This is a genomic window from Streptomyces sp. NBC_01283 (assembly GCF_041435335.1).
In the GTDB taxonomy this organism is placed as follows: domain Bacteria; phylum Actinomycetota; class Actinomycetes; order Streptomycetales; family Streptomycetaceae; genus Streptomyces.
In genome coordinates this window covers 4191644-4242500 of the sequence record NZ_CP108430.1, presented here as the reverse complement: position 1 = coordinate 4242500, position 50857 = coordinate 4191644, and the positions used below count along the sequence as shown (strand labels likewise).

Here is a 50857-nt window from a genome sequence, read left to right as displayed (position 1 = left end):
TGGTAGTAGGTGAGTGATGGGGTGACGCAGGAAGGTAGTCCAGCCCGGGCGGTGGTAGTCCCGGGGTAAGGGTGTAGGGCGTGTGATAGGTAAATCCGTCACGCATTAAGCCTGAGACCTGATGCCGAGCCGATTGTGGTGAAGTGGATGATCCTATGCTGTCGAGAAAAGCCTCTAGCGAGTTTCATGGCGGCCCGTACCCTAAACCGACTCAGGTGGTCAGGTAGAGAATACCGAGGCGTTCGGGTGAACTATGGTTAAGGAACTCGGCAAAATGCCCCCGTAACTTCGGGAGAAGGGGGGCCATCACCGGTGATCGGATTTACTCCGTGAGCTGGGGGTGGCCGCAGAGACCAGCGAGAAGCGACTGTTTACTAAAAACACAGGTCCGTGCGAAGCCGTAAGGCGATGTATACGGACTGACGCCTGCCCGGTGCTGGAACGTTAAGGGGACCGGTTAGTGCACTTTCGGGTGTGCGAAGCTGAGAACTTAAGCGCCAGTAAACGGCGGTGGTAACTATAACCATCCTAAGGTAGCGAAATTCCTTGTCGGGTAAGTTCCGACCTGCACGAATGGCGTAACGACTTCTCGACTGTCTCAACCATAGGCCCGGTGAAATTGCACTACGAGTAAAGATGCTCGTTTCGCGCAGCAGGACGGAAAGACCCCGGGACCTTTACTACAGTTTGATATTGGTGTTCGGTTCGGCTTGTGTAGGATAGGTGGGAGACTTTGAAGCGGGCACGCCAGTGTTCGTGGAGTCAACGTTGAAATACCACTCTGGTCGTGCTGGATGTCTAACCTGGGTCCGTGATCCGGATCAGGGACAGTGTCTGATGGGTAGTTTAACTGGGGCGGTTGCCTCCCAAAGAGTAACGGAGGCGCCCAAAGGTTCCCTCAGCCTGGTTGGTAATCAGGTGTTGAGTGTAAGTGCACAAGGGAGCTTGACTGTGAGACCGACGGGTCGAGCAGGGACGAAAGTCGGGACTAGTGATCCGGCGGTGGCTTGTGGAAGCGCCGTCGCTCAACGGATAAAAGGTACCCCGGGGATAACAGGCTGATCTTCCCCAAGAGTCCATATCGACGGGATGGTTTGGCACCTCGATGTCGGCTCGTCGCATCCTGGGGCTGGAGTCGGTCCCAAGGGTTGGGCTGTTCGCCCATTAAAGCGGTACGCGAGCTGGGTTTAGAACGTCGTGAGACAGTTCGGTCCCTATCCGCTGTGCGCGTAGGAATATTGAGAAGGGCTGTCCCTAGTACGAGAGGACCGGGACGGACGAACCTCTGGTGTGCCAGTTGTCCTGCCAAGGGCATGGCTGGTTGGCTACGTTCGGAAAGGATAACCGCTGAAAGCATCTAAGCGGGAAGCCTGCTTCGAGATGAGTATTCCCACCCCCTTTGAGGGGTTAAGGCTCCCAGTAGACGACTGGGTTGATAGGCCAGATCTGGAAGCCCGGTAACGGGTGGAGGTGACTGGTACTAATAGGCCGAGGGCTTGTCCTCAGTTGCTCGCGTCCACTGTGTTGGTTCTGAAACCACGAACAACCCCGTATGTCGGGCCACGACTACGGTGCGGTTGACAGTTTCATAGTGTTTCGGTGGTCATAGCGTGAGGGAAACGCCCGGTTACATTCCGAACCCGGAAGCTAAGCCTCACAGCGCCGATGGTACTGCAGGGGGGACCCTGTGGGAGAGTAGGACGCCGCCGAACTATTATTAAGGGGAAACCCCCGCACCCTCTGGGTGCGGGGGTTTTCTGCTTTCCAGGCCCTTCGACGCCGTCGAGGGGCCTTTTCTGCGTTTAGGGTCGAGTTATGCGATACGACCTGGTCATCTTCGACAATGACGGCGTTCTCGTCGATAGCGAGCCGCTCTCCAACACCATCCTCGCTGCCTATCTGACCGAGCTCGGCCACCCCACCACGTATGAGGACTCGCTGCGTGACTACATGGGGGCCGCCGTCCATCGCGTACACGACCTTGTTCTTGAGCGCAGTGGGCAGCGGTTGCCCGAAGATTTTGACGCGGCCTTCCACGCACGTGTCTTCGCGGCCTTCGAGCGGGAGCTGGAGCCCGTGGCAGGGGCCGTCGACGTACTGGAGAAGCTGGTGGCCGGCGGAGTGCCGTACTGCCTTGCCTCGTCCGGGAGTCACGAGCGGATCCGGGTCGGACATCGGCGGACCGGCCTCGACCGGTGGTTCGATGACGAACGGATCTTCAGCTCCGAGGACGTGGGGCGGGGCAAGCCGGCGCCGGATCTCTTCCTGTACGCCGCCGAGCGCATGGGTGTGGCGCCGGAGAAGTGTGTGGTGGTCGAGGACAGTCCGCTGGGCGTGAAGGCAGCTGTGGCCGCGGGAATGGACGTGTACGGGTTCACCGCCATGACGCCGGCCGAGCGGCTTTCAGGGGCCACCGAACTCTTTGGGGACATGAGGGAGTTGGCTGACCTGCTCGTATGACGCGGGCCCGGGGAGCGGCCTGACATTTGTCACTGCCAGGTCCGGACGAACGTTTCTGCCGGGCGACGGGTGGTTGCGGCGAAGCTGAGTGCATCGAAGACGAACGGCACGCACTCAGTGACAGTGACGACGGAGGACCGAACGCCATGAGCCAGATCACCGCCCCGGCCACGCACACAGGAGCCCTCGCCGCGGAAGTCGCCCCCGCGGGAGCCTCCGTACGACAGTCCCGGTGGGAGTCCCTGAAGCCGCTCGTCCTGGACGCGGTGGTGCCCACAGCCTCGTACTACCTGCTCAGCAAGGGCTTTGGGATGGGCACGCTGGCGGCGCTCGCCTGGAGCAGTGTGGTGCCCGCCGGGCGGACGCTGTGGAGCGTGGCCAAGGAGCGGAAGGTCAATGGCCTCGCGGCGCTCATCCTGACCGCCAACGTCGTCGGGCTGCTGCTCAGCCTGCTGGCCGGTGACCCGCGACTGATGCTCGCCAAGGACAGCGGGATCACCGCGACGATCGGGATCGCCGTGCTGGTGTCCGTGGCCGCCGGGCGGCCGTTGATGACCGCGGGGCTCAAGCCCTGGGTGACGAAGGGGAATCCGGTGCGGACCGCCGTGTGGGAGCGGCTGATCGCCGAGCGGGGGCAGTTCGCGCGGATGGAGCGCACGTTCTCGGTGATGTGGGGTGTGGCGCTGTTCGGTGAGGCCGTGGTGCGGGTCGTGGGGGCGTACTCGCTGCCGATCGACACCATGGTGTGGCTCGGCGGCGTGATCGCCGGCGTGACCATCACGGCGACGGTCATGGCCAGTGGCCGCCGGGTCGTCGGTCCGATGGAGGCGAAGGTGAGCGAAGAGATCGCCAAGCTCGGACGGTGAGCCCGGGGTGAGCCCGGGGTGAGCCCGAGGTGAGCTCGGAAGGTCTGCCTCCGGGGAGGAGATGCGCCTTGCCTGGTGGGAGGCGGTGGGAATTGGGTGGGTGATCTATCTACCCACCGGTAGTCAGGGGTCCTACGCTCAGCAGCCATGACAGATGAGCTGCGGCGCGGCAGGGCCTCTTTGGCGTTCAGCTTCCTGGTGCAGGGCGTCACCTTCGCGTTGCTGGTGACACGGATCCCCGCCCTTCAGGATCAGTACGGGATATCCGACGGCCTGCTGCCGGTGTTTCTGGCCGCTGTGCCGATCCTCGCGGGGGTCGGCAGTGTGGGCACGGAATGGCTGGTCAAGAGGGTGCCGCCTAGCCGTGTGCTGCGGTGGGTGCAGCCCGTGGTGTTGTTGGCGCTGCTCGGGGCCGGCGCGGGTGAGGCCCTGTGGCAAGTGGCGGTGGCGCTGGGGGCGTTCGGGCTCTCGGTGGGTGCGCTCGACGCGTCCATGAACATGCTCGGGGTGAGTCTGCAGCGGGCGTACGGGCGCAGCATCATGCTGGGGTTTCACGCGGCGTACAGCCTGGGCGGGATCGCGGGGGCGTCGCTCGCCTGGGCGGGGGCGCACTGGGATCTGTCGCTCTTCGTCTCGTATCTGCCGGTGGTCGTGGTGCTGGTGCCCGCGGCGTTCGTGGGGAGCCGCTGGTACGTCGATGCCGGTGGCGGGTCCGGCGCTGATGCGGGTGCTACGGGTGATGCCGGTGAGGGGAAGGGCGGGCCCGTCGTCTTCAAGCTGCTCCTTCCGCTCTGCATGGTGATGACCTTCGCGTACATCGGGGATTCGACCGTCTCCAACTGGAGCGCGAAGTATCTGCAGGACGTGCTGGGGAGCTCGGAGGAGGTCTCGACCGTCCCCTACAACGTCTACATGGTCATGACCCTGCTGGGGCGGGGGCTCGGGGATCTGGGCGTACGGCGGTTCGGGGCTGTGGCGGTGGTGCGGGTCGGGTCGGTGGTGGCGGCGCTCGGGTTCGCGATCGTGGCGGTGGCGCCCGGGGCGTGGACCGGGATCCTGGGCTTCACGGTGCTCGGGCTCGGGTTGTGCGTGATCGTTCCGCAGACCTTCGCCGCGGCGGGGCGGCTCTTCCCGGGGGCTTCGGACGCCGCTGTCGCGCGGCTCAACGTCTTCAACTACGTGGGGTTCCTCATCGGTTCACCGCTGGTGGGGGCGCTCGGGGACGCCTGGAACTACCGCGGGGCGATGCTCGTTCCCATGGTGTTGGTGCTCGTGACCTTGTTGTACGCCCGGTCTTTCGCCCCCGGAGCGGACCGATACGGTGACGGGCATGAGCGGCCACGCACAGCTGATGTGGGACGAGGAAGTAACGGGCTATGACTTCGGTCCTGAGCACCCCATGGACCCGGTCCGGCTCGCGCTGACCAGAAGCCTGGTCGGTGCCTTCGGGCTCGACCGTGAGCTGGAAGTGGTGGCGGCCAAGCGTGCCGGTGACTCGACGTTGCGGCTCGTGCATCGCGAGGACTATGTGGAGGCGGTCAAGGCCGCGTCCGCCGATCCGGCGTCGGCGGACGGCAGCTATGGCCTCGGGACCGCGGACGATCCCGCCTTCGCGGGGATGCACGAGGTGTCGGCGCTGATCGCCGGGCAGTCGGTGGGTGCGGCCGAGGCGGTGTGGCGCGGGGAAGCGCTGCACGCGGTGAACTTCGCGGGCGGGCTGCATCATGCGATGCCGGGATCCGCTTCGGGGTTCTGCATCTACAACGACGCCTCGCTGGCCATCGCGCGGTTGCTCGAGCTGGGCGCCGAGCGGGTCGCGTACGTGGATGTGGATGTGCACCACGGGGACGGGGTGCAGGCGTCCTTCTGGGACGATCCGCGGGTTCTGACGATCTCGATGCACGAGCATCCGCGGACGCTGTTTCCGCAGACCGGGTGGCCCGAGGAGACGGGGGCGGCCGGGGACGCCGAGGGGTCCGCCGTGAATGTGGCGTTGCCGGCCGGGACCGGGGACGCGGGGTGGCTGCGGGCTTTCCACGCCGTGGTGCCGGAGCTGTTGGCGGAGTTCCGGCCGCAGGTGCTGGTGACCCAGCATGGTGCCGACACGCATTTCGAGGATCCGCTGGCTCATCTGGCGGTGTCGCTCGATGCGCAGCGGGCCGTGCAGGTGGCCTGCCATGAGCTGGCGCATTCGTACGCCGACGGCCGGTGGGTCGCTCTGGGTGGGGGTGGTTACGCCGTGGTGGATGTGGTGCCCCGGTCCTGGACCCATCTGACCGCCATCGCCGCGGGGCGGGAGGTGCTGCCCTCGGCGGAGATTCCTGAGGCCTGGCGGCAGGAAGTGTATGCGCGGACCCGGCAGTTGGCTCCCGCGCGGATGAGTGATGGGCGGTGGCCCGTCTCCTGGGCGGAGTGGTCCGAGGGGTACGACCCGGCGGACCGGCTCGACCAGGCGGTGCTCGCTGCTCGCCGTGCGGCGTATCCGCTGCGGGGGTTGCTGCCGTAGAGGGTGGCAGGGAGCTGCAAGGGGAGTAGGGCGGGCGGCGGCCTTCAACGCCGGACGGGCGCGCAGGGATTGTGCCCGCGTTAGCCCAACTGTGGGGGGTTTCCGGGGTTTTGGGGGTGGGCGTCCGGGCGATGCGTCAGCATCGTGCCGTGTTGAGCACCGGAGCGTTGCGTGCGCATCTGTTGGCTGCCCGGCTGGCCGGGCCCGTTGCCACCACGCGGGAAGCGAGCCTGCGGAGCTACCGGCTCTTCGCGGCCCGGGACCCGCGGATACTGCTCGGTCTTGATCCCGAGTGGAGTTGGGGGCCCGGTGACCTGCTGGGGCTGATGGCCGACAAGTGCGGGGTGTCCGCCGATCCGCGGCACACTTCGGGGGTCGACGTCATCGACCCGGAGCGGACGCTGGCCGCGCTCGACGCCTTCGCCGAAAGGCTCGCGGACGCGGCGCGAAGGCGGCTTCCCGTGCTCTTCGGGACGGGGCATCCGCACCGGCTCCTCGGTTTCTACGCCGCCCTGGCGGACGCTTTGTCGGCGGCCGGGTGCACCGTCCTCACCCCCGCGCAGGGCAACAGTGTCGACATAACGACCCGGTTCGGCCTACGCACGTACAACCTTGACTACGTACAAGGAGTCGCGCTGGTGCGGGAACCCGGCGCGCGTCCCACCGGGAGTGAGACCGGCGCACACTCCCACTCCCCGCTCCCGGTTCGAGCTGCTCTCGCGGCCGCAGCGGAGGCTGAGGGACCGCTTCCCGAGCTCGTCGTCGGGGACCACGGATGGGTCTGCGGGGCAGGTCAGCTGGGGTTCGAGGCGATCGGTCTGGCGGATACGGATGATCCCGCGCTGTTCGTCGGAGAGGCCGAGGGGCAGGTGTCCGTCGTCGTTCCGCTTGATGACGCTGTGCGGTCTGATTACTACCGACCGCTTACTCGCTATGTACTCAATCGAGCGTGTCTGTCACAGTAGGCGGCCGATCGCTACTCCTCTTCCCCACTCGCATCATCCGCCCCTAGTCTGGGGAGTGAGCGCGCAGAGACGAAGAGTCACCGGAAGGGGAAGCCGGTGCCCGTCATGTGCGGAAGGTTCAGGTGGGGTGTCATGGCTGCAGACCAGAGGCCGCTGAACGAGGTTCAGTTCTTGACCGTGGCGGAAGTCGCCTCGGTAATGCGAGTGTCCAAGATGACCGTGTACCGCTTGGTGCACAGCGGTCATCTGCCCGCCATCCGGGTCGGAAGGTCCTTCCGGGTTCCGGAGCAGGCGGTTCACGAGTACCTCCGCGAGTCCTATGTAGGAGTCGAGGCGGGCTGACCGGAGCCGGTCGATCCCCCTCGATTACGTCCCTCACCCGGGGGCGGGTAGGCTAGGGCCGACGTAGGTCGTGTGGGCCCAGTCAGCTGCCCCGCACCGAGTGATGAGAAGTGAGCGAGGGTAGTCGTGGGCTCTGTTATCAAGAAGCGGCGTAAGCGGATGGCCAAGAAGAAGCACCGCAAGCTGCTGAAGCGCACCCGCGTTCAGCGTCGCAACAAGAAGTAGGCGACAGCTGCACAGCGCGTATCGAAGCCCTCCCGTCATCCGACGGGAGGGCTTCGGCGTTTTCGGGGTACCCGCAGGCCCTGGGGTACTCGTTTTTCGAGGAGGTACTCTCCGAGGCGTCTTCCGGCCGGTTTTCGGGCCGTGACGGACCGCCCGGGGGCTTGTTTCGAACGTACGCCCTGGGCAGGATGTGCGTCCCGATCCGGCGTACGTCCTGGTCTGGGCGTACAGCCTGGTCTGTGTGCATGTATGTGGCTGTCGTCACTTCCTGCATCGGGCGGTCATCACAGCGCAACATCGACCCGCTAGCGTGTGCCAGGAGACTAATGACGGGGCGCGGCAGGACTTCAAGGGCTGGGGAAGGCAGGCGCTGATCTTGGGCAAGGTCGTGCTCGTGACCGGGGTGGCCCGACAACTGGGCGGGCGGTTCGTCCGGCGTGTCCTGCGGGATCCCGACGTCGACCGGGTGGTCGCCGTGGACGCGGTCCCTCCCGAGCACCATCTGGGCGGCGCCGACTTCGTCCAGGCCGACATCCGGCAGCCCGCGATCGCCAAGGTGCTCGCCGAGTTCTCCGTCGACACGGTCGTGCACCTGGACGTCACGGGCACCGCGCTGGCGGGCGGCAACCGCGGCTCGCTCAAGGAAACCAACGTCATCGGCACCATGCAGCTGCTCGGCGCCTGCCAGAAGTCGCCGACGGTCAAGCGGCTCGTGGTGAAGTCGAGCACCAACGTGTACGGCTCCGCGCCGCGCGACCCCGCGGTCTTCACCGAGACGACGCCGCCGAAGTCGCTGCCGAGCGGTGGCTTCGCCAAGGACACCGTCGAGGTCGAGGGATACGTGCGCGGATTCGCGCGCCGCCGCCCGGACGTGGCGGTCTGCGTGCTGCGCTTCGCGAACATCCTGGGCCCCGCCGCGGACTCCCCGCTCGCCGAGTACTTCTCGCTGCCGGTCCTGCCGACCGTCTTCGGCTACGACCCGCGGCTGCAGTTCGTGCACGAGGACGACGCGATCGAGGTCCTGCGCCTCGGGGCACACGAGCCGGAGCGCGGGACGCTCAACAGCGGCACGTTCAACATCGCCGGTGACGGCCTGCTGCTGCTCTCGCAGTGCGCGCGGCGCCTGGGGCGTCCGACGCTGCCGGTGTTCATGCCCGCGGTCACCTGGGTCGGCCAGGCGCTGCGCACCCTGGGCATGACGGACTTCTCGCCGGAGCAGATCAGGCTGCTCACCCACGGCCGGGTCGTCGCCACCCGGCAGATGCGCGAGACACTGGGCTTCAGCCCCAAGTACACGACCGCGGAGACCTTCGCGGACTTCGTACGCAGCCGGGGTCCGGGACTCATGCCGCCGCAGGCCGTCGCGGGGGCAATCGACCGGATCGCCACGCTGCCCTTCGCGGGCAGCCAGAGCGTCAACTGAGGAGAGCGTCAACGATGGCGGACGCCAAGGTCATTCCGTTCGACGACGACCGGTCGCGCGCGGGTGCGCAGCGCCCGCCGCGGCGAAGGAGCGCGGTCCGGCGCAAGAACGATCCGGCAGCCGTGCGTGAGGTCACGGCCATGCCGGGCCAGCAGGACGGAGGGCCGCAGGTGGAGCGGGCCGAGCCGGAGCCCTCGCCCCAGGGGGCTTCCGGGACGGAAGCGGGGCCCGGGGCCCGTCCGGAGCCGCGGGGCGGTGGCGGTGGCCTGGAGCGCCGTGTCGCGGGTGGTCTCGCGTTTCTGCGGCGGCGGCTCACGGGTGACTACGAGGTCGACGACTTCGGGTACGACGAGGAGCTCACCGATCAGGTCCTGATGTCCCTGGTGCGGCCGCTGTACGAGAAGTACTTCCGCGTCGAGGTGAAGGGCATCGAGAACATCCCGTCGGAGGGCGGGGCGCTGATCGTCTCCAACCACTCGGGAACGCTGCCGCTGGACGGCCTGATGATGCAGGTCGCCGTGCACGACAACCATCCCGAGGGGCGGCATCTGCGGCTGCTCGCGGCGGATCTCGTCTTCATGCTGCCGGTGGTCAACGAGCTGGCGCGCAAGGCGGGGCACACGCTGGCGTGCGCCGAGGACGCCGAGCGTCTCCTTGAGCGGGGCGAGCTGGTCGGGGTGATGCCGGAGGGGTTCAAGGGCATCGGGAAGCCGTTCAGCGACCGCTACAAGCTGCAGCGGTTCGGACGGGGCGGCTTCGTCTCCACCGCGCTGCGTGCGGGCACGCCGATCGTTCCCTGCTCGATCGTGGGGGCGGAGGAGATCTACCCGATGATCGGCAACGCGAAGACGCTGGCGAGAGTGCTCGGCTTCCCGTACTTCCCGATCACGCCTACGTTCCCCTGGCTCGGGCCGCTGGGGGCGTTGCCGTTGCCGACGAAGTGGACTATCCAGTTCGGGGAGCCGATCCCGACGGACGGGTATCCGCCGGAGGCGGCCGAGGACCCGATGCTGATGTTCAACCTGACCGATCAGGTCAGGGAGCAGATCCAGCACACGCTCTACAAGCTGCTGGTGCAGCGGCGGTCGGTCTTCTTCTGAGGGTTTCCACAGCATGAGGGAGGGGCCGGATCCAGTGGATCCGGCCCCTCCCTCATGCTGTCCGGGAAATGCCCCGGAGGACTGCGTACGACTAGTTCGCGTCCTCTTCGTTGATGCCCAGGCCCGGCAGCAGGCCGGGCAGGATCGGCGGCACCGTGACGTCCGGCTTGGCCGACGGGGATGCCTTGTCGGGTTTGCCGTCCGAGGGGGTGGGGGTCGTGTCGGACTTCGGCGGGTCCAGGAGGCCGCCCGTGTTGCCGCCGAGCAGGCCGTCGCTGTCGCTGCCGCCGTCCGGCGTGGACGGGTGGGGCTTGCTGTCCTTGCTCGCGCCGTCCCGGGGGGACGTCGTGGGCGAGGAGGGGCTGTCCGGGGTGGTGGAGCCCGCGGAACCCTGGCTCGGCTTGCCGGGGGAGTCGCTCTTGTCCGGGGTGCGCGGGAGGAGGGAGCGGAGGGGGTCCACTTCCTGGTCCATCGCGTCGAACACCGAGCTCACCTGATCGCCCACGTCACCGAGCTGGACGGGCAGCCTGCTCTGCAGGTCGCTCCAGCTCCTGCGGTGCGACTCCGCGAAGGCGGACAGGGTCTGGATGTGACCCAGCGAGCCGTCCCTCTCGTACGCCTGGTGCAGCAGGCGGTGGCCTTCCGTGGCGTCGTGCCGCATGCCCGAGAGGGCCCGCCTGACCTCGCCGAGGGATTCGTGGTCGAGACTGCCGGTGCGGCCACGCTCCATCAGCCGGCGGGCTTCGTTCAGGCGCGTCGACGCGTGGTCGAGATAGACCTCGCCCTTGTCGCTGTCGCCGTCGGCCATGCCGAGCTTGAGGTCTTCCATGCCACGCTTCAAGCCGTACAGCGAATCGCCCGGCAGCGCGTCCGAGCTGGCCGCGGCAACCCCGCTGAACGCGCCGGCGGCCACGCCGACGGTGAGTCCGCCCGCTGCGATGCCTTGCGACAGCCGGGAGCGCGGCTTCAGTTTGCGCAGTCCCGTGGCCCGGTGGGCGCCCTTGCGGGACCGCTGTTCGGGCACCGATGTGCCGATGGTCCCACCGCCCGCGGCCGTGCCCTCAAGGAGCATGGCCTCCATGGCAGCTACGAGCTGGGCCCGCTGGACCACTTTGACCTCGGGATCCATCTCCGGCTTCGGCAGTTCGCCGAGGCCGGCCGCCAGAGCCAACATCCTGTCCGGTGGCGTCTGTTCGGACGGCACGGAATCGGGTGTGACGGAACCTTCGGACTGCTCGGCCGCCGGGGCCTGGTCGGATTGCTCCTCCAGGTCCTGGGCGAAGGCGTTCGCCCGCCGGTGTGCCGATACGTTCGCGATCACTGGCGGCACCTCCTCTCGTCATGACGGTCGACTCCCCAGGGGGTCCTGAGGGTTGCCCGACCTGAGCACTTCCACTCGATCGAGTGAGCGGAGGTAGTCAGGGGGCGACCACAGGGAGCCTGCATCCCGCACAACGAGCGTCGCGGCACTTGGGTTACGGACGGAGGATGATCGGACCGCCCAAATTCCGTGACGGCCATCTGGCCGCCACGGAGGGTGAGTTGAACGCTCCGCACGGCTACAGAGGGCGATCGACGGCGTGCGGCGCTAGCGCACGTCGTCGGGGAGGAGCCGGGCCAGCGTGCGGACGGCGCGGTACTGGAGGGTCTTGATCGCGCCCTCGTTCTTGCCCATCACCCGAGCGGTCTCGGCGACCGAGAGGCCCTGCAGGAAGCGCAGGGTCACGCACTCCTGCTGCTGGGGGTTGAGGCGGCGCACGGCGTCGAGCAGTGCGGCGTTGGAGAGGGACTCCAGGACGGAGTCCTCGGGGCTGCGCTCGACCTCATTGGCGTCGAGCATTTCGCCTGTGGTCACTTCGAGGCGGAAACGGCTCGACTTGAAGTGGTCGGCGACCAGGTTGCGAGCGATGGTGACGAGCCAGGCGCCGAAATCGCGCCCCTGCCAGGTGAACGTGCTGATGCGGCGCAGGGCGCGCAGAAAGGTCTCGCTGGTCAGGTCCTCGGCGGTCGCCTTGCCGCCGACGCGGTAGTAGATGTAGCGGTAGACCGTGTCGCTGTACTGGTCGTAGAGACGGCCGAAGGCGTCGGACTCGCCCGCTTGGGCGCGTTCGACGAGGTCCATCATGCGGGCGCTGTCGCTGTCCGCGGCGGGACGGCGTGGGGTGGGGGTTGAGGTGGCGGCAGAGGCGGAACGAGCCCGTCTGCTGACCGCCGCGCCGCTGTCCGCCAGGGCATAGACGGGCCCGGCGGGTGTGGGGACGGCAAATGCGGGGACGGCGGGGCCGGCGTACGCGGTGGGGACGAAGCCGCGCAAGCGGTCGGCGACCGTTGCGCGCAGCGTAGCCAGGCCCGAGGCGTCAACCCCGACGTGTGGGTACACGGGACTCCCAGAGGCAGAGCTTCCATCACGTGCAGTGCGGAACCGTTCACCCGTCGTAGCGACGTGTGGGGTCCGTAATGCGTCTGAGGAGAATAACGCTTCGTACAGGCGGCACTACACCCAGTTGCTCAAATCACCGATTACGTCGCTTCTGTAGCCGGTCGATGCCCGTTCAAGTAGCGGACAGTGATCGGTTGTTGATCGAAATGGTTCACATTCCGGCTATGCGCGAGGCGTGTTGTGGTCGGGTGCTACCAACGTGACTGGCGGGAGCCCGGGCGGGGTATGACCGAGAGAATGTTCAGTGGCGGCGGCGGTGCAGGGCGATGGCCGCGGCCGTGCCACCTGCGAGGGCGCCGACTCCCGCGGCGGCGGGGATGCCCACCTTGGCGGCCTTGCGGCCGGTGCGGTAGTCCCGCAGGCGCCAGTCCCGCTCGCGCGCGTGCTTGCGCAGTTTGGCGTCGGGATTGATCGCGTACGGATGCCCGACCAGCGACAGCATCGGGATGTCGTTGTGCGAATCGCTGTACGCCGCGCAGCGGGCCAGGTCCAGGCCCTCGGCCGACGCGAGCGCGCGCACCGCCTCGGCCTTCGCCGGGCCGTGCAGGGGCTCGCCGACGAGCTTTCCCGTATAGACGCCGTCCACGGACTCGGCGACCGTGCCGAGCGCGCCGGTCAGGCCCAGGCGGCGGGCGATGATCGTCGCCGTCTCCACCGGGGCGGCCGTGACCAGCCAGACCTTCTGGCCCGCGTCCAGGTGGGCCTGGGCCAGGGCGCGCGTGCCGGGCCAGATGCGCTCGGCCATGTACTCGTCGTAGATCTCCTCGCCGATGGACATCAGCTCGGCGACCCGGTGGCCCTTGACGATGGACAGGGCGCTGTCGCGGGCGTCCTGCATGTGCTCGGGGTCCTCGACGCCCGCGAGCCTGAACCACGCCTGCTGCCAGGCGAATCGGGCCAGCTCCTGGCGCTCGAAGAACTTCCGCTTGTAGAGGCCGCGGCCGAAGTGGAAGATCGCGGCGCCCTGCATCACGGTGTTGTCGAGGTCGAAGAAGGCGGCGGCCTTGTCGTCGCCGAAGACCGGGAACTCGGGCTCCTCCGGTTCCTCGGGGGCGGACGCCGCCGCGAGGTCGTCGAGGGCCTCCAGCTCCTGGGAGGTTTTGCGCGCTGCCTCAGCCGAGGCCTCGCCTGCCAACACGCTCCGCGCGGTGGCGGAGCGCCTACGGGGGGTGAGCCATCCGAGAGCGGCCATGTCGTGAGCATAGCTAGTTCGTTCGGTCGTTCCGGAGTCGGCAGGATTCGACGCTGTGAACTCTGCGCGACCGCACCGTTAAAGAGGGGGCCCGTACGGCGCGTCGGCGGGGCGAGAATGGTGTCATGAGCCCGATTTTTCGCCGTACGGAGAAGAAGAAGCCCCAGGACCGGACGGTCACCCTGATCGGAAAGTCCGGCTGCCATCTGTGCGATGAAGCACAGCTGGTGGTCGAGAAGGTCTGCGGCGAGCTGGGAGTCGTATGGGAGAAGAAGGACATCACTCAGGACGCAGAGCTCAACAGGGCCTACTGGGAACAGATCCCGGTGGTGCTCGTGGACGGTGAACAGCACACCTTCTGGCGGGTGAACGAAGATCGGCTCCGCCGCGAGCTCGCCCCGTAGACCGAACGGTTACTGACCGGGCAGTCCAAACGGCCCGAAAGGTCCCTTAGGATCGTGTGCGGTTTGGTCTCGGGGGCGATGATCGTGAGGAGAGTGTGCGGTTTTGCCCCCATCAAATGAGCAACGCCGCCGCCTGTGCGCTGGTTCCAGAAACGCGCGCCGGGGGCGCGTGACCCCGGTCACGTTGGCCGGGCAAATCGGACACCATCTTTGTGCACGCGTTCACAAAGACATAGCCTGCATTCGACGGGGCGGTCTGGGGACGTGTGACCGCCTGCAGCCCCGCTCTACCCGCAGGAGCACCGTGGCAACTGGCCGAACTCACCGACCGGCGACCCGCAGCCGAGGGATTCCCGAGGCCACCGTCGCCAGGCTTCCGCTGTACCTCCGAGCCCTCACCGCACTGTCGGAGCGCTCGGTGCCCACGGTCTCCTCCGAGGAGCTCGCGGCCGCCGCGGGGGTCAACTCCGCGAAGCTGCGCAAGGACTTCTCCTACCTCGGCTCCTACGGGACGCGTGGTGTCGGCTACGACGTCGAGTACCTCGTCTACCAGATCTCCCGCGAGCTCGGCCTGACGCAGGACTGGCCCGTCGTGATCGTCGGCATCGGTAACCTCGGCGCGGCCCTCGCCAATTACGGCGGGTTCGCCTCGCGCGGCTTCCGTGTCGCCGCCCTGATCGACGCCGACCCGGCGATGGCGGGCACGCCCGTCGCGGGCATGCCGGTGCAGCACACGGACGACCTCGAGAAGATCATCAGTGACAACGGCGTCTCCATCGGCGTCATCTCGACCCCGGCGGGCGCCGCCCAGCAGGTCTGCGAGCGGCTCGTCGCCGCCGGTGTGACCTCGATCCTGAACTTCGCGCCCACCGTTCTCTCCGTGCCCGAGGGCGTCGACGTACGCAAGGTGGACCTCTCCATCGAGCTGCAGATCCTCGCCTTCCACGAGCAGCGCAAGGCCGGCGAGGAAGCGGCGGCCGACGGTGCCGTGGCGCCCGCCGCCGCCAAGCAGCAGCGCAAAGGACCCGACGGGGACGTCCCCGCCGTGATGCCGGCATGAGTCTCCTCGTCGTGGGGCTGAGTCATCGCAGCGCTCCGGTGAGCGTGCTCGAACGGGCCGCCCTGGCCGCCGACGCCCAGGCCAAGCTCCTGCAGGACGTCCTGGCCGCCGAGCCCGCCGCCGAAGCGGCCGTGCTCGCCACCTGCAACCGCATCGAGCTGTACGCCGACGTGGACAAGTTCCACGCGGGCGTCGCCGAGCTGTCGACCCTGCTTGCGCAGCACAGCGGCGTGGGCCTGGAAGAGCTCACTCCTTATCTCTACGTCCACTACGAGGACCGAGCCGTCCACCACCTGTTCTCGGTGGCCTGCGGCCTGGACTCGATGGTCGTCGGCGAGGGGCAGATCCTCGGCCAGATCAAGGACGCCCTCGCGCGCTCCCAGGAGCTGCACACCGCCGGGCGCCTCCTCAACGACCTGTTCCAGCAGGCACTGCGGGTCGGCAAGCGCGCGCACTCGGAGACCGGCATCGACCGGGCCGGGCAGTCGCTCGTGACCTTCGGCCTCGAACAGCTCGCCGGGCGCGAGCCGGTCGAGACCTGGGCCAAGGGCAAGCGCGCCCTGGTCATCGGCGCGGGCTCCATGTCCTCGCTCGCCGCGGCGACGCTCGCACGCGCCGGGGTCCACGAGGTCGTCGTCGCCAACCGCACCCTGGACCGGGCGCACCGCCTGGCCGAGATCCTGGCCGAGGGCGGCACGGGCACCGTCGCCCGCGCCGTGCCGATGGACCAGGTGGCGGCCGAACTGACACGTGCAGATGTCGCCGTCTCCTGCACCGGCGCGACCGGCCTCGTCCTGACGGCCGACGCCGTCGCGGCGGGCGTGGCCGACCGCACGGGCGCCCCCGTCACCGTGGGCGCGCCGCGCGTGCCCGCCGCGGGCACCTCGGCGGCTCCGGCCACCGCGCACGACACCGGCTCCGACGCCGACGAGGCCTGCCCGCTCGGGCTCTCCGGCGACGGGACCGTGGGCCGCGGGGTCGGGTTCTCCGTCATGGGCGAGGACGCCGTCGCCGGGATGGACGCCGCGACGCTGGAGCAGCACGCCGCCTGGGTGGACAACGCGCCCGCCGTGCGCCGTGACGACCCGCAGAGCGAGGCCGACACCATCGCCGCGCTCGCCGCGGCCGTGGCCGCCGGTGGGCGCGTGCCCGAGAACCGCCGCCGCCCCTCGCTCGTCGAGACGGGCAACGTCCTGCTCGCCCTGCTCGACCTGGCCATGCCCCGCGACATCGACGGCGCCGTGCACCGCATCGACGGCGTGCGCCTCGTCGACATCGAGTCGCTCGCCGAGGCCTCCGCGGACGCTCCGATGGCCGACGACGTGGAGCGGGTCCGCGCGATCGTCTCCGACGAGGTCGCCGCCTTCGGTGCCGCACAGCGGGCCGCGCACATCACGCCGACCGTGGTCGCCCTGCGCACCATGGCCGCCGACGTCGTCGCGAACGAGATCGCGCGGCTCGACGGACGGCTCCCCGGACTTCCGGAGAAGGAGCGCGCGGAGATCACCCAGACCGTCCGCCGCGTCGTCGACAAGCTGCTCCACGCACCCACCGTGCGGGTCAAGCAGCTGGCGAGCGAGCCAGGCGGCGCCGGGTACGCGGACGCGCTGCGCACCCTCTTCGACCTCGACCCGCAGACGGTCGCCGCCGTCAGCAGGGCCGACAAGATCAATGAATCCACCGATCAAAACGCATCACAAACAGATCCGAATCGAGGCCGGGCATGACCGAGAGGGCACTCAGGCTCGGGACACGGCGCAGCAAGCTGGCCATGGCCCAGTCCGGGCAAGTGGCCGACACAGTGAGCACGTTGACCGGCCGCCCCGTAGAGCTCGTGGAGATCACGACGTACGGCGATACGTCCCGTGAGCAGCTCGCGCAGATCGGCGGCACCGGCGTCTTCGTGACCGCCCTGCGCGACGCGCTGCTCGGCGGCGAGGTCGACTTCGCCGTCCACTCGCTGAAGGACCTGCCGACCGCGCAGCCCGACGACCTGGCCCTGGCCGCGGTCCCGCTGCGCGAGGACCCCCGCGACGTACTCATCGCGCGCGACGGGATGACCTTCCCGGAGCTGCCGAGCGGCGCGCGGATCGGCACGGGCTCGCCCCGCCGCATGGCGCAGCTCAACGCCTACGCCCGCAACCACGGACTCGCCATAGAGACCGTGCCGATCCGCGGGAACATCGACACGCGCATCGGGTTCGTGCACAAGGGCGAGCTCGATGCCGTCGTACTCGCCGCCGCCGGGCTCCACCGCGTCGGCAGGATCGACGAGGTGACCGACTTCCTGTCGGTCGACACAGTTCTGCCCGCCCCCGGCCAGGGGGCACTGGCGATCGAATGTGCCGCGTCCAACGCGTCACTGACCGCCGCGCTCGCCGAGCTCGACGACCCGTACACCAGGGCCGCCGTGACCGCCGAGCGATCCCTGCTCGCCGCCCTGGAGGCCGGCTGCAGCGCACCTGTGGGTGCGTTGGCCGACCTGCTGGCCGACGGGCAGATTGTCAAGGAAATGCGCCTGCGCGGCGTCGTCGGGGCAACCGACGGCTCGACGCTGGTGCAGCTGTCCACCACCGGTCCCGTGCCCGAGACGCATGACCAAGCCTTGGCGCTCGGCCGTGAACTCGCTGCCGAGATGCTTGCCAAGGGCGCGGCCGGTCTGATGGGGGAGCGAGCACTTTGAGCCCCACCTCGAACCTTCCCGGCCTTCCCGCACACGGGCACGTCACCTTCCTGGGTGCCGGACCCGGAGATCCGGGACTACTTACGCTGCGCGCCGTGGAGGCGCTGGCCCGAGCGGACGTACTGATCGCCGAGCCGGATGTGCTCGACGTCGTGCGCGCGCATGCCAGGGGAGGTGTGGACACACCTCAGCCAGGGGCAGTTGACGACGCGTCAGCGATCGCGGAAGCGTCGTCATTGCGAGCCGCCACCAATCTTGTCATGGAGGCGGCACGGGGCGGCAAGCGGGTCGTACGTGCCGTCAGCGGCGACGTCGGCCTCGACACGTACGCGGCCGAGGAGATGCTCGCCTGCGCCGCCGAGGGCATCTCCTTCGAAGTCGTGCCCGGCATCGCGGCGGCGGTCGGTGTACCCGCCTACGCGGGTGTTCCGCTGCGCGACGCCCAGGGCACCGACGTGCGTTTCGTCGACGCGCGCACCGCGTCCGACCGCTGCTGGAGCGAGGTGGGGGCATCCGACGGGACCGTGGTCGTGTCGACCTCCCTGGACTCCGTGGCCGCGGCCGCCGGTGAACTGGTGTCGTCCGGACGCAAGCCGGACACCCCGATGACGGTGACGATCGCCGGTACGACGACGCGTCAGCGCACCTGGCAGGCCACCCTCGGCACCATCGCGCAGGTCCTCAAGCAGGCGAAGGTGCTGCCCTCGCCCGACGGAGGCCGGCCCGTCATAGCCGTGGTCGGTGAGCGGTCCGCCGCCGCCCAGCGCGACCAGCTCTCCTGGTTCGAGTCGAAGCCGCTCTTCGGGTGGCGGGTGCTCGTTCCGCGGACGAAGGAGCAGGCGGCCTCGCTCTCCGACCAGCTGAGCTCCTACGGCGCGGTGCCGCACGAGGTGCCGACCATCGCCGTCGAGCCGCCCCGCACGCCCCAGCAGATGGAGCGCGCGGTCAAGGGACTCGTCACCGGTCGCTACGAGTGGATCGCCTTCACCAGCGTCAACGCCGTCAAGGCGGTGCGCGAGAAGTTCGAGGAGTACGGGCTCGACGCGCGTGCCTTCGCCGGGATCAAGGTCGCGGCCGTGGGCGAGCAGACCGCTGCCGCGCTCGTCGCCTTCGGCGTGAAGCCCGACCTGGTGCCGAGCGGTGAGCAGTCGGCCGCCGGTCTCCTGGAGGACTGGCCGCCGTACGACCCGGTCTTCGACCCGATCGACCGCGTCTTCCTGCCGCGCGCCGACATCGCCACGGAGACGCTGGTCGCCGGGCTCATCGATCTCGGGTGGGAGGTCGACGACGTGACCGCCTACCGGACGGTGCGCGCGTCGCCGCCCCCGGCGGACACGCGTGAGGCGATCAAGGGCGGCGGCTTCGACGCCGTGCTCTTCACCTCCTCGTCGACCGTGCGGAACCTCGTCGGCATCGCCGGCAAGCCGCACAACGTGACCGTCATCGCGTGCATCGGCCCCGCCACCGCCAAGACCGCGGAGGAGCACGGGCTCCGGGTGGACGTGATGGCTCCGGAGCCTTCGGTGCACAAGCTGGCCGAGGCCCTGGCGGAGTTCGGCACGAGACGCCGGACGGCTGCGCTCGACGCGGGGGATCCTGTCACCCGGCCGAGTGAGCGTCGCCCCGGGTCCCGCCGGAGGCGTACGGCACCGTAGCCTTCGGCAGGGCGGGCCCGATACGGCGTACCGTTCATCACCGGCTTCGCCGAGTTCGTCCTCAAACGCCGGACGGGCTAGTAACTTCCCCGGCCCCGGCTGAGATCCTCAGCCGGGGCCGGAGTCTTTTCGTGAGGTGAGAGAGACAGTGACCAAGTACGGATCCTTCCCCGGGGCCCGGCCCCGTCGGCTGCGGACCACTCCCGCCATGCGGCGCATGGTCGCCCAGACGCGGCTGCACCCGGCCGACCTGATCCTCCCCGCGTTCGTGCGCGAGGACATCAGCGCCCCCGTGGAGATCGGCGCCATGCCCGGTGTCGTCCAGCACACCCGCGACAGCCTGAAGAAGGCCGCCGTCGAGGCGATGGAGGCCGGGGTCTCCGGGATCATGCTCTTCGGGGTTCCGGAGGAGTCGAAGAAGGACGCCGCCGGGACCGTCGGCACCGACCCGGACGGGATCCTGCAGGTCGCGCTGCGCGACGTGCGCGCCGAGGTGGGCGACGACCTCATCGTCATGTCCGACCTGTGCCTCGACGAGTTCACCGACCACGGGCACTGCGGTGTCCTCGACTCCGAGGGGCGCGTCGACAACGACGCCACCCTGGAGCGGTACGCCGAGATGGCGCAGGTCCAGGCCGACGCGGGTGCCCACGTGGTGGGCCCCAGCGGCATGATGGACGGTCAGATCGGTGTCATCCGGGACGCGTTGGACCAGGTGGGACACGAGGACGTCTCCATCCTCGCCTACACCGTCAAGTACTCCTCCGCCTTCTTCGGCCCCTTCCGCGAGGCCGTCGGCTCGTCCCTGAAGGGCGACCGCAAGACCTACCAGCAGGACCCGGCCAACAGCCGTGAGTCCCTGCGCGAGCTGGCGCTCGACCTCGAAGAGGGTGCCGACATGGTGATGGTGAAGCCCGCCGGTCCCTATCTCGACATCCTGGCGAAGGTCGCCGACTCCGTGGACGTGCCGGTCGCCGCGTACCAGATCTCCGGGGAGTACTCGATGATCGAGGCCGCCGCCGAGCGCGGCTGGATCGACCGGGACCAGGCGATCATGGAGTCGCTGACCGGCATCAAGCGTGCGGGCGCGAACATGATCCTCACGTACTGGGCGACCGAGGTGGCGCGGAAGCTCTGAGGCCCGCGCGGACCGACCGCTTGACCTCAAGTTTGGTTGAGGTCGCAGGGTGGTGTGCATCGACGTCCGGCGGAGGCTGCCGGCGTCCGACGTTCTGAGGAGGACGTATGCGCGCCGTTGTGCTGCACGAGTTCGGGCCCGCCGAGAACCTGACGTACGAGACCTGGCCCGACCCCGTCGCGGGGCCGGGCCAGGTGCGGATCGCCGTACGGGCGGCCGGGGTGCACCACGTCGAGACCGTCATGCGCAGCGGCGCCGCGAGTGACATGGCGCCGCCGCTGCCCGAGCTGCCCGCCGTCTTCGGGGGTGAAGTCGCCGGAGTCGTCGACGCGTTGGGGCCCGGCGTGGATCCCGCGTGGCTGGGGCGGTCCGTCGTGACCCCGCGCAGCGAGCCCGGCGGGTACGCCGAGCTCGCGGTGGCCGACCTCGCGCAGCTGCACGAGGTGCCGGACGGGCTCGGGTACGAGGCCGCCGTGACCATGGTGATGACCGGGGCGACGGCCATGGGGCTGCTGGACGTCGCGCGACTCACCCCGGACGACGTGGTGTTGGTGACGTCCGCCGCCGGGGGCGTCGGGCGGCTCGTGGTGCAGTACGCCGGTGCCGTCGGGGCGGTGGTGATCGGCGCCGCCGGCGGGCCCGAGAAGGTCGAGGCCGTCTGGGGGCTGGGTGCCGATCTCGCCGTCGACTACAACGAGCCCGGCTGGGCGGACGTCGTGCGGGAACGGCTCGACGGGCGCCGGGTGAGCGTCGTGCTCGACGGGGTGGGCGGCGAGAAGTCCGCCGCCGCGTTCGGGCTGCTCGGCGACGGCGGGCGCCACGTGGTCATCGGCTGGTCCTCGCAGGAAGGGTTCGAGCCGGACGCGGAGGCCGTGGCGGAGCGGCGGATCTCCGTCACCAACGCACTGGTGCAGCTGATCGAGCACCCCGAGAACGGCCCCGACCAGCAACGACGGGCTCTGGAGGCCGCCGCCAAGGGGGAGTTGGTCCCCGCGGTGCAGACATTTCCGCTGGCGGACGCGGCGCTGGCCCACGCGGACATGGAGCGGCGCAGGACCACGGGGAAGGTCGTTCTGGTGCCCTAGCCCTGTTTGCTGGCGACGCCCTGATCCTGCTTGAGCAGGGTGGCCAGGCGGGAGAGGCCGTCCGCCGCGTGGCCCTCGGCGATCGCGCGGTCCAGGAGACCCTGGAGCGGCCTGAAGAGCTCGTCGCTGACCCCCGCCTGGGCGTACGCCGTAAGGAAGTTGGGGAGCGCGGCCTGGTTGATCCCCAGGGACGAGACGTCCGTGAGGTGCTGCCCGGAGTCCAGCGCATCGGCCATGCCCGGCACCAGGCCGTCCGTCATGGCGTTGACCCACTCCCTGAGCAGCGGCGCGAACGCGCGGGCCGGTACGCCCGCGCTGCCGATCAGCGCGTACGCCTGGACCACGCCCATCACCATGCCGTACATCCCGGTGAGCAGGGACAGGTCGTACAGCGCGGCGTCGCCGGGATCCCCGCCGACCCACTTGGTGGCGGCGAGCGCTTCCAGCGTGGGGCGGTGCGTGGCGTACGCGGCTTCGTCCGTGCCGCTGTAGAGGATGTACGCGCCGGGCGTCCCGATCATCTGGGGGACGGCCATGATGCCGCCGTCGATGTACGCGATGCCGTGCGCCGCCGCCCAGTCCGCCAACTCCCGCGCCTGGGCGGGCGTTCCGTTGGTGAGGTTCACGAGCGTGCGGCTCTTGAGACGGGCCGCCTCGGGTTCCAGGAGGCCGCGGACGTCGTCGTTGGTCGTGAGGCAGACGATGACGAGGGGCGCGGCCCGGACGGCGTCCTCCGCCGTGGCGGCCGGGGTCGCGCCCTGCGCCACGAGGGGGCCCGTCTTGGCGGCGGTGCGGTTCCACACGGTGGTGGGGTGGCCCGCCTTGAGGAGCGCCGAGGCGAGCGCGGAGCCCATGAGGCCGAGGCCGAGGAGGGCTACGGGGGAATGGGCGGGCAGTGCGTTCTGGGGGTCCTGTGGGCTCTGGGAGTTCTGTGCGGGCATGGCTGTGGAGCTCCGATCGGAGGCGTGGGGTGGGAACGCCTTCGATCCTTGCCGGGTGCGGGGAGGCGGACAAGTACCGACTTTTTTGTGCGTACTTACCGGGAGGTTGGTGAGGGGCGCCGTGGACGCGCGGGTCCCGGCGTCCCAGGGCGGTGTTCCAGGGGGGTGCTGGTCCCGCAGGTCACGGGGGCGGAACCGTTCCGGCGTTCCAGATCGGCCGGGGTTCCTTGTGCGGGCCGGAACGGGGCTGTTTGGCTCCTGGCCATGAAGTTCACGCGCACCACGACACGCTCGGTCCGCACCGGGGTCTCCCTTGTCGCCGTGCTCACGCTCGCCGCGTGCAACAGCGACGACGGCATGGGCGTGAGGGACGCTTCGGCTTCGGCTCCGGTGGACACCGGCGGCAAGGCGGCCAAGTGCCGCTCCGGCGCGCTGGAGATCATGGCGTCGGACACCACCGTCGGCGGCGACCCCGACGGCATGGTCACGGTGCGCCTGACGAACGGCGGCGGCCGGGACTGCGCTATCTCCGGGTACGCGGACGTCGGCCTGCGGACCGGCGAAGGGTGGCTCTCCGCGAAGCGGAGCGGTAGGAGGGGTGACAGCGGTGCGTGGACGAGCGCGGACGTCCTCAGGGACGGGGAGTCGGCCGAGTTCGGCATCACGTACCCGCTCGACGAACCGGGCGGCTCCGGTGTCCGCGTCACGGGGCTTCTGGTGACCGTGCCGGACGAGACGAGGGCGGTCACCCTCGACTGGCCCGGTGCGGCCACTCTCCCCGCCACGGAGGGGCCCGGAACCCAGGTCAGGGTCCACCCGATCGAGAAGGTCGCCTGACCCGGCGACCTCCCCCCAAGCCGCCCCCGGCCTCGTCCCACCCCCGTACGAGGCCGGGGGCTTCGTCGTTCCGCCCCTCAGCGAACGGAGCCGGTCAGCGCGGCATCACCACTGCAGCGCGTCGGACGCCGACGTCTGCCAGTACGTGACGTACGCCGAGTTGTCCACGTACACGCCGTCCTGCGGAAGCGTCGCCGCCGCCGAGCCGCCCACGCTGCCGTTCATCGCGCGGTTGGCGAAGTGGACGCCCAGCTTGTGGGCCTGGTAGCCCTCCGAACCGTCGGGCGATGACGTGCCGATGGCCGCGTACGCCGTCTGGCCCGGCTCGAGCGTGACGACCGCCTGGGGCGTGCTCTCGTCCAGCCACGGGGTGGCCGCCTGCCCGTCGTCGAAGCGGAGGAACGGGGCGCCGTACGCGTAACAGGTCTTCGTTCCGGTGTTCTTGGCCTTCAGGAGCAGGTGGTTGAGGGGGCGGTCGACCTCCTCCACGGTGACCTTGGTGACGGCCGCGGTGCAGGTGACCGGCGCCGCCTTGGCGGCGGGGGTCGCGGCCGACGCGGCGCTGCCGAGCGCGGTGAGCGAGAGCGCGGCGGTGAGGGCGGCGGCAGCGGCGGTGGCCTTGGTGGTGAGTCGCATGGCTGATCTCTTTCGGTGTGATGCGGGAGACGCGAGCCGCGCCGGGGGACTCCCCGATGCGGCGTGCTTGTATGGCCACAGCTTGTGCGGGGTTCTGTCCCAGCGGCCACTGTGGGACGGCAGTTGGGGATGCCGGGACATCAGGGCGGCAGTGAACTGCGACGACCCCGTTCCATGGAACGGCCGGATGGAATGGGAGAGAGCGTGGGGGCGGGCGATCTCGCGGACTTGCTGCGAGAGCTGAAGGAGAGGTCGGGGCTCAGTTACGGGGCGCTGGCCAAGCGGTTGCATGTGTCGACGTCGACGCTGCACCGCTATGTGAACGGGTCGGCCGTACCGACGGAGTTCGCTCCGCTGGAGCGGCTCGCCCGTGCGTGCGGGGCCTCGCGGGAGCAGATGGTCGAGGTCCACCGGCGGTGGATTCTGGCCGACGCGTCGAGAGGCGACCGCAAGGAGGGGGAGCCGTCCGCTCGCGGAGCGGCCCCTGATCCGGTGAGGGCCCCGGCGGCGGGTGCCTCGGCTTCGGGCGGTTCGACTTCGACTTCGACTTCGACTTCGACGGACTCGGACTCGGACTCGGGCTCGGACTCCGCGGCTTCGGCACCCGACGAGGCGCCCGACATCGTTATCGGCCCGGCCCGCGCCGCGGTGGGCAAGCGCGGGGGCAAGCGCGGGGGCAGGCGTCCGACCAGGGCGCGTGTGCTCGTCGCCGCCGGTGCCGTGCTCGCGCTCGGGGCCACCGCCGTCGCCGTACAGGCAGCGTCCGGTGACGGAGACCGTGACCGCGACGGCGACCGCGCGGCCGTCAACTCCCCGAGTCCGTACGGCGGTGAGCGCGAGCGGAGCCCGGACGGCGCCGGGTCCGCGTCGCCCTCCGCGAAGGAGTCCGGGAAGGGCAAGCAGGGCGAAGAAGGGACGGGCTCCGACAAGTCGGAGGACGACGGCAAGGGCGTCGGGGGCGGGACCGGAGGCCCCGCAGCCGGGGACGGCGGCAAGGGCGGGACCGTCACCGGCAAGGGCGCCCCGGTGACCGTATCCGTCCAGCCCCAGTACTGGGCCGAACCGTGCGGGCACCCCTACCTCGTCAACAAGGCTCCCGGCACCCTCTCACCGCCTCCGAACGAGCAGGACGCCGCCAGCTGGGTGTCCGCGAACGGCGCGGTCTCCGCCCGGGACCAGACCGTGAAGCTGACGGTGCAGGGCAGGGGCAAGGAAACCGTCGTCCTGGAGTCCCTGAACGTCCGCGTCGTCGGAACCAGCGCACCGCTCACGTGGACCAACTACAAGATGGGTTACCTCGGTGTCGGCTGCGGAGGCAACATCCCCCAGCGCTCGTTCGCCGTCAACCTGGACGCGGCGGTGCCCCGCCCGACCCCGCTGGAAGGGGACAGCGGCTTCCCGTACAAGGTGAATTCGAGTGACCCGGAGGCGTTCTTCATCGACGCCACCGCCAACACGCGCTACGTGCGCTGGTACTTGGAGCTCGACTGGTCGAGCGGAACCCGGCGCGGCACGGTGCGCATCGACGACACGGGCAAGCCGTTCGCCACGAGCGGCGACAAGGGCCGTCCCGTCTACGGGTTCTCGCTCAACAGCAAGAAGTGGACGAAGACGAACCGCGACAACGACGACGTGCCGGACCCGCCGGCGTAGCGGCGGGGGTGCGTCCGTATCCCGGAACAGTGCATGTAAGTGGCATGCAGGTCCTTACGCTGCCGGAAAGCAAAGGAGCCGCAGATGACCGTCACCGACGCCCCCGCCCCCGTCCCCACCGGCCAGTCCCAAGCCTCGGCCCCCGTCCCCGCGTTCGCGGCCCGCGCCGCCGCCGTCGGGGGCTCGCCCGTACGGGACATCCTCGCGGTCACCGCCCGCCCCGAGGTCATCAACTTCGCGGGCGGGCTCCCCGCGCCCGAGCTGTTCGACGCGGCGGGGGTCGCCGCCGCGTTCCAGGCGGTCCTGACGGGGACGCCCGGGACGGCACTGCAGTACTCCACCACGGAGGGCGAGCCCGCTCTCCGTGCCGCGATCGCCGGCCGGACGGCGGCGCGCGGTCTGCCCACCGACGCGGACGGCATCATCGTCACCACCGGCTCGCAGCAGGCGCTCTCGCTGCTCGCGACGGCACTCGTCGAGCCCGGCGACACCGTCCTCGTCGAAAGCCCCTGCTATCTGGCGGCACTTCAGGCGTTCTCCTTCGCCGGGGCGCACGTCGTCGCCGTACCGGGTGACGACGAGGGCCTCGATCCGGCCGCGCTCGACGGACTCGTCGCCGCGCACCGGCCGAAGCTCCTCTACACCGTCCCCACCTTCCAGAACCCGACGGGCCGCACGCTGCCCGCCGGGCGGCGCGCGGAGATAGCCGCCGTGGCCGCCCGGCGCGGGCTGTGGATCGTCGAGGACGACCCGTACGGGGAGCTGCGGTTCGAGGGCGAGCGGGTGCCGTGGATCGCGACGTACCCCGGGGCCGAGGACCGCACGGTGCTGCTCGGCAGCTTCTCCAAGGTCATGGCGCCCGGCCTGCGCCTCGGCTGGATGCGAGGACCCGCGACGCTGCTGCGGGCCTGCGCCATCGCCAAGCAGGCCGCGGATCTGCACACACCGACCGTCAACCAGCTCGCCGCGGCGCGGTACTTGGCGGACAACGACCTCGACGCGCACGTGGCCCGGGTCGCGGGCGCGTACGCACAACGGCGCGACGCGATGCTCGCGGGGCTCGGCGCGTCGCTGCCCGAGGGGTCGAGCTGGATCCGGCCCGCGGGCGGCATGTTCATCTGGGCGAAGCTGCCCGAGGGGTACGACACCACCGCGTTGCTGCCGGAGGTCGTCAAGCACGATGTGGCGTACGTTCCCGGGGCGCCGTTCTACGCGGGGGAGCCGGATGTCGCCACCCTGCGGATGTGCTTCGTGACGCAGACGCCCGGGGAGATCGCGGAGGGGCTCGGGAGGCTGGGGGAGGCGCTTCGGGGGTAGCCGCGGGCCGCCCCCGGCAGGGCTGGGGCCCCGCACCCTTACGGGCTGCGGGGCCTCACCCCGTACGACGACGGGTACGGACGGTCAGAGGCGCTCGGGCGTCCGGATGCCCAGCAGGGCCAGGCCCTGGTGGAGCGTGCGAGCCGTCAGGTCGCACAGGAACAGGCGGTTCTCCGCGACTTCGAGGGCCGGTGCGGGCTTGATGACCGGGCACTCGGTGTAGAAGGTCGTGAAGAGCGACGCCAGGCGGTAGATGTACGCGGCCAGCTTGTGCGGCTCGTACTCCGTCGCCGCCTCGGCCACGACCTCGCCGAACTGGTCGAGGTGCAGGCCGAGCGCCCGCTCCGCCGGGGCGAGTTCGAGCTCCGGGTGCGCCACGGCCGTGCGCTCGCCCGCGTCGCGCAGGATCGACCGGATGCGGGCGTACGCGTACTGGCTGTAGACGCTCGTGTCGCCGTTCAGCGAGACCATCTGGTCCAGGTCGAACTTGTAGTCGCGGGCGGCGGACGTCGACAGGTCGGCGTACTTCACGGCGCCGATGCCGATCTGCGCGCCGTTCTCGACGATCTCCGCCTCGCTCAGGCCGATCTTCGCGTTGTTCTTCTCGCGCACCACGGAGGTGGCCCGGTCGACTGCCTCGTCGAGGAGGTCGATCAGCCGGACCGTCTCGCCCTCACGGGTCTTGAACGGCTTGCCGTCCTTGCCGAGGACCGTGCCGAAGCCGAGCTGGTGGGCCTTGACCTCGTCGGTCAGCCAGCCCGCCCGGCGGGCCGTCTCGAAGACCATCTTGAAGTGCAGCGACTGCCGGACGTCCACCACGTACAGCAGGGTGGTCGCCTTGAGGTCGCCGACGCGGTTGCGGATCGCGGAGAGGTCGGTGGCCGCGTACCCGTAACCGCCGTTCGACTTCTTGACGATCAGCGGGGTCGGGTTGCCGTCCGGGCCCTTGACGTCGTCGAAGAAGACACAGAGCGCGCCCTCGGAGCGGACCGCGACGCCGGTCTCCTCCAGGATGCGGCAGGTCTCTTCGAGCATGTCGTTGTAGCCGGACTCACCGACGATGTCGGGGTCGGCGATCTGCATGTCCAGCTTGTCGAAGACCGAGTAGAAGTAGATCTTCGACTCGTCGACGAACCGCTGCCACAGCGCGAGCGTCTCGGGCTCGCCCGCCTGGAGGGCGACGACCCGGTCCCGGGCGCGGGTCTTGAACTCCTCGTCGGAGTCGAAGAGCACGCGGGACGCCTTGTAGATCTTGTTGAGGGAGGACATCGCCGCCTCCCCGTCCACGCTCGCGGCGTCGCCGTGGTCCAGCTCCGACGGGTGCTCCAGGAGGTACTGGATGAGCATGCCGAACTGGGTGCCCCAGTCGCCGATGTGGTGGCGCCGGATGACGCTCTCGCCGGTGAACTCGAGGATCTCGACCATGGCCGCGCCGATGACCGCCGACCGGAGGTGGCCGACGTGCATCTCCTTGGCCACGTTCGGCTGGGCGTAGTCGATGACGGTCGTCCCGGCGTTCTCCTTGTACGGGACGCCGAGCCGGGCGTCCGCCGCGCGGGCCGCCAGGGTCTCGACGATCGCCCGGTCCGTGACCGTGATGTTCAGGAAACCGGGTCCGGAGACCTCGATGTCCTTGATCAGGTCGGGCGCGGTGATCCCCGAGACGACCTGTGTGGCCAGCTCCCGCGGGTTGCCCTTGAGCTTCTTGGCGAGCGCCAGGATCCCGTTGGCCTGGTAGTCGGCCCGGTCGCTTCGTCGCAGCAGCGGGTCGGCGGAGCCGGCCTCCGGCAGGGCAGCCGAGAGGGCGTCCGCGAGGCGCTGGTGGACGGAGGCGGTGAGGGACGTGACCGAGGCCATGAATGGGTGCCGTTCTGCTCGGGTGCCTGGTTGCTGGGGGTCGAGAAATTCGAGTATCCCACGGGGTGAAAAGCGGTTTTCGCGGTTACGGGTCGACCTGGGAGAATGACTCCGTCAAGCGGTACTCACGTAGAAGAAGAGTGGAAGAAGAGAGGCGTGCCGATCGTGGCTCAGAGCACCGATACCACCGACTGGGTCTCCCGCTACGCGGACGAGGTCATCGCCGAGTCGGAGCGTCGTGCCCCGGGCAAACCGGTCGTCGTCGCCTCCGGGCTCTCGCCCTCGGGGCCGATCCACCTGGGCAACCTCCGCGAGGTCATGACCCCGCACCTGGTCGCCGACGAGATCCGGCGGCGCGGGCACGAGGTCCGCCACCTCATCTCCTGGGACGACTACGACCGGTACCGCAAGGTCCCGGCCGGTGTCCCCGGCATCGACGAGTCCTGGGCCCAGCACATCGGCAAGCCCCTCACCTCCGTGCCCGCCCCGGCAGGTTCGGCGTACGCGAACTGGGCCGAGCACTTCAAGGCGGCCATGACCGAGGCGCTCGACGAGCTGGGTGTCGAGTACGACGGGATCAGCCAGACCGAGCAGTACACCTCGGGCGTCTACCGCGAGCAGGTCCTGCACGCGATGAAGCACCGCGGTGACATCGACGCGATCCTCGACCAGTACCGGACCAAGAAGGCGCCCGGCAAGAAGCAGTCGCAGAAGCCGGTCGACGAGGCCGAGCTGGAGGCCGCCGAGGGGTCCGGCGCCGCGAGCGAGGACGACGGCAGCGGCGGCGGGAGCGGGTACTTCCCGTACAAGCCGTACTGCGGCGCGTGCGAGAAGGACCTGACGACGGTCACGTCGTACGACGACGAGAGCACCGAGCTTTCGTACGTGTGCGCGGAATGTGGGCACAGCGAGACGGTCCTGCTCAGCGAGTTCAACCGCGGCAAGCTGGTCTGGAAGGTCGACTGGCCCATGCGCTGGGCGTACGAGGGCGTCATCTTCGAGCCGAGCGGCGTGGACCACTCGTCTCCCGGGTCGTCGTTCGTCGTCGGCGGGCAGATCGTGCGCGAGATCTTCGACGGCGTGCAGCCGATCGGGCCGATGTACGCGTTCGTGGGCATCTCCGGGATGGCGAAGATGTCGTCCTCGAAGGGCGGTGTGCCGACTCCGGCCGACGCGCTGAAGATCATGGAGGCGCCGCTGCTTCGGTGGCTCTATGCCCGTCGCAGGCCGAACCAGTCCTTCAAGATCGCCTTCGACCAGGAGATCCAGCGTCTTTACGACGAGTGGGACAAGCTCGACGCGAAGGTCGCCGACGGGTCCGTGCTGCCCGCCGACGCCGCCGCGCACTCGCGTGCGGTGCGTACGGCCGCGGGTCCGCTGCCCGCGACCCCGCGTCCCCTTCCGTACCGGACGCTCGCGTCCGTCGCGGACGTCACGGCGGGCGCCGAGGACCAGACCCTGCGCATTCTGCGGGACCTGGACCCGTCGGACCCGATCTCGTCCCTGGACGAGGCCCGGCCGCGGCTGGACCGTGCCGAGAACTGGATCACCACCCAGGTTCCGGCCGACGCGCGCACGATCGTGCGTTCGGAGCCGGACGCCGAGCTCCTCTCGTCGCTGGACGACGAGGGCCGCGAGTCGCTGCGGCTGCTCCTTGAGGGCCTCGACTCGCACTGGTCCCTCGACGGGCTCACGCACCTGGTGTACGGCGTGCCGAAGGTGCAGGCAGGGTTCTCCGCGGACGCCACGGCGAAGGAACTCCCGCCGGAGATCAAGGTCGCGCAGCGGTCCTTCTTCGCCCTCCTGTACCGGCTCCTCGTGACCCGGGAGACGGGGCCGCGCCTGCCCACGCTGTTGCTCGCCGTGGGCGCGGAGCGGGTCCGCAAGCTACTGGGCGCGTAGCGCTCGCGCTTGGCGTTACGTGTAAGGGGCGCCGCCCAGCTCCATGGGCGCCGCCCCTTTCGCGTGCCGCGGACTGGACTGCCGCTTCGCGGCAGAGTTCTCCCGCCCACCCGATTGCCCCGGGGTGCCGGGTGGGCGGGTGGGAGACATCCGCCGCGAAGCGGCGGGTCTGTGTGGTGGTGGGGGGGAGCGTGGAGGCGCCCAGCGCATAGCGGGCGCCGGCGGATGGGCGGTGCCGGAATCGCTGCCCGGCCGATGGGCGTCCGCAACGTGGTGGGGGAGGGGAAGCTTCAGTCGCCTGCATCGTTTGGATTACTCCGGGATCCGTCCCGGGCAGGACGAACGGCGCTCAGGGGCGAGTGATCCTGGACGTATGAAGGAAATCATCTCCATCGTCGGATGGGTCGTCGGGATTCAGGGAGCCCTCGGCGCGGCCGGGCGCATCTTCGGGGGCGAGTCGTGGGGCCTCCTCCACAAGTGGTGGGACATCCCCACCCCCGGCTACCTCGCCCTGTTCGTCGTGGGCACCGCCCTCGCCGTCTGGGGCGAGAGCAGCAAGAAGCGCGCCCGCAGCAGCGGTTGAGCCACCGGGCCCCGAGCGCCGCTACGCGCTGTACTCGGAGTCCAGCTCCTCCTGGTAGCGCCCCCGGAAGTCACGCAGGTACGGGCGCAGCGTGCTCTCCGCGGGAGGGCCGCCCGCCTGGCCGGTGACGCCGTACAGGTCCATCAAGTAGAGGCCGAACTGCCGGGCGTTGGGGTAGTCGCCCAGCTCGCTCACGTACTTCCGGAACGCCACGAAGTACGCCTCCTCGCGGGACACGTCGTCCGGCAGCCCGGGGATGTCATCCGGAACCGGCAGCTCCTCCGCCGCCTCTTCCACCTGCTGGGACGCCTGCTCGGCCATCTGCTGGGCCATCTCGGCCTCCTCGCGCGGACCCGGGATCAGATGCTGGCCGCTGAGGGGCCGGGTGCGGCCGGGCGCGCCCGAGGGGACCTGGAACGCGGGGTCGACCTCCGCCTGACCTGCACGGTCCTGCTCGTCGAAGTACGCCTGTTGCTGCTCCAGATACTCCTGCTGCTCGATGTAGGCCTGCTGCTCGGCGTACGCCTGCTGGTCCGCGTACCACTGGTCGTGCGGCTCCTCAGGAACGTACGAAGGCTGCTGAGCCGCGAACCACGGGCTCACATGCGCACCCTCGGCCTCCTGCGCGGGCTGCTGCCGGCCCTGGCCCTGATCCTGCGGCTGCGCGTGCTGCACCTGCGGCTCGGCCTCCAGCTGCGGCGCGGGCGGCGCCACCAGCTCCGGATGCTGCGACTGCTGCGCATCCCCGGCCACCGGCACCGCCGCCTGCACAGGCACCGGCGCCGGCGGAAGCAGCGCCGGCTCGATGCCCGCGGCCGCGAGCCCCGCGGGAGCGGTCTCCGCGAGCGGTACGCCGAAGCGGGCAAGGCGCAGCGGCATCAGGGATTCCACCGGGGCCTTGCGGCGCCAGTTGCGGCCGAAGCGGGCCTGGAGGCGGGCCTGGTAGATCAGGCGGTCCTGTTCCAGCTGGATGACCTGCTCGTAGGAGCGGATCTCCCACAGCTTCATCCGGCGCCACAGCTTGAACGTCGGCACGGGCGAGAGGAGCCAGCGCGTGAGGCGTACGCCCTCCATGTGCTTGTCGGCCGTGATGTCCGCGATCCGGCCCACCGCGTGCCGCGCCGCCTCGACGGCGACCACGAACAGGACCGGGATGACGGCGTGCATGCCCACGCCCAGCGGGTCGGGCCAGGCCGCCGCGCCGTTGAAGGCGATCGTCGCCGCCGTCAGGAGCCAGGCCGTCTGGCGCAGCAGCGGGAAGGGGATGCGGATCCAGGTCAGGAGCAGGTCCAGCGCCAGCAGGACGCAGATGCCCGCGTCGATGCCGATCGGGAAGACCGCCGAGAAGCTGCCGAAGCCCTTCTTCTCGGCCAGCTCGCGTACGGCCGCGTACGACCCCGCGAAACCGATGCCGGCGATGACGACCGCACCGGCGACGACCACGCCGATGAGTATTCGGTGCGTGCGTGTCAGCTGCATCGCGGCCACCCGCGAACCCCTCCCTGTTCGGTTTGTTGCGAGCGACAGCCTGGCACACGCATGCGGAAGCCGGTGTGCCGGTACGGCAGGAGCCCGGCCCACCAGGGGCCGGGCTCTACAACTGCCTTGACTGCGCCGCGAGTTGCGCGCTTGACGCGCGCCGCGCTTTACGCGCCCGGCGTCAGCTCTTGGTCTTGGAGCTGGACTTGGAGCTCTGCTTGGAGCTGGGCTTGGAGGCCTTCGAGCCGTCCTTCGAGTCGTCCTTGGGAGCGGAGGACTCCTTCGACTTCGAGCCGTCGTCCGTGCCGCCCGCGCCACCCGCCTTGTTCGCGGAGACGACCGCCTCGGAGGCCTCCTTCGCGGCCTTCTCGGCGGCCTTGGACAGGTCCTTCGAGCTCGGCGCCTTGTCGCCCGCGAGGCCGGCGCCGTTGTAGTCGATCGTGACGACGGCGTTCTCCACGCGCGTCACGACCGTCTGCTGCTTGAAGTTTTCCTTGTCCTTCTTCAGGTCGTAGTGGACGACCGTCGTCTGGTCGCCCATCCCCGGGACCGGCTCCGTCTTGACGCTCTTCGCGCCCTCCGTCGCCTGCGCGTCCGCGACCTGCTTGGCGAAGTTGTTCTGCGCGCGCTTGGCGCCGCTGCCGAGCGAGGCGTCCGAGTCGAAGCGCATCAGCGAGACACGGAGCCAGCGGAACTGCGAGCCGTCGACGCCGTTGTTGTCGAGGCTGTCCCAGGAGCAGGTGCCACGCGCCGACGTGTCGTCGGACGTGCCCGCCTTGCCCGACTTGTCCTTGGCCTTCGGCACGAGGTCCTCAAGCGTCTTCTTCGACAGGACCTCGCAGGGCTCGGGCAGCTTGCTGAACGCCGCCTTCTCCACACTCGCGGCCTTGTCCTTGCCCGGGGCCGAGGCGGAGGCCTTCGAGCCCGAGTCCTTCTTGGCCCCGTCCGAGCCCGAGTCCGAGTCGGAGGAGCAGCCGGAGGCAACGAGGATCACCGGTACGGCGGCTGCGCAGGTGAGTATGCGGGTGAGTCGCTGTGCTGGTCGGTGCATGGTTCCTTCACTCAAGTCACTCAAGACGGCTGTCGTCGGTTCGATGGGCCACGGTACGCCGTGCCCGACGCGGACGACTCCGCTTCCGGACAGCCGGTGCCCCGTCCGAACCTCCGCTATTCGCTGAACCCGTCGGCCAGCTTTCCGGCCAGTTCCTGCGCCTTGTCCTGCATTTCCTTGCTGTCCGGGATCTCCGTACGACGTCCCGGCTGCTCGTCGTACTCGACGGTCACGATGACGTTCGACGTGCGGAACACCACAGTCACCGTGCGGTGCCGGGTCGCGGACCCGGAGGTCGTGAGCCCGTCGTCGAGGAAGGCCTCGTCGCCCAGGTCGTCGAGGATGCGGGGCTCCAGGCCGGGCGCCGTGACGGCATTTTCCGGAGAGCCGCTTGAGCCGGAGGCACTGGAGTCGCTGGAGGCACTCCCGCCCGCGTCGCCCTTGTCCTTGTCCTTGTCCTTGTCCTTTCCGTCACCCTTCCCCGTCTCGGCGCCGTCGGACGGCTCGGGAGCCGAACCCTCCGCGCCGCCCTCGTCCGCGTCACCGGCGGACGGGGTGCCGGAGGGCGCGGCCAGATCCGCCTTCTGCGCCTTCGACGAGTAGACCTCCGTCGCACGGGTGTCATCGCTCACGGAGTTGTCGTACGAGACGACGCGCTCGAAGTCGACGAGCAGATGGTGGGTGGCGTCCGAGGACTCCACCTTCCAGCGGCAGCCCACACGCCGGTCGGTGTCGTACGTGACGGTCGGCGCGCCCTCGTACGCCCTCTCCTGCTGCTCCTCGCCCGGGATCTCCTCGATGCCGGGCAGCATCGAGTCGAGCGTGCCGCGGTCGACCTGGCCGCAGGGCTCGGGGAGGGTGCGGTACTTGCCGGGCTCGGCGGCCGCGGTCGTCCCGCTGGTGTCGCCGGGCTTCGAGTCGTCCGGCTCACCGCCGAGCGCACCGCCGCCCGTGCATCCGGCGAGCAGCGCCGCGATGAGAGCCGCGACGCCTGGTACGTACGCCTTCCGCTGCACCGATGGGCTCCTTCTCGCCGGGGATATTGGGTTGCCGCTGGTGGGCGACCGGTGGACACAATGTGTATCGCACGCGATGCCGTGGATGCCGGTCCGCGATCCCTTTCGTTGACCTTGGCGCCGGTATTTGCGCTTCAAGACTTTCAGCAGTGTTGTTCAACTACGGGGGAATGAGGACGTTATGTCGTACGTGGAGGTTCCGGGGGCAAAAGTACCGATCCGGATGTGGACGGACCCGGCCTCGGTCGAGGATGTCGCACTCCAGCAGCTCCAGAACGTGGCGACCCTGCCGTGGATCAAGGGCCTGGCCGTCATGCCGGACGTCCACTACGGCAAGGGCGCGACGGTCGGTTCGGTGATCGCCATGCAGGGTGCGGTGTGCCCCGCGGCGGTGGGTGTCGACATCGGCTGCGGAATGTCGGCGGTCAAGACCTCCCTGACGGCGAACGACCTGCCGGGTGACCTGTCCCGCCTGCGCTCGAAGATCGAGCAGGCGATTCCGGTGGGCCGGGGGATGCATGACGATGCCGTGGATCCGGGGCGGCTCCATGGGTTCGGCACGTCCGCCTGGGACGACTTCTGGTCACGCTTCGACGGGATCGCCGATGCGGTCAAATTTCGTCAGGATCGGGCGACGAAGCAGATGGGAACGCTCGGATCCGGAAACCATTTCATCGAGTTCTGCCTCGATGAGTCGGGTGCGGTCTGGTTGATGCTGCACTCGGGCTCCCGGAACATCGGCAAGGAACTGGCCGACCACCACATAGGGGTCGCCCAGAAGCTGCCTCACAACCAGGGAATCATCGACCGCGACCTGGCGGTGTTCATCGCGGACACCCCGCAGATGGCGGCGTACCGGAACGATCTTTTCTGGGCGCAGGAGTACGCGAAGTACAACCGCTCGATCATGATGGGGCTCTTCCAGGACGTGGTCCGCAAGGAGTTCAAGAAGGCCAAGGTGACCTTCGAGCCGGTGATCTCCTGCCACCACAACTACGTCAGCGAAGAGCGGTACGACGGGATGGACCTGCTGGTCACGCGGAAGGGTGCGATCCGCGCCGGCAGCGGCGACTTCGGGATCATCCCCGGCTCGATGGGCACCGGTTCGTACATCGTGAAGGGCCTCGGAAACGCGGCGTCCTTCAACTCGGCCTCGCACGGTGCGGGTCGGCGGATGAGCCGGAACGCGGCGAAGAAGCGCTTTTCGACGAAGGACCTGGAGGAGCAGACGCGGGGCGTCGAGTGCCGAAAGGACTCGGGCGTCGTGGACGAGATCCCGGGCGCGTACAAGCCGATCGAGCAGGTCATGGACCAGCAGAGCGACCTGGTTCAGGTCGTGGCCAAGCTCAAGCAGGTCATCTGCGTGAAGGGCTGAAGCCGCGCAGAAGGCGGGGGCAGGGCCATGAGCGGCCCTGCCCCCGCCTTCTGCGTCCGCGTCACAGTTCCCGGTGGACCTTGGTGTTCGAGGCCTGGGCGCGGGGGCGGACCACCAGGAGGTCGATGTTGACGTGGGGCGGGCGGGTGACCGCCCAGGTGATCGTGTCCGCCACGTCGTCCGCCGAGAGGGGCTCGGCCACGCCCTCGTAGACCTTCGCGGCCTTCTCCGTGTCGCCGCCGAAGCGGGTCGTCGCGAACTCCTCCGTCTTGACCATGCCGGGGGCGACCTCGATGACGCGGACCGGGGTGCCGACGATCTCCAGGCGGAGGGTCTCGGCGAGGACGTGCTCGGCGTGCTTGGCGGCCACATAGCCACCACCGCCCTCGTACGTGCCGTGCCCGGCGGTCGAGGAGAGGACGACCACCGTGCCGTCGGCGCTCGCGGTGAGCGCGGGGAGCAGGGCCTGGGTGACGTTCAGGGTGCCGATGACGTTCGTCTCGTACATCTGGCGCCAGTCGGCGGGGTCGCCGGTGGCGATGGTGTCGGCGCCGAGCGCGCCGCCCGCGTTGTTGACCAGGACCGCGACCTTGCGGAAGGCGGTGGCGAACTCGTCCACGGCCGTGCGGTCGGTGATGTCCAGCGCGTACGCCATCGCGTCGTGCCCGGCGGCCGTGATCTCGGCCGCCAGGGCCTCGATGCGGTCCTTGCGGCGGGCGGTGAGGACGACGCGGTAGCCGGCGGCGGCGAGTCCGCGCGCGGTGGCGGCGCCGATGCCGCTGCTCGCGCCGGTGACGATCGCGATGCGGGTGGCGGCGGGCGCGGCGTTCGCGGCGGTCATGGCTGCTCCTTGGGCGTACGTGTGTTCCTGCCTGTCGTCCCGCCAGGATAGGTCGGCTGCCGGATGCCGAGGGGCGCAGGCCGAGGGCCGGAGGCCGACCGGCTAGCGGCCCCGTGGCGCGTACATGATCACGGCCATCCCCGCCAGGCAGATCAGCGCTCCGGTCACGTCCCAGCGGTCGGGCCGGTAGCCGTCGGCGACCATGCCCCAGGCGATGGATCCCGCGACGAAGACGCCGCCGTACGCGGCGAGGATGCGGCCGAATTCGGCGTCGGGCTGGAGCGTGGCGACGAAGCCGTAGACGCCGAGTGCGATGACGCCCGCGCCGATCCACGCCCACCCTTTGTGCTCGCGCACTCCTTGCCAGACCAGCCAGGCGCCGCCGATCTCGAAGAGCGCGGCGAGGACGAAGAGGGCGGCGGAACGGGCGATGAGCATGGGGGGAATCGTGGCATGGGTGCCGAATCCGGCGGGCCTTCGGAAGTCTGCGTCGTACGCTTTCTGTCTGACGCAGATACCTGGAGGAGGGTGGTCCGCCGTGGCCAGCGAGAAGAACGGTGCCGGGGCGCGGCGCGATGCCCTGCTGGACGAGCTGTCCGTCGAGTCGCGGCGCTACATGGCGTCGTATGCCCTCTTCAATCAGGCCGTCGCCGACCACCTGAACCTGCACCCCACCGACCTGCAGTGCGTGAACCTGCTCGGCCTGGAGGAGAAGCCGGTCACCACGGGCCGCATCGCCGAGCTGACCGGCCTCACGACCGGCTCGGCGACGCGGCTCGTGGACCGGCTGGAGAAGGCGGGCTACGTCGTACGGGAGCGGGATGCCGCCGACCGGCGGCGGGTGCTCGTGTCGACGGTGCCGGAGAAGGTGGCGGAGTTCGGGCGGATGTGGGACAAGCTCGGGGGCGGCTGGTTCGCGCTCTTCGAGCGGTACGACGACACCGAACTGGCCCTGCTCATCACGCACATGCGCCGCACCGTGGAGTTCAGTGCGGCGCAGGTGGCGCGGTTGCGTGGCGGGGAGCTGGACGGATAGCGGGCTGAGGGGGCCGGGCGGGGCTCAGTGGTGCTGCTCCGCCTGTGCCTTGCGCGGCAGGAGTCGTACGAGGCCGCAGCAGAGCAGCGTGACGCCCGCGACGACGGTGAGGGTGACGGTCATGGCGTGGGCCGGGCCACCGTCGGCGGTCTTGAAGAAGACGGTGACGACGGTGGCCGCGCCGATCGCGTTGGCCAGCTGCTGCACCGCGCTGAGCGAGCCGCTCGCGCTGCCCGCCTCGTCGGGGGCGATGTCGCCGATGGTGATGTCGTAGACGGTGCCGAAGCAGGTGCCCATGCCCAGGCCGATGATGAGCATGGGCGGCAGCAGGGCCCAGCCGGCGGGGTGGGTCGGGGAGTTCGCGACCAGTGCCAGCAGGTATCCGGTGCCGGTCAGCATGATCAGCAGGCCGATGAGGACGAGCTTGCGGCCGAGTTTTCCGATGAGGCCGTGGCAGGCGATGGACGCGATGACGATGCCCGCGGAGAGCGGGACGAGGCCGAGCGCGGTGTCGGAGGGTGAGCGGCCGAGCCCTTCCTGCAGGTAGAGCGAGATGACGTAGAGCAGCCCGGACACGGCGGCGGAGAAGGCGACGCAGAGGACGAGCCCCGAGGTGAAGCCGCGGTTGCGCAGCAGCGAGGGCTGGATCAGCGGGTTCGGTGCGGTGCGCTGGCGGCGGCAGAAGAGCGCGAAGAAGGCGAGGCCCGCGGCGATCAGCAGGAGGGGCGCGGGGGTCCAGCCGTTCGTGGAGCCCTCGATCAGGCCGGAGAGCAGCCCGAGCATGGTGGCGCCGAGGAGGGCGGAGCCTGCGCCGTCGATCGAGGTGGCGCGGTCACCGGGGTCCTTGGGGAGCAGGCGGAGGGCGGCGATGAGGGCCGCGCCGCCCAGCACGAGGTTGATCAGGAACATGGGCCGCCAGCCGAGGCCGGCGAGGTCGGCGTCGATGAGGAACCCGGCGAGGATGGGGCCGCCGACGGCGGAGAGACCCATGGCGGGGGCGAAGAGGCTGAACGCCTTGCCGATCTCCTCGCGGGGCCAGACCGAGCCGAGGATGCCGAAGCCCTGCGGGATGACGAGTGCGCCGAAGGCACCCTGCGCGAGGCGGGCGACGGTGATCGACTCGGGGCTGAAGGCGAGCCCGCAGGCGACCGAGGCGAGCGTGAACCCGCCGAGACCGAGCAGGAAGAGCCGCCGCCTGCCGTACTTGTCGCCGAGCCGTCCGCCGAGGACGAGGAGCACGCCGAGGGCCAGCGCGTAGGAGGCGCCGAGCCACTGGATGAGGCCGGGGCCGCCGCCGAGGTCCTTGGCGATGGTGGGGGCGGCGATGTTGGTGACGGTGGCGTCCACGAGGTCGAGCACGTCGGCGGCGATGATCACCGCGAGGACGGCCCAGCGTTTTCGGGGGGTGAGCGGGGCGGGTGGGGCGGTGTCCGGTGGGGACGGGGGTGGGGGTGCGTCGTGGGCGTGGGTGGGGGCAGGGGAGTCCATGGGCACGGGAGGGTCCTTCGTTCACGAGGTTCCGGGAGAGCGGGAGAGAGGCGGTACGCAGTCACGGCGGGGCACGGAAGTGTGCGGCGCTGTGCAGAAGCTGCGTCACGCAGATAAATGTGCGGCACGTGGCTCGTACTGTCAAGGCGGTTCGCGGGAGGGGTGTGGCTCGGCGGCTTCCGCTGCGGGTGGTGCGTGCTGTGCGGGGCGTTGTCAGTGGCTCGCCGTACGGTGGCCGGCATGGAGAGACAACGATCTGCGGGTCTGCGACTCGTTCCCTGGTCGGATGCGGACTTCGCGCTCCTTGAGGCCAACAACTCGCCTGAGATGACGGCGCACTTGGGCGGCCCCGAGACGCAGGAGCAGCTGGTGTCGCGGCATCGGCGCTACCTCGCGTTGGAGGAGCGGGGGCGGATGTTCCGGATCGCGCTCGACGGTGAGGCCGTCGGCTCGATCGGGTACTGGGAGACGACCTGGCAGGGCGAGCCCGCGTGGGAGACGGGGTGGGGCGTGCTCCCCGAGTTCCAGGGACGCGGCATCGCGGCGGCAGCCGCGCGCCTGGTCGTCGAGGAGGCCAGAGCCGCGGGGCGGCACCGCTACCTGCACGCTTTCCCCTCCCGCGAGCACCCCGCCTCGAACGGCGTGTGCCGCAAGGCGGGGTTCACACTCCGGGGCGAGTCCGACTTCGAGTACCCGAAGGGGCACTGGATGCGGTGCAACGACTGGAGTGTTGATCTGGGGGAGGGGTGAGGTGGGGGCGAGGGGCCCCGGGCAGGCGTAGGGCGCGGGTGAGGCAGGTGTGGGTCGGAGGCGAGGCGCGGCTGAGGCGGTGGTGAGGCGCCGGAGTTGAGGGCGGGGGCGAGGCGCGGGTGGGGGGCGAGGCAGGTGTGGGGCGAGGCTCGGCTGAGGGGGCCGGGCAGGCGTGAGGCAGGTGGCGGGGCGAGGGAAGGCGGGGGTGAGGCAGGCGTCGGGCGGCGGGTGCAGGCGTGAGCCAGGCGCGTGGCGAGGGAAGGCAAGGGTGAGGCAGGCGTCGGGCGCGGGTGCAGGCGTGAGGCAGGTGGCGGGGCGCGGGAAGGCAGGGGTGAGGCTCGGGTGAGGCAGGCGCGTGGCGCGGGTGAGGCCGGGGTGGGTTACTGCGAGGGGTGCGGCTGGGGGGCGTATGCCGTGGGCGGGACGCCTACCGTGGCGGTGAAGTCCCTGATCAGGTGGGCCTGGTCGGCGTAGCCCAGGGTCGTTGCCAGGGCTGCCCAGTCCACCTCGCGGTCCGCTTCCGCCCGCTCCAGCGCCTCGTGGATCCGGTGGCGCAGGATCAGCCACTTCGGGCCCACCCCGACGTACGCCGAGAACAGCCGCTGAAGTGCCCGGACCGAAAGCCCCGCCGCCTCCGCGAACTCGCCGACCCGGCGGATCCCGCGGTCCGTGCGGATGCGTTCGGCCAGAGTCATGGCGAGGTCTGCCTGCGGGTCGGGTGCGGGCCCGAGGCCCAGCAGGAAGGCGTCGAGTGCCGCCACGCGCGCGTGCTCCTCGTCGGGGGACAGGACCGCGTCGAGCGCACCCTCGGGCACCTCCCCGAACACTTCCTCCAGCGGCAGCAGCCGCCGCCCCGTCCATGCGGACACCGGCGCCGAGGGGGCGAACGGCCGGAAGCCCCCGGGACGGAACTTCACCCCGCAGACCCGCCCCGCCCCCTCCAGTTTCTGTGTGAAGAGGCCGAGCCCGACCCCGGCCACCTCGGCGAACGGCTCCTGCCCGGAGAACCTCTGGAAGACGACGTTCACGGACGGGTGCGGCACGATGTGCGAGGCGTACGGCTCGGACAGGTCCCAGTCGATCAGCCAGTACTGCTCCACATAGGGGTGCAGGGCGGTCGCGCCCGGCGCGAGGCGGCGGAAATCCACGCGGGCGAAGAGCCCGGCGGCATCGACGATGCCGCGGGTGTCCGTGCGCGGCCCGGGAGCCGGTGCGGAGGAAGCGCCGGAGGAAGCGGAGGGAGGGCCGGAGGAAACGGCAGAGGCATCGGCGTCGGCCATGGCTGGATCGTATGCCGGGGTCCCGAAGCCGTGTCGCGTTTTTTCAAGCCAGGGGAGTGGTCGCCGCCCTACGGTCGGACCATGAGTGAGAACAGCACCGCCCACAGTGAGAACAGCATCGCCGACCTCCTGAAGGCGGCCACCACCCAAGCCGTTCCCGTGGTCCGCGCCATCCCCGAGGACCGCCTCGCCGCTCCCACCCCCTGTGCCGAGTACGACGTGAAGGCGCTGGTCAACCACCTCCTCCAGGTGATCGTCCAGTTCCAGGCGCTGGCCGCGAAGCAGAACTCCGACTTCGGTGATTCCCCGGACTACGTCGCCGAGAGCCCCGACTGGCGCGGCCGTTTCGCCGACGAGGCGGGGAAGCTGGTCGCCGCCTGGGCCGCCCCCGGCGCCGAAGAGGGCACCACGGGCGCGATGGACATGCCCGCGAGGACCGTCGGCTGCATGGTGCTGCTCGACCTGACGGTGCACGCCTGGGATCTGGCCCGCGCCACGGGTCAGGACTACGAGCCCGCCCCGGAGAGCAGCGGCGTCGTCGCCGCGCTGCGGGAATCGGTCGCGAACCTGGGTCCGACGGCCCGGAAGATGGGCGTCTTCGGGGAGCCGCTCCCCGTGCCCGAAGGAGCCTCCGAGCTGGAGCGGCTTCTGGCCGAGACCGGCCGGGACCCCCGCTGGACCCCGTAACGCACCGAACCCCGCGACCCCGGGCCCAGGCGCCACCGCCAGGGCCCGGGGGGGGGTGGGGCCTGGCCGGACCCCACCGCGGCGCTCCGGGAATACCCCGCGACCCAGCGCAGTTCCGTAGGTATAGTTGAACAGTCAACAACCTGCGGAGAGTGAGTCAGCCATGCAGTCCGGATCCGGCATGCAGTTCGGGATCTTCAGCGTCGGCGACGTGACGCCGGATCCCACGACGGGCCGCACCCCCACCGAGCACGAGCGCATCAAGGCCATGGTCGCCATCGCGCTGAAGGCCGAGGAGGTCGGGCTCGACGTCTTCGCGACCGGCGAGCACCACAATCCGCCGTTCGTCCCCTCCTCGCCCACCACGATGCTCGGCTACATCGCCGCCCGCACCGAGAACCTGATCCTCTCCACCTCCACGACCCTCATCACCACGAACGACCCGGTGAAGATCGCCGAGGACTTCGCGATGCTCCAGCACCTCGCCGGCGGCCGGGCCGACGTGATGATGGGCCGTGGCAACACCGGCCCGGTGTACCCGTGGTTCGGCAAGGACATCCGCGAGGGCATCAACCTCGCCGTCGAGAACTACGCGCTCCTGCACAGGCTGTGGCGCGAGGACGTCGTGACATGGGAGGGCAAGTTCCGTACGCCCCTTCAGTCGTTCACCTCGACGCCCCGCCCGCTGGACGGCGTCGCGCCCTTCGTCTGGCACGGCTCCATCCGCTCCCCGGAGATCGCCGAGCAGGCCGCGTACTACGGCGACGGCTTCTTCCACAACAACATCTTCTGGCCGCAGGAGCACACCAAGAAGATGGTCGACCTCTACCGCCGCCGGTTCGCGCACTACGGGCACGGCACGCCCGAGCAGGCGATCGTCGGGCTCGGCGGGCAGGTCTTCATGCGGAAGAACTCCCAGGACGCGGTGAACGAGTTCAGGCCGTACTTCGACAACGCACCGGTGTACGGGCACGGGCCCTCCCTGGAGGAGTTCACCTCCCAGACCCCGCTGACCGTCGGATCGCCGCAGCAGGTGATCGAGCGGACGCTGTCCTTCCGCGACACCGTCGGCGACTACCAGCGCCAGCTGTTCCTGATGGACCACGCGGGCCTGCCCCTCAAGACCGTCCTGGAGCAGCTGGACATCCTCGGCGAGGAGGTCGTCCCGGTCCTGCGCGAGGAGTTCGCCAAGAACCGCCCGGCGAACGTCCCGGACGCCCCGACGCACGCCGCCCGCGTGGCGGCCCAGCAGAGTGATGAGGTCACCGCATGAAGCGCATGAAGCTCGTCGTCGTCTCCGCGGGACTGAGCGTCCCCTCCTCCACCCGCCTCCTCGCCGACCGCCTGGCAGCGGCCACCGGACGCCACGCCGACGTCGAGATCCAGGTCGTCGAACTCCGCGACCTGGCCGTGGAGATCGCGCACAACTACGTCACCGGGTTCCCCGGCCCGGAGCTGAGCGCGGCGGCGGAAGCGGTGAAGGGCGCGGACGGGCTCATCGCCGTCACGCCGGTCTTCTCCGCCTCGTACAGCGGCCTGTTCAAGTCGTTCTTCGACGTCCTGACGGTCCTGGACAAGGACGCGGTCGCCGGTACGCCGGTCCTGATCGCGGCGACCGGCGGCACCCCGCGCCATTCGCTGGTCCTGGAACACGCGATGCGCCCGCTGTTCGCGTACCTGCGGGCGGTGGTCATGCCGACGGCCGTGTACGCGGCGTCCGAGGACTGGGGCGCGGACGGCCTGGACGGGCGTGTGGAGAGGGCCGCGGCCGAACTGGCCGGAATCATGCGGCCCGCGCCGGTGCGTGCGGAGGAGCTGATCCCCTTCGAGAAGCAACTGGCGGCGCTCAGGCCCGAGTAGGTCCGGACGCGGGGCTCACGGCCACACGCTCACGGCCACACCAGGCAGTACGCCTGGTGCCCCGCGTCGTGGAGGCGGTGGCTGAAGTCCTGCCATTCGTGCAGCAGTTGGTAGACGTTGAAGGCGTCGCGCGGGCCGCCGCGGTCGGGGACCGTGGACCAGATGAACGCGGCGGCACCCACCGACTCCTCGCCGATGCCGCGCAGCGGGTCGACGACCGTCATGGGGAGTTTCACCACGGCGTAGTCGGGGTGCAGGACGACCAGTTCGAGCGGGGGCACCTTGGACAGGGGTATGCCCTCGATGCCGGTCAGGACCATCGCGGCCACCGTCTCCGGCTTGATCTTCGTGAACATGCCGTTCATGCCGAGCTCGTCGCCCCCGAGCTCCTCGGGACGCATCGAGATGGGTACGCGGGCGGCGGTCGCGCCGTCCGGGGCCCCGAAGTATTTGTAGGTCACCCCGCCCACCCGGCCACTCCTGCTTCCCGCCCGGTCCTGCTCCGTCTCGCCCCGCGCCAAGGCCTCGGCCTCGGCCGCTTCCGCCTCGCGCCGGTGCTTGCCGATCCGCCGGGCACGCCGCGGACCCAGGCCGTCGGTCCCCTCGCCCAGTCCGCCACCGCGATGCATATCTCCACCCGACTGCTTTTCCAGGGCGCCCGCCCCTGCTTTTCTAGGCCTCGCGGCCCCCGCCGCGCAACCCGATCATCGTGTCAGTGACCTCCCCCACGGTCACCGGCTAAAACGTGGAGTGAAACACCTGTCCGCAGGATGTCCGAAGCCTCTGACACCATGGTTCATGTGAGCTTCCCGTATAGCGCCCCAGTTTCGCAGACTCTCTTCGACCGTGCGGCGGCCGTGACGCCCGGCGGTGTGAACTCTCCCGTGCGCGCTTTCCGCGCTGTGGGCGGTACGCCCCGCTTCATGGTGTCCGGTACCGGTCCGTACCTGACGGATGCCGACGGCCGTGAGTACGTCGACCTCGTCTGCTCGTGGGGGCCGATGATCCTCGGCCACTCCCACCCCGATGTGATCGCCGCCGTCCAGGAGGCCGTCTCGCGCGGCACGTCCTTCGGTACGCCCGGCGAGGGCGAGGTCGCGCTCGCCGAGGAGATCGTCGCGCGCATCGCGCCCGTCGAGCAGGTGCGTCTGGTCTCCAGCGGCACCGAGGCGACGATGTCCGCGATCCGCCTGGCGCGCGGCTTCACCGGCCGCGCCAAGATCATCAAGTTCGCCGGGTGTTACCACGGTCACGTGGACGCGCTGCTCGCCGCGGCCGGCTCCGGTCTCGCCACGTTCGGCCTGCCGGACACCCCGGGCGTCACCGGCGCCCAGGCCGGCGACACGATCGTCGTCCCGTACAACGACCTCGATGCCGTGCGTGCCGCGTTCGCCGCGAACGCCGGTGAGATCGCCTGTGTCATCACGGAGGCGTCGCCGGGCAACATGGGCGTCGTCCCGCCGGGCGATGGCTTCAACCAGGGGCTCGCGGACCTGTGCAGGGAGAACGGCGCGCTGTACATCTCGGACGAGGTGATGACCGGCTTCCGTACGTCGAAGGCGGGCTGGTTCGGCGTCGACGGGGTGCGTCCCGATCTGATGACCTTCGGCAAGGTCATGGGCGGCGGCTTCCCGGCCGCCGCTTTCGGTGGCCGGGCCGACGTCATGGAGCACCTCGCCCCGGTCGGCCCCGTCTACCAGGCGGGCACCCTGTCGGGTAACCCGATCGCGACGGCCGCGGGCCTCGCCCAGCTGCGGCTCCTGGACGACGACGCGTACGACAAGGTCGATGTCGTCTCCGGGCAGTTGCGCGCTCTCGTCACGGACGCGCTCTCCAAGGAGGGCGTCGCGCACCGGCTGCAGAACGCGTCGAACATGTTCTCCGTCTTCTTCACCGACGGTGAGGTGCGCAATTACGACGACGCGAAGAAGCAGGAGTCGTTCCGCTTCACCGCGTTCTTCCACTCGATGCTGTCGCAGGGCGTGTATCTCCCGCCGTCGGCCTTCGAGTCCTGGTTCGTGTCCACCGCCCATGACGACCGGGCGATCGAGCGGATCGCCGCGGCCCTGCCGTCGGCGGCGCGCGCGGCAGCCGAAGCCACTGAGACCACCACGGAGGCCACCGCATGAGCGCGGGCAGCGAGCTCACAGTCGTCCATGTGATGCGCCACGGGGAGGTGGAGAACCCGGACGGGATCCTTTACGGGCGCCTTCCCGACTACCACCTCTCCGAGCTGGGGCGGCAGATGGCCGACCGGGTCGCCGAGCATCTCGCCCCGCGTGACATCACGCACGTGGTGGCGTCGCCGCTCGACCGCGCGCAGGAGACGGCGACGCCGATCGCCAAGGAGCACGGTCTTGAGCTGGCGACGGACGGGCGGCTCATCGAGGCGGGCAACGTCTTCGAGGGCAAGACCTTCGGCGTCGGCGACGGCGCGCTGAAGAACCCGGAGAACTGGAAGCACCTGGTCAACCCCTTCAAGCCGTCCTGGGGCGAGCCGTACGTCGAGCAGGTCGTGCGGATGATGGGCGCCCTGGACGCGGCGAAGGACGCGGCCCGTGGGCATGAAGCGGTGTGCGTCAGCCATCAGCTGCCGATCTGGATCGTGCGGAGCTTCGTGGAGAAGCGGCGCCTGTGGCACGACCCGCGCAAGCGGCAGTGCACGCTGGCCTCGCTGACGACGTTCACGTACCGCGGCGACAAGATCGTGTCCGTCGGGTACACGGAGCCCGCGCGGGATCTCGTTCCGGCGCATCTCCTCGCGGGCGCCAAGCCGGTGAAGGGGAAGGCCAAGGCGTTCGGCGCATAAGCGCTCCGCTGGTATTGCCGTCGATTGTCTGCGGCGGCGTCGTGGCTGGGTGCGCAGTTCCCCGCGCCCCTTCGGGGCGCCCACGCCAGGTAATCGGCTCGCGACTGTATGTCCGTTCTCGGTAAAAGGCACTCAATATGTGCCTACTTGTCGGAACCTCATTGTTCGTCGTGCCCTCTAACGGGGCGTCCATCGTGCATGGACGAAGGGCACGACGAATGGGGATGGAATGCGCGACATCAGTCGCAGGGGAATGATCGGCCTCGGCGTCGGGACCGCCGCCGCCGTGGGACTTGCGGGCTGCGGCACGGGCGGCGGCAGTCATTCGGGCGGTTCCGCGGACAAGGCAAAGGACGGCCGGGGTGGCGGAAAGCGCCCCGCGAAGCCGATCGGCGACGGCTCCACCTCGTACACGGGGAAGCAGCCGAACCAGCCGGGCAAGCCCGTCCCCCTGCAGCCGGGTGAGACGCCCCCGCAGTTCGTGATCTTCTCCTGGGACGGTGCGGGCGAGGTCGGCAACGGTCTCTTCCCGCGTTTCCTCAAGCTGGCCGAGGAACACGACGCACGGATGACGTTCTTCCTCTCGGGTCTTTATCTGCTGCCGGAATCGAAGAAGCGGATGTACAAGCCGCCGAACAACGCGGTCGGCGCCTCCGACATCGGCTATCTCACCGACGGTCACGTCAAGGAGACGCTGAAGTACGTACGCCAGGCATGGCTCGAGGGCCATGAGATCGGCACGCACTTCAACGGACACTTCTGCACGGGCAACGGCACGGTCGCCAACTGGACGCCCGCGCAATGGCAGAGCGAAATCGACCAGGCCACCTCCTTCGTGAAGGAATGGCGCACGAATACCGGCTGGACCGACCTGCCGTCGCTGCCTTTCGACTACGACAAGGAACTCGTCGGCGGGCGCACGCCCTGCCTCCTCGGCCAGGACAATCTGCTGCCGACGGCGAAGAAGCTCGGCTGGCGTTACGACGCCTCGTCGCCCGGCGGCCGCCAGCGCTGGCCCCAGAAGAAGATGGGCATCTGGGATCTGCCGCTGCAGGCGATGCCGTTCCCCGGGCACTCCTTCGAGGTCCTGTCCATGGACTACAACATCCTGGCCAACCAGTCGAACAACTCCACGAAGGCCCCGCCGGCCAACTACCCGGGCTGGCGCAAGCAGGCCACCGAGTCCTACATCGCCGGATTCAAGCGTGCCTACGAGTCCAACCGCGCCCCGTTCTTCATCGGCAACCACTTCGAGGAGTGGAACGGCGGCATCTACATGGACGCCGTCGAGGCGGCCCTGAAGCACATCGCGGGCAAGAAGGACGTACGCCTGGTCTCCTTCCGGCAGTTCGTCGACTGGCTCGACGTCCAGGACCCGAAGGTCCTCGCCGACCTGCAGGGCCTCGAAGTCGGCCAGGCGCCGACCGGTGGCTGGAAGGGACTCGGGAAGGCCGTCTGAAATGGGACTTTCCGCAACCCCGGGGGGTGCGGAAGATCCCCGAAACAGACATGCGAAACTTTTCACATGAGTGCCGCCTGCCGCGCCCCCCACAGCACGAACCGCAGCCGTAGCCGCAGCCGCGCCGCCCTCCTGGGCGCTGGGGCCGCGGTCGCCGCGCTGACCCTGTCGGCGTGCAGCTCCGGCGGCACGTCAGGCGGTTCCGGGAACACCAACTTCGTCACCGGCTCCGACGGCATCGCCACCGCGGGCAAGGGTGATCGCCAGGACGGCCCGAAGCTTGAGGGGGAGACCCTCACGGGCAAGCACCTCGACGTCGACGACTACAAGGGCAAGATCGTCGTCCTGAACGTCTGGGGCTCCTGGTGCTCGCCCTGCCGGGCCGAGGCGCCGAACTTCGCGAAGGTCTCGAAGGACCTCAAGGGCAAGGACGTGCAGTTCGTCGGGATCAACACCCGCGACCCGCAGAAGGACCCGGCGCTGGCGTTCGAGAAGGAGTGGAAGATCTCCTATCCGAGCCTGCACGATCCGATGGGCAAGCTGATGCTGCGCTTCCCCAAGGGCACGATGAACCCGAAGTTCATCCCCTCCACGATCATCCTCGACCGCGAGGGAAAGATCGCGGCCCGCTCGCAGCAGGCGCTCAACGAAGAGAAGCTGCGCAAGATGATCGACCCGCTGATCGCGGAGAAGTGATTTCCCCGTGATGTCCACTCTCGCCGCCGTCGGCGAAGCGAACCAGACCGTCATGAACGGAGCGCTTCTCGTCGCGCTGCCCGTCGCGGTCCTCGGCGGTCTCGTCTCCTTCTTCTCCCCGTGCGTACTCCCGCTGGTGCCGGGCTATCTGTCGTATGTCACCGGCGTCGGCGGCACCGACCTGGCCGAGGCCAAGCGCGGGCGGATGGCCGCGGGAGCCGGGCTCTTCGTGCTCGGCTTCACCGCCGTCTTCGTCTCCACCGGCGCGCTCTTCGGGTTCGTCGGGCAGAACCTGCAGGAATACCAGGACGTCATCACCAAGGTGCTCGGCGTGCTGATGATCGTCCTCGGCATCTTCTTCATGGGGCTCATGCCCTGGCTGTCGCAGCGGGAGTTCCGCTTCCACAAGAAGCCCGCCGCCGGACTCGCGGGCGCCCCGGTGCTCGGCGCACTGTTCGCCGTGGGCTGGGCGCCCTGCGTGGGGCCCACGCTGACGTCCGTCAACTCCCTGGCCCTCGACCAGGGGAGTGCGGGGCGCGGGGCCATACTGAGCGTCGCGTACTGCCTGGGGCTCGGGCTGCCGTTCATCCTCGCGGCCATCGCCTTCCGCAAGGCGCTCGGCGCGTTCAGCTGGGTCAAGAAGCACTACGTCTGGGTGATGCGCATCGGCGGCATCATGATGATCGCGACCGGGCTGCTGCTCGTCACCGGCGTCTGGGACACCATCGTGCAGCAGATGCAGGTCTGGTCCAACGGCTACACGGTGGGGATCTGATCCATGAGCAAGACCGAAGCCCCTGAAGAACAGAGCGACCTGGGTGCCGCGGGCTCTCAGCTGTCCACCGCCCCCGTCGACCGGGCGATGCCCGGCTCCTTCGGCGGCAAGCGCGCCCCGGGCGCCGCGGGCTGGCTCGTCTGGACCGGCAAGGAAGTCGTCGGCTGGACGCGGTGGATGTGGCGGCAGCTGACCTCGATGCGGGTCGCGCTGCTCCTGCTGCTCCTGCTCTCGCTCGGCGCGATCCCGGGCTCGCTGATCCCGCAGACCAGCATCGACGAGCTGAAGGTCCAGGACTTCAAGACCGCGCACACCACGCTCGCGCCGATCTACGAGAAGTTCCAGCTGTTCGACGTCTACAGCTCCGTGTGGTTCTCGGCGATCTACATCCTGCTCTTCATCTCCCTCATCGGCTGCATCGTGCCCCGCACCTGGCAGTTCGTCGGCCAGCTCCGCGGCCGGCCGCCGGGTGCGCCCAAACGGCTCGACCGGCTGCCCGCGTACACCACGTGGCGCACCGAGGCCGAGCCCGAGCAGGTCCACGACGCCGCGCTCGGGCTGCTCAAGGGCCGCCGCTTCCGCGCGGACCTCACGGCGGGCAAGGGCGGCGCGGGGGCGTCCGTCGCCGCGGAGAAGGGCTACCTGCGTGAGGCGGGCAACCTCTTCTTCCACATCTCGCTGATCGTGCTCCTGATCGCCTTCGCCGTCGGCGCCCTGTTCAAGTCCGAGGGCGGCAAGCTCATCGTCCAGGGCGACGGGTTCGCCAACACCCTCACCCAGTACGACAACTTCAAGTCCGGCAGCCTCTTCAACACCGACGACCTGGCGCCGTTCAGCTTCAAGCTGGACAGCTTCGAGTCGACGTTCGAGCGGAAGGGCCCCGAGAAGGGGACCGCCCGCACCTACCGGGCGAACGTCACCTACACCGAGGGCGTCGACGGTCCGGAGAAGAAGAAGTCGATCGAGGTCAACAAGCCGCTCGAGG

The 50857-nt window shown here is 69.6% G+C and carries 47 protein-coding genes and 2 rRNA genes (2 of these 49 cut by a window edge); 35 read left to right on the top strand and 14 right to left on the bottom strand.

The window, feature by feature from the left end; all coding sequences use genetic code 11:
- From OG302_RS19275 to OG302_RS19225, 11 genes are all read left to right on the top strand, one after another.
- Positions 1 to 1504, top strand: a 23S ribosomal RNA gene (locus OG302_RS19275); it begins 1621 nt to the left of the window's first position.
- 91 nt (positions 1505 to 1595) lie between these two features.
- Positions 1596 to 1712 (top strand): 5S ribosomal RNA (gene rrf, locus OG302_RS19270).
- Between the two features lie 103 nt (positions 1713 to 1815).
- Positions 1816 to 2460 carry an HAD family hydrolase gene (locus tag OG302_RS19265; protein ID WP_371527912.1) on the top strand — a complete coding sequence of 215 codons (645 nt, stop codon included), beginning with the start codon at positions 1816 to 1818 and terminating at the stop codon, positions 2458 to 2460.
- A gap of 146 nt (positions 2461 to 2606) precedes the next feature.
- Positions 2607 to 3326, top strand: coding sequence for a VC0807 family protein (locus OG302_RS19260; RefSeq protein ID WP_371527911.1), 720 nt, complete (start codon positions 2607 to 2609; stop codon positions 3324 to 3326).
- Positions 3327 to 3473: 147 nt separating this feature from the next.
- Positions 3474 to 4706, top strand: coding sequence for an MFS transporter (locus OG302_RS19255; RefSeq protein ID WP_371527910.1), 1233 nt, complete (start codon positions 3474 to 3476; stop codon positions 4704 to 4706).
- Positions 4657 to 5832, top strand: a complete 1176-nt coding sequence (locus OG302_RS19250) for an acetoin utilization protein AcuC (protein ID WP_371527909.1) — start codon at positions 4657 to 4659, stop codon at positions 5830 to 5832. The genes OG302_RS19255 and OG302_RS19250 overlap by 50 nt, the downstream gene beginning before the upstream one ends.
- Positions 5833 to 5981: 149 nt before the next feature.
- Complete coding sequence (locus OG302_RS19245) at positions 5982 to 6797, top strand: phosphatase (RefSeq protein ID WP_371527908.1); 816 nt, start codon at positions 5982 to 5984, stop codon at positions 6795 to 6797.
- A 132-nt stretch (positions 6798 to 6929) separates the two neighbouring features.
- A complete protein-coding gene (locus tag OG302_RS19240) occupies positions 6930 to 7139 on the top strand; it encodes a helix-turn-helix domain-containing protein (protein WP_157869005.1) in 210 nt (69 codons plus the stop codon).
- Between the two features lie 126 nt (positions 7140 to 7265).
- Positions 7266 to 7364 (top strand): 30S ribosomal protein bS22, encoded by a 99-nt coding sequence (locus OG302_RS19235; RefSeq protein ID WP_003948845.1) that lies wholly within the window; start codon positions 7266 to 7268, stop codon positions 7362 to 7364.
- A gap of 376 nt (positions 7365 to 7740) precedes the next feature.
- Positions 7741 to 8787, top strand: coding sequence for an NAD-dependent epimerase/dehydratase family protein (locus OG302_RS19230; RefSeq protein WP_371750169.1), 1047 nt, complete (start codon positions 7741 to 7743; stop codon positions 8785 to 8787).
- A gap of 14 nt (positions 8788 to 8801) precedes the next feature.
- Complete coding sequence (locus tag OG302_RS19225; RefSeq protein ID WP_371527907.1) at positions 8802 to 9887, top strand: lysophospholipid acyltransferase family protein; 1086 nt, start codon at positions 8802 to 8804, stop codon at positions 9885 to 9887.
- Between the two features lie 91 nt (positions 9888 to 9978).
- On the opposite strand, the gene OG302_RS19220 is transcribed toward OG302_RS19225, so the two are convergent.
- From OG302_RS19220 to OG302_RS19210, 3 genes are all read right to left on the bottom strand, one after another.
- Complete coding sequence (locus OG302_RS19220) at positions 9979 to 11208, bottom strand: DUF5667 domain-containing protein (RefSeq protein ID WP_371527906.1); 1230 nt, start codon at positions 11206 to 11208, stop codon at positions 9979 to 9981.
- Positions 11209 to 11475: 267 nt separating this feature from the next.
- The gene (locus OG302_RS19215; protein ID WP_160506459.1) at positions 11476 to 12267 is read right to left on the bottom strand and encodes an ECF subfamily RNA polymerase sigma factor, BldN family; all 792 of its coding nucleotides are present in this window, start codon (positions 12265 to 12267) and stop codon (positions 11476 to 11478) included.
- Between the two features lie 301 nt (positions 12268 to 12568).
- On the bottom strand, positions 12569 to 13519 hold the full coding sequence (locus OG302_RS19210; protein ID WP_361844387.1) for an HAD-IB family hydrolase: 951 nt from the start codon (positions 13517 to 13519) through the stop codon (positions 12569 to 12571).
- 125 nt (positions 13520 to 13644) lie between these two features.
- Here OG302_RS19210 and OG302_RS19205 point away from each other — a divergent pair, with 125 nt between their 5' ends.
- The 7 genes from OG302_RS19205 to OG302_RS19175 all read left to right on the top strand — a co-directional run bounded on the left by OG302_RS19205 (position 13645) and on the right by OG302_RS19175 (position 21544).
- A complete protein-coding gene (locus OG302_RS19205) occupies positions 13645 to 13923 on the top strand; it encodes a glutaredoxin family protein (RefSeq protein ID WP_371527905.1) in 279 nt (92 codons plus the stop codon).
- 304 nt (positions 13924 to 14227) lie between these two features.
- Complete coding sequence (locus OG302_RS19200) at positions 14228 to 14983, top strand: redox-sensing transcriptional repressor Rex (protein WP_371527904.1); 756 nt, start codon at positions 14228 to 14230, stop codon at positions 14981 to 14983.
- Positions 14980 to 16710, top strand: coding sequence for a glutamyl-tRNA reductase (locus OG302_RS19195; RefSeq protein ID WP_371527903.1), 1731 nt, complete (start codon positions 14980 to 14982; stop codon positions 16708 to 16710). Before OG302_RS19200 ends, OG302_RS19195 begins: the two co-directional genes overlap by 4 nt.
- A complete protein-coding gene (gene hemC / locus OG302_RS19190; RefSeq protein WP_371527902.1) occupies positions 16707 to 17666 on the top strand; it encodes a hydroxymethylbilane synthase in 960 nt (319 codons plus the stop codon). Before OG302_RS19195 ends, hemC begins: the two co-directional genes overlap by 4 nt.
- Positions 17663 to 19321 carry a uroporphyrinogen-III synthase gene (locus tag OG302_RS19185; RefSeq protein ID WP_371527901.1) on the top strand — a complete coding sequence of 553 codons (1659 nt, stop codon included), beginning with the start codon at positions 17663 to 17665 and terminating at the stop codon, positions 19319 to 19321. Before hemC ends, OG302_RS19185 begins: the two co-directional genes overlap by 4 nt.
- Positions 19322 to 19469: 148 nt before the next feature.
- Positions 19470 to 20459, top strand: coding sequence for a porphobilinogen synthase (gene hemB, locus OG302_RS19180; RefSeq protein ID WP_371527900.1), 990 nt, complete (start codon positions 19470 to 19472; stop codon positions 20457 to 20459).
- Positions 20460 to 20566: 107 nt separating this feature from the next.
- Positions 20567 to 21544 carry a zinc-binding dehydrogenase gene (locus OG302_RS19175; RefSeq protein ID WP_371527899.1) on the top strand — a complete coding sequence of 326 codons (978 nt, stop codon included), beginning with the start codon at positions 20567 to 20569 and terminating at the stop codon, positions 21542 to 21544.
- Here OG302_RS19175 and OG302_RS19170 read toward each other — a convergent pair.
- Positions 21541 to 22485, bottom strand: a complete 945-nt coding sequence (locus OG302_RS19170) for an NAD(P)-dependent oxidoreductase (protein ID WP_371527898.1) — start codon at positions 22483 to 22485, stop codon at positions 21541 to 21543. The genes OG302_RS19175 and OG302_RS19170 overlap by 4 nt on opposite strands.
- 264 nt (positions 22486 to 22749) lie before the next feature.
- Here OG302_RS19170 and OG302_RS19165 point away from each other — a divergent pair, with 264 nt between their 5' ends.
- Positions 22750 to 23322 (top strand): DUF4232 domain-containing protein, encoded by a 573-nt coding sequence (locus OG302_RS19165; protein WP_371527897.1) that lies wholly within the window; start codon positions 22750 to 22752, stop codon positions 23320 to 23322.
- A gap of 105 nt (positions 23323 to 23427) precedes the next feature.
- Here the strand turns inward: OG302_RS19165 and OG302_RS19160 are convergent, their stop codons facing one another.
- Entirely contained in the window at positions 23428 to 23958 is a 531-nt protein-coding gene (locus tag OG302_RS19160) for a DUF4232 domain-containing protein (RefSeq protein ID WP_371527896.1), read from the bottom strand.
- Between the two features lie 192 nt (positions 23959 to 24150).
- On the opposite strand from OG302_RS19160, the gene OG302_RS19155 reads away from it, so the two are divergent.
- Positions 24151 to 25611, top strand: coding sequence for a helix-turn-helix domain-containing protein (locus tag OG302_RS19155; RefSeq protein ID WP_371527895.1), 1461 nt, complete (start codon positions 24151 to 24153; stop codon positions 25609 to 25611).
- A gap of 84 nt (positions 25612 to 25695) precedes the next feature.
- Complete coding sequence (locus OG302_RS19150; protein WP_371527894.1) at positions 25696 to 26928, top strand: PLP-dependent aminotransferase family protein; 1233 nt, start codon at positions 25696 to 25698, stop codon at positions 26926 to 26928.
- An 84-nt stretch (positions 26929 to 27012) separates the two neighbouring features.
- Here the strand turns inward: OG302_RS19150 and argS are convergent, their stop codons facing one another.
- A complete protein-coding gene (gene argS, locus OG302_RS19145; RefSeq protein ID WP_371527893.1) occupies positions 27013 to 28785 on the bottom strand; it encodes an arginine--tRNA ligase in 1773 nt (590 codons plus the stop codon).
- 156 nt (positions 28786 to 28941) lie between these two features.
- Between argS and lysS the strand changes: the two genes are divergently transcribed.
- Positions 28942 to 30687 (top strand): lysine--tRNA ligase, encoded by a 1746-nt coding sequence (gene lysS, locus OG302_RS19140; protein WP_371527892.1) that lies wholly within the window; start codon positions 28942 to 28944, stop codon positions 30685 to 30687.
- Positions 30688 to 31060: 373 nt separating this feature from the next.
- The gene (locus OG302_RS19135; protein ID WP_371527891.1) at positions 31061 to 31270 is read left to right on the top strand and encodes a hypothetical protein; all 210 of its coding nucleotides are present in this window, start codon (positions 31061 to 31063) and stop codon (positions 31268 to 31270) included.
- A gap of 21 nt (positions 31271 to 31291) precedes the next feature.
- Here the strand turns inward: OG302_RS19135 and OG302_RS19130 are convergent, their stop codons facing one another.
- The 3 genes from OG302_RS19130 to OG302_RS19120 all read right to left on the bottom strand — a co-directional run bounded on the left by OG302_RS19130 (position 31292) and on the right by OG302_RS19120 (position 34816).
- Positions 31292 to 32749 carry a DUF2637 domain-containing protein gene (locus tag OG302_RS19130; protein WP_371527890.1) on the bottom strand — a complete coding sequence of 486 codons (1458 nt, stop codon included), beginning with the start codon at positions 32747 to 32749 and terminating at the stop codon, positions 31292 to 31294.
- Between the two features lie 181 nt (positions 32750 to 32930).
- Positions 32931 to 33800 carry a DUF3558 domain-containing protein gene (locus OG302_RS19125; RefSeq protein WP_371527889.1) on the bottom strand — a complete coding sequence of 290 codons (870 nt, stop codon included), beginning with the start codon at positions 33798 to 33800 and terminating at the stop codon, positions 32931 to 32933.
- A gap of 116 nt (positions 33801 to 33916) precedes the next feature.
- A complete protein-coding gene (locus OG302_RS19120; protein WP_371527888.1) occupies positions 33917 to 34816 on the bottom strand; it encodes a DUF3558 domain-containing protein in 900 nt (299 codons plus the stop codon).
- Positions 34817 to 34997: 181 nt separating this feature from the next.
- Here OG302_RS19120 and OG302_RS19115 point away from each other — a divergent pair, with 181 nt between their 5' ends.
- A complete protein-coding gene (locus tag OG302_RS19115) occupies positions 34998 to 36191 on the top strand; it encodes an RtcB family protein (protein ID WP_371527887.1) in 1194 nt (397 codons plus the stop codon).
- Between the two features lie 61 nt (positions 36192 to 36252).
- Here the strand turns inward: OG302_RS19115 and OG302_RS19110 are convergent, their stop codons facing one another.
- Together OG302_RS19110 and OG302_RS19105 are read right to left on the bottom strand one after the other, a co-directional pair.
- Positions 36253 to 37032 carry an SDR family NAD(P)-dependent oxidoreductase gene (locus tag OG302_RS19110; protein WP_371527886.1) on the bottom strand — a complete coding sequence of 260 codons (780 nt, stop codon included), beginning with the start codon at positions 37030 to 37032 and terminating at the stop codon, positions 36253 to 36255.
- 102 nt (positions 37033 to 37134) lie between these two features.
- Positions 37135 to 37470 (bottom strand): YnfA family protein, encoded by a 336-nt coding sequence (locus OG302_RS19105; protein WP_135335738.1) that lies wholly within the window; start codon positions 37468 to 37470, stop codon positions 37135 to 37137.
- Positions 37471 to 37648: 178 nt separating this feature from the next.
- On the opposite strand from OG302_RS19105, the gene OG302_RS19100 reads away from it, so the two are divergent.
- Positions 37649 to 38068: a MarR family winged helix-turn-helix transcriptional regulator gene (locus tag OG302_RS19100; protein ID WP_371750168.1), complete on the top strand. Its 420-nt coding sequence runs from the start codon at positions 37649 to 37651 to the stop codon at positions 38066 to 38068.
- A gap of 24 nt (positions 38069 to 38092) precedes the next feature.
- On the opposite strand, the gene OG302_RS19095 is transcribed toward OG302_RS19100, so the two are convergent.
- Positions 38093 to 39556: an MFS transporter gene (locus OG302_RS19095; RefSeq protein ID WP_371527885.1), complete on the bottom strand. Its 1464-nt coding sequence runs from the start codon at positions 39554 to 39556 to the stop codon at positions 38093 to 38095.
- Between the two features lie 240 nt (positions 39557 to 39796).
- Here OG302_RS19095 and OG302_RS19090 point away from each other — a divergent pair, with 240 nt between their 5' ends.
- Complete coding sequence (locus OG302_RS19090; protein ID WP_371527884.1) at positions 39797 to 40306, top strand: GNAT family N-acetyltransferase; 510 nt, start codon at positions 39797 to 39799, stop codon at positions 40304 to 40306.
- A 380-nt stretch (positions 40307 to 40686) separates the two neighbouring features.
- On the opposite strand, the gene OG302_RS19085 is transcribed toward OG302_RS19090, so the two are convergent.
- Positions 40687 to 41586: a DUF6597 domain-containing transcriptional factor gene (locus OG302_RS19085; RefSeq protein WP_371527883.1), complete on the bottom strand. Its 900-nt coding sequence runs from the start codon at positions 41584 to 41586 to the stop codon at positions 40687 to 40689.
- 81 nt (positions 41587 to 41667) lie between these two features.
- Between OG302_RS19085 and OG302_RS19080 the strand changes: the two genes are divergently transcribed.
- From OG302_RS19080 to OG302_RS19070, 3 genes are all read left to right on the top strand, one after another.
- On the top strand, positions 41668 to 42273 hold the full coding sequence (locus tag OG302_RS19080) for a TIGR03086 family metal-binding protein (RefSeq protein ID WP_371527882.1): 606 nt from the start codon (positions 41668 to 41670) through the stop codon (positions 42271 to 42273).
- A 181-nt stretch (positions 42274 to 42454) separates the two neighbouring features.
- Entirely contained in the window at positions 42455 to 43546 is a 1092-nt protein-coding gene (locus tag OG302_RS19075) for an LLM class flavin-dependent oxidoreductase (protein ID WP_371750167.1), read from the top strand.
- A gap of 5 nt (positions 43547 to 43551) precedes the next feature.
- Complete coding sequence (locus OG302_RS19070) at positions 43552 to 44133, top strand: FMN reductase (protein WP_371750166.1); 582 nt, start codon at positions 43552 to 43554, stop codon at positions 44131 to 44133.
- A 29-nt stretch (positions 44134 to 44162) separates the two neighbouring features.
- On the opposite strand, the gene OG302_RS19065 is transcribed toward OG302_RS19070, so the two are convergent.
- A complete protein-coding gene (locus tag OG302_RS19065) occupies positions 44163 to 44603 on the bottom strand; it encodes a hypothetical protein (protein WP_371750165.1) in 441 nt (146 codons plus the stop codon).
- Between the two features lie 321 nt (positions 44604 to 44924).
- On the opposite strand from OG302_RS19065, the gene hemL reads away from it, so the two are divergent.
- From hemL to OG302_RS19035, 6 genes are all read left to right on the top strand, one after another.
- Positions 44925 to 46262, top strand: a complete 1338-nt coding sequence (hemL, locus tag OG302_RS19060) for a glutamate-1-semialdehyde 2,1-aminomutase (RefSeq protein WP_371527881.1) — start codon at positions 44925 to 44927, stop codon at positions 46260 to 46262.
- On the top strand, positions 46259 to 46942 hold the full coding sequence (locus OG302_RS19055) for a histidine phosphatase family protein (RefSeq protein WP_361844454.1): 684 nt from the start codon (positions 46259 to 46261) through the stop codon (positions 46940 to 46942). Before hemL ends, OG302_RS19055 begins: the two co-directional genes overlap by 4 nt.
- A 229-nt stretch (positions 46943 to 47171) precedes the next feature.
- On the top strand, positions 47172 to 48401 hold the full coding sequence (locus OG302_RS19050) for a hypothetical protein (protein WP_371527880.1): 1230 nt from the start codon (positions 47172 to 47174) through the stop codon (positions 48399 to 48401).
- A 66-nt stretch (positions 48402 to 48467) separates the two neighbouring features.
- Complete coding sequence (locus tag OG302_RS19045) at positions 48468 to 49097, top strand: TlpA disulfide reductase family protein (protein ID WP_361844459.1); 630 nt, start codon at positions 48468 to 48470, stop codon at positions 49095 to 49097.
- Positions 49098 to 49107: 10 nt separating this feature from the next.
- Complete coding sequence (locus tag OG302_RS19040) at positions 49108 to 49872, top strand: cytochrome c biogenesis protein CcdA (RefSeq protein ID WP_361844518.1); 765 nt, start codon at positions 49108 to 49110, stop codon at positions 49870 to 49872.
- Positions 49873 to 49875: 3 nt separating this feature from the next.
- Positions 49876 to 50857, top strand: the 5' portion of a protein-coding gene (locus tag OG302_RS19035) for a cytochrome c biogenesis protein ResB (RefSeq protein ID WP_371527879.1). The gene runs 833 nt beyond the window's last position; the window shows 982 of its 1815 coding nt (coding positions 1–982); the start codon lies at positions 49876 to 49878; its stop codon lies off the right edge, out of view.

Excerpts from the sequence above, each read along its gene's own strand:
- OG302_RS19265 (WP_371527912.1), top strand. The coding sequence starts at position 1,816 with ATGCGATACGACCTGGTCATCTTCGACAATGACGGCGTTCTCGTCGAT.
- OG302_RS19260 (WP_371527911.1), top strand. The coding sequence starts at position 2,607 with ATGAGCCAGATCACCGCCCCGGCCACGCACACAGGAGCCCTCGCCGCG.
- OG302_RS19255 (WP_371527910.1), top strand. The coding sequence starts at position 3,474 with ATGACAGATGAGCTGCGGCGCGGCAGGGCCTCTTTGGCGTTCAGCTTC.
- OG302_RS19250 (WP_371527909.1), top strand. The coding sequence starts at position 4,657 with ATGAGCGGCCACGCACAGCTGATGTGGGACGAGGAAGTAACGGGCTAT.
- OG302_RS19240 (WP_157869005.1), top strand. The coding sequence starts at position 6,930 with ATGGCTGCAGACCAGAGGCCGCTGAACGAGGTTCAGTTCTTGACCGTG.
- OG302_RS19225 (WP_371527907.1), top strand. The coding sequence starts at position 8,802 with ATGGCGGACGCCAAGGTCATTCCGTTCGACGACGACCGGTCGCGCGCG.
- OG302_RS19210 (WP_361844387.1), bottom strand. The coding sequence starts at position 13,519 with ATGGCCGCTCTCGGATGGCTCACCCCCCGTAGGCGCTCCGCCACCGCG.
- OG302_RS19205 (WP_371527905.1), top strand. The coding sequence starts at position 13,645 with ATGAGCCCGATTTTTCGCCGTACGGAGAAGAAGAAGCCCCAGGACCGG.
- OG302_RS19195 (WP_371527903.1), top strand. The coding sequence starts at position 14,980 with ATGAGTCTCCTCGTCGTGGGGCTGAGTCATCGCAGCGCTCCGGTGAGC.
- hemC (WP_371527902.1), top strand. The coding sequence starts at position 16,707 with ATGACCGAGAGGGCACTCAGGCTCGGGACACGGCGCAGCAAGCTGGCC.
- OG302_RS19175 (WP_371527899.1), top strand. The coding sequence starts at position 20,567 with ATGCGCGCCGTTGTGCTGCACGAGTTCGGGCCCGCCGAGAACCTGACG.
- OG302_RS19170 (WP_371527898.1), bottom strand. The coding sequence starts at position 22,485 with ATGCCCGCACAGAACTCCCAGAGCCCACAGGACCCCCAGAACGCACTG.
- OG302_RS19165 (WP_371527897.1), top strand. The coding sequence starts at position 22,750 with ATGAAGTTCACGCGCACCACGACACGCTCGGTCCGCACCGGGGTCTCC.
- OG302_RS19160 (WP_371527896.1), bottom strand. The coding sequence starts at position 23,958 with ATGCGACTCACCACCAAGGCCACCGCCGCTGCCGCCGCCCTCACCGCC.
- OG302_RS19155 (WP_371527895.1), top strand. The coding sequence starts at position 24,151 with ATGGGAGAGAGCGTGGGGGCGGGCGATCTCGCGGACTTGCTGCGAGAG.
- OG302_RS19150 (WP_371527894.1), top strand. The coding sequence starts at position 25,696 with ATGACCGTCACCGACGCCCCCGCCCCCGTCCCCACCGGCCAGTCCCAA.
- argS (WP_371527893.1), bottom strand. The coding sequence starts at position 28,785 with ATGGCCTCGGTCACGTCCCTCACCGCCTCCGTCCACCAGCGCCTCGCG.
- OG302_RS19135 (WP_371527891.1), top strand. The coding sequence starts at position 31,061 with ATGAAGGAAATCATCTCCATCGTCGGATGGGTCGTCGGGATTCAGGGA.
- OG302_RS19130 (WP_371527890.1), bottom strand. The coding sequence starts at position 32,749 with ATGCAGCTGACACGCACGCACCGAATACTCATCGGCGTGGTCGTCGCC.
- OG302_RS19125 (WP_371527889.1), bottom strand. The coding sequence starts at position 33,800 with ATGCACCGACCAGCACAGCGACTCACCCGCATACTCACCTGCGCAGCC.
- OG302_RS19115 (WP_371527887.1), top strand. The coding sequence starts at position 34,998 with ATGTCGTACGTGGAGGTTCCGGGGGCAAAAGTACCGATCCGGATGTGG.
- OG302_RS19110 (WP_371527886.1), bottom strand. The coding sequence starts at position 37,032 with ATGACCGCCGCGAACGCCGCGCCCGCCGCCACCCGCATCGCGATCGTC.
- OG302_RS19105 (WP_135335738.1), bottom strand. The coding sequence starts at position 37,470 with ATGCTCATCGCCCGTTCCGCCGCCCTCTTCGTCCTCGCCGCGCTCTTC.
- OG302_RS19100 (WP_371750168.1), top strand. The coding sequence starts at position 37,649 with ATGGCGTCGTATGCCCTCTTCAATCAGGCCGTCGCCGACCACCTGAAC.
- OG302_RS19095 (WP_371527885.1), bottom strand. The coding sequence starts at position 39,556 with ATGGACTCCCCTGCCCCCACCCACGCCCACGACGCACCCCCACCCCCG.
- OG302_RS19090 (WP_371527884.1), top strand. The coding sequence starts at position 39,797 with ATGGAGAGACAACGATCTGCGGGTCTGCGACTCGTTCCCTGGTCGGAT.
- OG302_RS19085 (WP_371527883.1), bottom strand. The coding sequence starts at position 41,586 with ATGGCCGACGCCGATGCCTCTGCCGTTTCCTCCGGCCCTCCCTCCGCT.
- OG302_RS19080 (WP_371527882.1), top strand. The coding sequence starts at position 41,668 with ATGAGTGAGAACAGCACCGCCCACAGTGAGAACAGCATCGCCGACCTC.
- OG302_RS19075 (WP_371750167.1), top strand. The coding sequence starts at position 42,455 with ATGCAGTTCGGGATCTTCAGCGTCGGCGACGTGACGCCGGATCCCACG.
- OG302_RS19070 (WP_371750166.1), top strand. The coding sequence starts at position 43,552 with ATGAAGCTCGTCGTCGTCTCCGCGGGACTGAGCGTCCCCTCCTCCACC.
- hemL (WP_371527881.1), top strand. The coding sequence starts at position 44,925 with ATGGTTCATGTGAGCTTCCCGTATAGCGCCCCAGTTTCGCAGACTCTC.
- OG302_RS19055 (WP_361844454.1), top strand. The coding sequence starts at position 46,259 with ATGAGCGCGGGCAGCGAGCTCACAGTCGTCCATGTGATGCGCCACGGG.
- OG302_RS19050 (WP_371527880.1), top strand. The coding sequence starts at position 47,172 with ATGCGCGACATCAGTCGCAGGGGAATGATCGGCCTCGGCGTCGGGACC.
- OG302_RS19045 (WP_361844459.1), top strand. The coding sequence starts at position 48,468 with ATGAGTGCCGCCTGCCGCGCCCCCCACAGCACGAACCGCAGCCGTAGC.
- OG302_RS19040 (WP_361844518.1), top strand. The coding sequence starts at position 49,108 with ATGTCCACTCTCGCCGCCGTCGGCGAAGCGAACCAGACCGTCATGAAC.